This is a genomic window from Pseudomonas sp. 58 R 3 (genome assembly GCF_900006605.1).
Classification (GTDB): domain Bacteria; phylum Pseudomonadota; class Gammaproteobacteria; order Pseudomonadales; family Pseudomonadaceae; genus Aquipseudomonas; species Aquipseudomonas salomonii.
Genome location: NZ_CVTT01000027.1, coordinates 1 through 57450, shown reverse-complemented (window position 1 = coordinate 57450; position 57450 = coordinate 1). Strand labels below are relative to the sequence as shown.

General features: G+C 60.1%; 50 protein-coding genes, 8 tRNA genes and 1 riboswitch (1 of these 59 only partly in view). Of the genes, 13 read left to right on the top strand and 45 right to left on the bottom strand.

All coding sequences use genetic code 11. The features are described 5' to 3' along the window. The 4 genes from BFP92_RS03485 to BFP92_RS03470 all read right to left on the bottom strand — a co-directional run. Window positions 1-726, bottom strand: the 5' portion of a protein-coding gene (locus BFP92_RS03485; RefSeq protein WP_065911808.1) for a DUF979 domain-containing protein. Its footprint begins 225 nt before the window's first position; only the first 726 of its 951 coding nucleotides appear in the window; its start codon is at window positions 724-726; the stop codon falls past the left edge of the window. Continuing rightward, the gene (locus BFP92_RS03480) at window positions 723-1439 is read right to left on the bottom strand and encodes a DUF969 domain-containing protein (RefSeq protein ID WP_065911806.1); all 717 of its coding nucleotides are present in this window, start codon (window positions 1437-1439) and stop codon (window positions 723-725) included. Before BFP92_RS03480 ends, BFP92_RS03485 begins: the two co-directional genes overlap by 4 nt. Before the next feature lie 242 nt (window positions 1440-1681). Further along, on the bottom strand, window positions 1682-2107 hold the full coding sequence (locus BFP92_RS03475) for a GNAT family N-acetyltransferase (protein ID WP_065911803.1): 426 nt from the start codon (window positions 2105-2107) through the stop codon (window positions 1682-1684). Window positions 2108-2542: 435 nt separating this feature from the next. Then, the gene (locus tag BFP92_RS03470) at window positions 2543-3664 is read right to left on the bottom strand and encodes an NADH:flavin oxidoreductase (protein WP_065911801.1); all 1122 of its coding nucleotides are present in this window, start codon (window positions 3662-3664) and stop codon (window positions 2543-2545) included. Between the two features lie 100 nt (window positions 3665-3764). Between BFP92_RS03470 and BFP92_RS03465 the strand changes: the two genes are divergently transcribed. Beyond that, window positions 3765-4169 carry a winged helix-turn-helix transcriptional regulator gene (locus tag BFP92_RS03465; protein WP_065911797.1) on the top strand — a complete coding sequence of 135 codons (405 nt, stop codon included), beginning with the start codon at window positions 3765-3767 and terminating at the stop codon, window positions 4167-4169. A 127-nt stretch (window positions 4170-4296) separates the two neighbouring features. Here BFP92_RS03465 and BFP92_RS03460 read toward each other — a convergent pair. Then, window positions 4297-4373 (bottom strand) — tRNA-Val (locus BFP92_RS03460). Between the two features lie 184 nt (window positions 4374-4557). On the opposite strand from BFP92_RS03460, the gene BFP92_RS03455 reads away from it, so the two are divergent. Next, on the top strand, window positions 4558-5841 hold the full coding sequence (locus BFP92_RS03455; protein ID WP_065911792.1) for an NAD(P)/FAD-dependent oxidoreductase: 1284 nt from the start codon (window positions 4558-4560) through the stop codon (window positions 5839-5841). A gap of 174 nt (window positions 5842-6015) precedes the next feature. On the opposite strand, the gene BFP92_RS03450 is transcribed toward BFP92_RS03455, so the two are convergent. From BFP92_RS03450 to leuC, 19 genes are all read right to left on the bottom strand, one after another. Further along, window positions 6016-6092 (bottom strand) — tRNA-Asp (locus BFP92_RS03450). A gap of 105 nt (window positions 6093-6197) precedes the next feature. Further along, window positions 6198-6274 (bottom strand) — tRNA-Asp (locus tag BFP92_RS03445). 55 nt (window positions 6275-6329) lie between these two features. After that, window positions 6330-6405 (bottom strand) — tRNA-Val (locus BFP92_RS03440). Between the two features lie 107 nt (window positions 6406-6512). Next, entirely contained in the window at window positions 6513-7277 is a 765-nt protein-coding gene (locus BFP92_RS03435; RefSeq protein ID WP_065911790.1) for an SDR family oxidoreductase, read from the bottom strand. Between the two features lie 11 nt (window positions 7278-7288). Next, window positions 7289-8500: an O-succinylhomoserine sulfhydrylase gene (locus tag BFP92_RS03430; protein WP_065911785.1), complete on the bottom strand. Its 1212-nt coding sequence runs from the start codon at window positions 8498-8500 to the stop codon at window positions 7289-7291. 65 nt (window positions 8501-8565) lie between these two features. Next, on the bottom strand, window positions 8566-10071 hold the full coding sequence (purF, locus tag BFP92_RS03425) for an amidophosphoribosyltransferase (RefSeq protein ID WP_017138746.1): 1506 nt from the start codon (window positions 10069-10071) through the stop codon (window positions 8566-8568). A 41-nt stretch (window positions 10072-10112) separates the two neighbouring features. Next, the gene (locus BFP92_RS03420) at window positions 10113-10670 is read right to left on the bottom strand and encodes a CvpA family protein (RefSeq protein WP_065911782.1); all 558 of its coding nucleotides are present in this window, start codon (window positions 10668-10670) and stop codon (window positions 10113-10115) included. 192 nt (window positions 10671-10862) lie between these two features. Then, window positions 10863-11537, bottom strand: coding sequence for an SPOR domain-containing protein (locus tag BFP92_RS03415; RefSeq protein WP_065911780.1), 675 nt, complete (start codon window positions 11535-11537; stop codon window positions 10863-10865). Beyond that, on the bottom strand, window positions 11521-12828 hold the full coding sequence (folC, locus tag BFP92_RS03410; protein ID WP_065911778.1) for a bifunctional tetrahydrofolate synthase/dihydrofolate synthase: 1308 nt from the start codon (window positions 12826-12828) through the stop codon (window positions 11521-11523). The genes BFP92_RS03415 and folC overlap by 17 nt, the downstream gene beginning before the upstream one ends. Then, entirely contained in the window at window positions 12825-13745 is a 921-nt protein-coding gene (gene accD, locus BFP92_RS03405) for an acetyl-CoA carboxylase, carboxyltransferase subunit beta (RefSeq protein ID WP_003234319.1), read from the bottom strand. Before accD ends, folC begins: the two co-directional genes overlap by 4 nt. 245 nt (window positions 13746-13990) lie before the next feature. Further along, complete coding sequence (locus BFP92_RS03400; RefSeq protein ID WP_058419753.1) at window positions 13991-14623, bottom strand: phosphoribosylanthranilate isomerase; 633 nt, start codon at window positions 14621-14623, stop codon at window positions 13991-13993. A 64-nt stretch (window positions 14624-14687) separates the two neighbouring features. Next, the gene (truA, locus tag BFP92_RS03395; protein WP_056861241.1) at window positions 14688-15512 is read right to left on the bottom strand and encodes a tRNA pseudouridine(38-40) synthase TruA; all 825 of its coding nucleotides are present in this window, start codon (window positions 15510-15512) and stop codon (window positions 14688-14690) included. Window positions 15513-15720: 208 nt separating this feature from the next. After that, a complete protein-coding gene (locus tag BFP92_RS03390; RefSeq protein WP_065911776.1) occupies window positions 15721-18303 on the bottom strand; it encodes a FimV/HubP family polar landmark protein in 2583 nt (860 codons plus the stop codon). A 161-nt stretch (window positions 18304-18464) separates the two neighbouring features. After that, on the bottom strand, window positions 18465-19475 hold the full coding sequence (locus tag BFP92_RS03385; RefSeq protein ID WP_065911774.1) for an aspartate-semialdehyde dehydrogenase: 1011 nt from the start codon (window positions 19473-19475) through the stop codon (window positions 18465-18467). 173 nt (window positions 19476-19648) lie between these two features. After that, window positions 19649-20761, bottom strand: a complete 1113-nt coding sequence (gene asd / locus BFP92_RS03380) for an aspartate-semialdehyde dehydrogenase (protein WP_065884094.1) — start codon at window positions 20759-20761, stop codon at window positions 19649-19651. A gap of 64 nt (window positions 20762-20825) precedes the next feature. After that, entirely contained in the window at window positions 20826-21908 is a 1083-nt protein-coding gene (gene leuB, locus BFP92_RS03375; RefSeq protein WP_065911769.1) for a 3-isopropylmalate dehydrogenase, read from the bottom strand. Window positions 21909-21961: 53 nt separating this feature from the next. After that, the gene (locus tag BFP92_RS03370; protein ID WP_065911767.1) at window positions 21962-22726 is read right to left on the bottom strand and encodes a class I SAM-dependent methyltransferase; all 765 of its coding nucleotides are present in this window, start codon (window positions 22724-22726) and stop codon (window positions 21962-21964) included. 129 nt (window positions 22727-22855) lie between these two features. After that, window positions 22856-23500, bottom strand: coding sequence for a 3-isopropylmalate dehydratase small subunit (gene leuD, locus BFP92_RS03365; protein WP_003234333.1), 645 nt, complete (start codon window positions 23498-23500; stop codon window positions 22856-22858). A gap of 10 nt (window positions 23501-23510) precedes the next feature. Beyond that, window positions 23511-24929, bottom strand: coding sequence for a 3-isopropylmalate dehydratase large subunit (leuC, locus tag BFP92_RS03360; RefSeq protein WP_065911766.1), 1419 nt, complete (start codon window positions 24927-24929; stop codon window positions 23511-23513). A 140-nt stretch (window positions 24930-25069) separates the two neighbouring features. On the opposite strand from leuC, the gene BFP92_RS03355 reads away from it, so the two are divergent. Together BFP92_RS03355 and BFP92_RS03350 are read left to right on the top strand one after the other, a co-directional pair. Beyond that, window positions 25070-25960, top strand: a complete 891-nt coding sequence (locus tag BFP92_RS03355; RefSeq protein ID WP_058419748.1) for a LysR family transcriptional regulator — start codon at window positions 25070-25072, stop codon at window positions 25958-25960. 67 nt (window positions 25961-26027) lie between these two features. After that, window positions 26028-29336, top strand: a complete 3309-nt coding sequence (locus tag BFP92_RS03350) for an EAL domain-containing protein (protein WP_065911764.1) — start codon at window positions 26028-26030, stop codon at window positions 29334-29336. On the opposite strand, the gene BFP92_RS03345 is transcribed toward BFP92_RS03350, so the two are convergent. From BFP92_RS03345 to uvrB, 13 genes are all read right to left on the bottom strand, one after another. After that, window positions 29322-31331, bottom strand: a complete 2010-nt coding sequence (locus BFP92_RS03345; RefSeq protein ID WP_065911763.1) for a hypothetical protein — start codon at window positions 31329-31331, stop codon at window positions 29322-29324. The two genes, BFP92_RS03350 and BFP92_RS03345, sit on opposite strands and share 15 nt — an antisense overlap. Window positions 31332-31427: 96 nt before the next feature. Continuing rightward, on the bottom strand, window positions 31428-31967 hold the full coding sequence (locus BFP92_RS03340) for a hypothetical protein (RefSeq protein ID WP_341865595.1): 540 nt from the start codon (window positions 31965-31967) through the stop codon (window positions 31428-31430). 560 nt (window positions 31968-32527) lie between these two features. Next, window positions 32528-34219 (bottom strand): hypothetical protein, encoded by a 1692-nt coding sequence (locus BFP92_RS03335; protein WP_065911761.1) that lies wholly within the window; start codon window positions 34217-34219, stop codon window positions 32528-32530. 575 nt (window positions 34220-34794) lie between these two features. Further along, window positions 34795-35754: a tRNA dihydrouridine synthase gene (locus tag BFP92_RS03330; protein WP_065911760.1), complete on the bottom strand. Its 960-nt coding sequence runs from the start codon at window positions 35752-35754 to the stop codon at window positions 34795-34797. Between the two features lie 55 nt (window positions 35755-35809). Beyond that, window positions 35810-36244, bottom strand: a complete 435-nt coding sequence (locus BFP92_RS03325) for an acyl-CoA thioesterase (protein ID WP_065911758.1) — start codon at window positions 36242-36244, stop codon at window positions 35810-35812. 37 nt (window positions 36245-36281) lie between these two features. After that, the gene (locus BFP92_RS03320; protein ID WP_065911756.1) at window positions 36282-37115 is read right to left on the bottom strand and encodes an alpha/beta fold hydrolase; all 834 of its coding nucleotides are present in this window, start codon (window positions 37113-37115) and stop codon (window positions 36282-36284) included. A gap of 14 nt (window positions 37116-37129) precedes the next feature. Beyond that, window positions 37130-37669 (bottom strand): TetR/AcrR family transcriptional regulator, encoded by a 540-nt coding sequence (locus BFP92_RS03315; RefSeq protein WP_065911754.1) that lies wholly within the window; start codon window positions 37667-37669, stop codon window positions 37130-37132. 183 nt (window positions 37670-37852) lie between these two features. Then, window positions 37853-37928 (bottom strand) — tRNA-Glu (locus tag BFP92_RS03310). Between the two features lie 80 nt (window positions 37929-38008). After that, window positions 38009-38084 (bottom strand) — tRNA-Ala (locus BFP92_RS03305). A 50-nt stretch (window positions 38085-38134) separates the two neighbouring features. Continuing rightward, a tRNA-Glu gene (locus tag BFP92_RS03300) sits at window positions 38135-38210 on the bottom strand. Window positions 38211-38288: 78 nt separating this feature from the next. After that, window positions 38289-38364, bottom strand: a tRNA-Ala gene (locus BFP92_RS03295). Between the two features lie 147 nt (window positions 38365-38511). After that, the gene (gltX, locus tag BFP92_RS03290; RefSeq protein ID WP_065911753.1) at window positions 38512-39993 is read right to left on the bottom strand and encodes a glutamate--tRNA ligase; all 1482 of its coding nucleotides are present in this window, start codon (window positions 39991-39993) and stop codon (window positions 38512-38514) included. 199 nt (window positions 39994-40192) lie between these two features. Then, complete coding sequence (uvrB, locus tag BFP92_RS03285; protein WP_056861227.1) at window positions 40193-42208, bottom strand: excinuclease ABC subunit UvrB; 2016 nt, start codon at window positions 42206-42208, stop codon at window positions 40193-40195. 343 nt (window positions 42209-42551) lie between these two features. On the opposite strand from uvrB, the gene BFP92_RS03280 reads away from it, so the two are divergent. Beyond that, on the top strand, window positions 42552-43748 hold the full coding sequence (locus BFP92_RS03280; RefSeq protein WP_017138725.1) for an amino acid aminotransferase: 1197 nt from the start codon (window positions 42552-42554) through the stop codon (window positions 43746-43748). A 101-nt stretch (window positions 43749-43849) separates the two neighbouring features. Beyond that, a complete protein-coding gene (locus BFP92_RS03275; RefSeq protein ID WP_065911752.1) occupies window positions 43850-44059 on the top strand; it encodes a hypothetical protein in 210 nt (69 codons plus the stop codon). Between the two features lie 114 nt (window positions 44060-44173). On the opposite strand, the gene BFP92_RS03270 is transcribed toward BFP92_RS03275, so the two are convergent. Next, window positions 44174-44803 carry a hypothetical protein gene (locus BFP92_RS03270; protein WP_065911750.1) on the bottom strand — a complete coding sequence of 210 codons (630 nt, stop codon included), beginning with the start codon at window positions 44801-44803 and terminating at the stop codon, window positions 44174-44176. 320 nt (window positions 44804-45123) lie between these two features. Then, window positions 45124-45318, top strand: a riboswitch (cobalamin riboswitch). A 114-nt stretch (window positions 45319-45432) separates the two neighbouring features. Here BFP92_RS03270 and BFP92_RS03260 point away from each other — a divergent pair. From BFP92_RS03260 to BFP92_RS03250, 3 genes are read left to right on the top strand one after another with little or no spacing between them, the layout of a single operon-like run. After that, window positions 45433-46443, top strand: coding sequence for an ABC transporter substrate-binding protein (locus tag BFP92_RS03260; protein ID WP_065911747.1), 1011 nt, complete (start codon window positions 45433-45435; stop codon window positions 46441-46443). Then, the gene (locus BFP92_RS03255) at window positions 46440-47444 is read left to right on the top strand and encodes a FecCD family ABC transporter permease (RefSeq protein WP_065911745.1); all 1005 of its coding nucleotides are present in this window, start codon (window positions 46440-46442) and stop codon (window positions 47442-47444) included. Before BFP92_RS03260 ends, BFP92_RS03255 begins: the two co-directional genes overlap by 4 nt. Next, the gene (locus BFP92_RS03250) at window positions 47441-48205 is read left to right on the top strand and encodes an ABC transporter ATP-binding protein (protein ID WP_065911742.1); all 765 of its coding nucleotides are present in this window, start codon (window positions 47441-47443) and stop codon (window positions 48203-48205) included. Before BFP92_RS03255 ends, BFP92_RS03250 begins: the two co-directional genes overlap by 4 nt. A 189-nt stretch (window positions 48206-48394) precedes the next feature. On the opposite strand, the gene BFP92_RS03245 is transcribed toward BFP92_RS03250, so the two are convergent. The 5 genes from BFP92_RS03245 to BFP92_RS03225 form a co-directional block, all read right to left on the bottom strand. Further along, window positions 48395-48892: a GNAT family N-acetyltransferase gene (locus BFP92_RS03245; RefSeq protein WP_065911740.1), complete on the bottom strand. Its 498-nt coding sequence runs from the start codon at window positions 48890-48892 to the stop codon at window positions 48395-48397. A gap of 20 nt (window positions 48893-48912) precedes the next feature. Next, window positions 48913-49452: a hypothetical protein gene (locus tag BFP92_RS03240; protein WP_065911739.1), complete on the bottom strand. Its 540-nt coding sequence runs from the start codon at window positions 49450-49452 to the stop codon at window positions 48913-48915. Between the two features lie 65 nt (window positions 49453-49517). Next, window positions 49518-50462: an alpha/beta hydrolase gene (locus BFP92_RS03235; protein ID WP_065911735.1), complete on the bottom strand. Its 945-nt coding sequence runs from the start codon at window positions 50460-50462 to the stop codon at window positions 49518-49520. Then, entirely contained in the window at window positions 50462-50902 is a 441-nt protein-coding gene (locus BFP92_RS03230) for a tryptophan-rich sensory protein TspO (protein WP_065911733.1), read from the bottom strand. The genes BFP92_RS03235 and BFP92_RS03230 overlap by 1 nt, the downstream gene beginning before the upstream one ends. A gap of 58 nt (window positions 50903-50960) precedes the next feature. Next, entirely contained in the window at window positions 50961-51530 is a 570-nt protein-coding gene (locus tag BFP92_RS03225) for a nucleotidyltransferase family protein (protein ID WP_056861216.1), read from the bottom strand. A 127-nt stretch (window positions 51531-51657) separates the two neighbouring features. Here BFP92_RS03225 and BFP92_RS03220 point away from each other — a divergent pair, with 127 nt between their 5' ends. Together BFP92_RS03220 and BFP92_RS03215 are read left to right on the top strand one after the other, a co-directional pair. Beyond that, on the top strand, window positions 51658-52263 hold the full coding sequence (locus BFP92_RS03220; RefSeq protein WP_065911731.1) for a hypothetical protein: 606 nt from the start codon (window positions 51658-51660) through the stop codon (window positions 52261-52263). 544 nt (window positions 52264-52807) lie between these two features. Further along, a complete protein-coding gene (locus tag BFP92_RS03215; RefSeq protein WP_017136895.1) occupies window positions 52808-53047 on the top strand; it encodes a DUF6124 family protein in 240 nt (79 codons plus the stop codon). A gap of 37 nt (window positions 53048-53084) precedes the next feature. Here the strand turns inward: BFP92_RS03215 and BFP92_RS03210 are convergent, their stop codons facing one another. Next, window positions 53085-53384 (bottom strand): 7(1) septoil knot domain-containing protein, encoded by a 300-nt coding sequence (locus BFP92_RS03210; protein ID WP_017136894.1) that lies wholly within the window; start codon window positions 53382-53384, stop codon window positions 53085-53087. A 75-nt stretch (window positions 53385-53459) separates the two neighbouring features. Continuing rightward, complete coding sequence (locus tag BFP92_RS03205) at window positions 53460-53693, bottom strand: hypothetical protein (RefSeq protein WP_065911730.1); 234 nt, start codon at window positions 53691-53693, stop codon at window positions 53460-53462. Window positions 53694-53939: 246 nt separating this feature from the next. On the opposite strand from BFP92_RS03205, the gene BFP92_RS03200 reads away from it, so the two are divergent. Continuing rightward, on the top strand, window positions 53940-56546 hold the full coding sequence (locus tag BFP92_RS03200) for an AAA family ATPase (protein ID WP_065911729.1): 2607 nt from the start codon (window positions 53940-53942) through the stop codon (window positions 56544-56546). Window positions 56547-56695: 149 nt separating this feature from the next. Continuing rightward, window positions 56696-57450, top strand: a 755-nt coding sequence (locus BFP92_RS30125) for an IS4 family transposase (RefSeq protein ID WP_139114028.1), incomplete at its 3' end; no start/stop codon positions are given.

Genomic DNA, 57450 nt, shown 5'->3' with positions numbered 1-57450 from the left:
CACGCCGACACCGCCGGTCATCACCGGGAACGCAGCAAAACCATTGCCCATGATCACCGTAAACAGCGCCATGCCCAATACATACACCATCACCGCCACCAGTTTGAAATCCAGGTTGATGTAGGTGGTGGTGACATGGGCAACCGCGGTGCCGACCCCGGCTTCATTGAACAGCAAGCCGAGCATGGCGAGCATTTGCGGGAGCACCATGGCCCAGCCCAAGGCTTCGGTCAGGCGCCGGGACTCGCGCAAGGCTTGCACCGGTGTGTCGCGGGTCAACCAGCAGGCCAGGCCGAGGGCGATCAGGCACCCAATGCCCAGGGAGACAAACGTAGTGTTTTTCGGATCCAGCAGCGGCACACCGCCGATTTCGGTGTGCTTGAGCAATACCGAGCCAATCACGGTGGTCAGCGGAATGGCCAACGCCGGGATAAACAGCTTGTGGCCAAGCCGACCGGCACTGGCGCGGGCAGACTTGTCATGCAACTGGGCATGCGTACCACGCCCCACGCCGCCCAAACCTGCGATCAAGGCCATGATCACCACGCCCACGCCGATAACCACCGGTGGCAAACGCTCCCCGACCAGGAACGGAATGGCGAATAACAGCCAGAACACCGCGCTGGACCAGCGTTTGGGATGAGTTCGATCCAGCAGAATCATGCCGGCGGTAATCAACAACAGAATGCCGGCCAGCCAGTACAGGTAATCGATGGAGATGATCATTGCGCAGCCTCCACCGGCGTGGCGACGGGCGTCATCTCGCGAGTCAGCCTGCGGTCAAATCGGTGCAGACGAATCGCGTGGATGATAAACGCACAAATCGCCGTCGGAATGCCCCACACCGCAATGTGTAAAGGCTCTACATCAATTCCCGAACCGAGCAGGAAGGTGTGCATCAGCGCAATCGCACCAAAGGCGACAAAAATATCTTCACCGAAAAACAGCCCGACGTTGTCGGTCGCCGCACACATCGCCAACACCTTGTGGCGCAGTTTGTCCGGCAGCTTGCCGTAGCGTTTTTCCGCGGCGCCCTCAGCCATCGGCGCCAACAACGGGCGCACCATCTGCGGATGCCCGCCCAGGCTGGTGAGGCCCATGGCTGCCGTGGACTCGCGCACAAATAGATACATGATCAACAAGCGCCCCACCGTCGCGCGCTCGAAGCGGGCGATCCAGTTCTGCGCATGCAGGCGCAGGCCATGGCGCTCCAGCAGGCCAATGACGGCCAGGGGCAGCAACAGGATCAATTGCAGGGCGCGGGTCTGAAGGAAACCTTCGCCCATGCTGGCGAGGATTTTTTCCAGCGGGAAGTGGGCGGCAAGCCCGGTGGCGATGGCGGCTGCGGTCACCACCAGCAACGGATTGAAGCGCAGGACGAAGCCAACCACGATGACAAGTACGCCGATCAACGGCCATAGGTTCACAACAGTTTGCATGACGATAAAGTCCTAGAATGCGCGCTGCGGCGCCATGACGGCAGGATGTGAACAAAGGGTTCACAGCATGAAAGTGGCGTGCAGCCCGACGTGGTTTTTTATTGTTGACCTGGAAGGTCGAGCGTCAGTGGCGGCAACTGTGCTGCTTGGGGGCGGGAGGTGTCCAACAAGAAAAATTGTTGCTGCAAACCAATAAATTTTGTCGGTGATTGGCGCCGGATGGCCCGGCGCTTTGCGGGCGTTCAGCTCAAGCGCTTGTGGAAAAAATGGCGTTTATGGCCCGGCGGGAAATCGGCAATGTGGCCAAACTCAGTGAAGCCCTGCTTGCGATAAAACCCGGGCGCCTGGAAGCTGAAAGTGTCCAGCCAGATGCCCTCGCACCCGCGCTCACGGGCCAAGTCTTCCGCCGCACGCATCAATCGTGTGCCCGTACCCTGGGTGCGCATCTGGTCGGGAATGCTCAAGAGCTCAATGAACAACCATCCAAAGGAAATCTCGCCGTAAAGACCGCCGACCACCTCTTGAGAAGCGGGATCACGCAGCAGAATGCCGACCGTTTCGGACGGCATCTTGCCGGTGTGGCTGCGGTTGTAAGCCCTCAGCGGCTTGAGGATGGCCTCACGCTCCTGCGCCGTCACGTCGAACGATACTTCCATTGCCAATGCCATCACAGACTCCCTGGGTTGAATTCAATCGCCGTTCAGTATGCCTTGGGCGCGCCAAACCCGGGTAAATCTGCGCCAGGTTCATTGACCCAGCGGCGCTCAATAACCTTAAGTCGGCTCGACAGCATGGATCTCGTTCCATACCTATACTCAGCAGGGTGCTGCGCGATACGGCGCAGTAGTACCGACGGAGGCAAACGCTATGTACGCCGGACAACAAAGTATGGCGACAACAAATGGTGAGATACGCTGCCAGATGTTTGCACAGATTATCTGCCTGTTATCGGTGGCGACGCTTTTCTGTTAATCCACGTTTCAACGCAGTAACCCGCCAAGCGGTCCGGGCAGGTATTGCCAAAATTCCAGCCCAAAAAAAGAGCCCACCGTTCGGTGAGCCCTTCAACACTCAAGGTTTTGCACGTGCCGCAGATGCGAAACTCAGGCCAGCTCGGCCAAGTCTTTTACGTCAAAAGGCTTCAAGTCGGCCGAGTTACCCGATCGGATTTTTTTTACCCACTGCGCGTCACTCAGCAGTGCCCGTCCGACAGCGATCAAATCGAACTCTTCGTTCTCCAATCGCTTTACCAAATTGTCGATCGCTGCCGGTTGGGAACTTTCGCCGCTGAAGGCGCCGAGGAAGTCGCCGGACAAGCCCACAGAGCCGACACTGATAGTCGCAGCGCCCGTCAGCTTTTTGGCCCAGCCGGCAAAATTCAGACCCTGTTCGCCGTCCAGTTCCGGAAATTCTGCTTCCCAGAAGCGCCGTTGAGAGCAATGCAAAACGTCCGCGCCGGCTTCCACCAGCGGCACCAGCCAATCGGACATGCTTTCAGGGGTTGTCGCCAAACGGGCGCTGTAATCCTGCTGCTTCCACTGACTCAGACGCAGAATCACCGGGAAATCCGGGCCTACGGCTGCGCGAATGGCCTTGACCACTTCCGCTGCGAACCGTGAGCGCTCCTTGATCGTTACGCCATTGAAACGGTCGGCGCGTTCGTTCGTACCCGGCCAGAAAAACTGGTCCAACAGGTATCCGTGGGCCCCATGTATTTCGACCGTATCAAAACCCAGTCGCTTGGAATCAGCGGCGGCCTTGGCGAACGCCGCAATGGTGTCGGCAATCGCCTCATCATTCATGGCCTGCCCCAGTGGTTTCTGCGGGCCGGCAAGCCCGGACGGGCTCTCAAACCCACCGGCGGGTGCCCAGTCTTCCTGGAAACTGGGCGCAGCCCCTACGTGCCAAATCTGCGGCCCCATTTTGCCACCGGCACTGTGAACACCGTCGATGACTGCCTTCCAGCCGGCGAGTGATTCATCGCCATGGAAAAACGGAATCCCCGACATGTTACGCGCGCCAGGACGATCCACGACGGTCCCCTCAGACAGAATCAACCCGACCTGGTTTTCCGCGCGCTTGCGGTAATAGGCGGCAATTTGCTCGTCAGGCACACCGCCCTTGGCGAAAGCCCGCGTCATAGGGGCCATTACAATTCGATTCTTCAGGCTCAAAGACTTGATCGTAAACGGCTGAAACAGAGAGTCGAGCTGGGTAGAACTCATGGAAAGATGCTCCGAGCGAAAAGGAGATCTGATGGTATAAGATGTATACCTAATATCAATAAGGCACTTATAAGTGCTCAGGTTTACGCGAGGAAACCACATGCAGGAACAAGGTATTCAGGCGCTGGAACAAAACCGGAGCTCTCCCGTCGTCTACGCCGCTGATTGCTCAAGCCGGGTATTGCTCGATCAGATCGCGGACAAGTGGTCCGTATTGATACTGGCAACGCTGTGTAAAAGCCCGCTGCGCTTCAACGAAATCAAACGTCGACTCGATGGCATAACGCAAAAAGCGCTCACGCAAAGCCTGCGTCGCCTGGAGCGTAATGGCATTTTGTCGCGCCGGGTCATTCCTTCCTCTCAGGTGGCCGTCGAATACAGCGTTACCGACCTGGGGCATACGCTGGAAGAGCCATTCCGTGCGTTGTACAGGTGGACGCTCCAGTATTCTGACGCGGTCAAGAACGCCCAGGAGGCCTTCGATAAGCGTGCAGAAGAGCAGTAACACGACGGGTAAACGCTTAACGATGGCGGCGCGAGTGCTGAGAAGGGAGTTTTACAAATCGCAGACAACAAAAAGGGCCCACCTTTCGGTGAGCCCTTCCAGACCGCCCAGCAGAGCGGATTTTGTTTGGTAGGCGCGATTGGACTCGAACCAACGACCCCCACCATGTCAAGGTGGTGCTCTAACCAACTGAGCTACGTGCCTGCTGTGAGGCGGCATTCTACGGAATTCCGAGGGTGTGTCAACCTCTTTTTTGCAGCTAACCCTATGAATATGCGAATTTTTTATTTGTGAAAGGCATGCCTGGGATTTTTGGGTGGCTGGCAGGCAATTTTCAACTCAGGTAGGATCGGCGCACTCGTAAAAAATATAAAACAGAGGTTCCAGGATGGCGAACACCCCCTACCCCCAGTCGTATTACGCCGCGTCCGCGAATGCGGCTCCGCCACGCCCGGTGCTGCAAGGTGAAGTCGAAACCGATGTGTGCGTGATTGGCGCCGGTTACACCGGCCTGTCCAGCGCGCTGTTTCTGCTGGAGAACGGTTTTCGCGTAACGGTACTGGAAGCCGCCAAGGTCGGGTTTGGCGCCTCGGGCCGTAATGGCGGGCAGATCGTCAACAGCTATAGCCGCGACATCGACGTGATCGAACGCAGCGTTGGCCCCAAGCAGGCGCAACTGTTGGGGCAGATGGCGTTTGAGGGCGGCAGGATCATTCGTGAGCGCGTGGCCAAATACCAGATCCAGTGCGACTTGAAGGACGGCGGCGTGTTCGCTGCACTCAACAGCAAGCACATGGGCCACCTGGAGTCGCAGCAGCGCCTGTGGGAGCGCTACGGCCATACGCAGCTTGAGCTGCTGGATGAGCGCCGTATCCGCGAAGTGGTGGCCTGTGACAACTATGTCGGCGGCCTGCTGGACATGAGCGGCGGCCACATTCACCCGCTCAACCTGGCACTGGGCGAAGCCGCGGCGGTGGAATCCCTGGGCGGCACGATTTACGAGCAATCGGCGGCGGTGCGCATCGAGCGCGGCGCCAACCCGGTGGTGCACACCGCCGAGGGCAAGGTCAGGGCCAAGTTCATCATCGTGGCGGGCAATGCCTACCTGGGCAATCTGGTGCCGGAGCTGGCGGCCAAGTCGATGCCGTGCGGCACCCAGGTCATCACCACCGCGCCGCTGGGCGATGAACTGGCCAAGACCTTGCTGCCGCAGGATTACTGCGTCGAGGACTGCAACTACTTGCTGGACTACTACCGCCTCACCAGTGACAAGCGCCTGATCTTCGGCGGCGGCGTGGTATATGGCGCACGCGACCCGGCCAACATCGAAGCGATCATCCGCCCGAAGATGCTCAAGGCCTTCCCGCAGCTCAAGGATGTGAAGATTGACTACGCCTGGACCGGCAATTTCCTGCTGACCCTGTCGCGCTTGCCACAGGTGGGTCGCCTGGGCGACAACATTTATTACTCACAAGGCTGCAGTGGCCACGGCGTGACCTACACGCACCTGGCCGGCAAGGTGCTGGCAGAGGCGTTGAGAGGCCAGGCGGAGCGTTTTGACGCGTTTGCCGACCTACCGCACTACCCGTTCCCGGGCGGGCAACTGTTGCGAACACCGTTTGCGGCGCTGGGGGCGTGGTATTACGGGCTGCGGGATAAGTTGGGGTTCTGAGGCAATCCAACTGTGGGAGCGGCGGTGCGACGATTCGACTTGCTCGCTCCCACATAAAGCCAAATCGCAGACACAAAAAACCCCGGTCTTTCGACCAGGGTGTTTGCTATCGGATCAAAGCAGCTTAACGCTTGCTTTGTGTTCCAAGGCGTTCAGTGGGCCTTGAAACAGATATGGCGCAGCGGACGGGACTCGAACCCGCGACCCCCGGCGTGACAGGCCGGTATTCTAACCGACTGAACTACCGCTGCGTATCGCTTGACCAGCTGAGCCTGAACGCTCAACCGTCTTTAAACATCTGACTGATCAGCCCAAGCTGTTCAATCTCAAACCCGATAAATCGGACTTGGAAAATATGGCGCAGCGGACGGGACTCGAACCCGCGACCCCCGGCGTGACAGGCCGGTATTCTAACCGACTGAACTACCGCTGCGCGTCGGTGCAACCTTAAACGTTGCGTCTTGCCCGAAGGCAAAACTCTCAAGAAGTGGTGGGTGATGACGGGATCGAACCGCCGACCCTCTGCTTGTAAGGCAGATGCTCTCCCAGCTGAGCTAATCACCCTTTGCTTCGTTGAGGCCGCGAAATTTACGCAGGTAGCGGACCTAAGTCAATAGCCTGCTTGAAGTTTTTCTGAAAAAGACAAAATTGCTTCAAGACGGCTACCCGCCCTACTCGCTGTAAATCATCTTCTTGCTCATACCGCCGTCGACCACAAACTCTTGCCCGGTGACAAACCCCGCCTGACGCGATAGCAGCCACGCCACCATCGCCGCCACGTCCTCAACCGTGCCCACCCTGCCCGCCGGATGCTGGGCATGATCGGCATCGGTCAAAGGCTCGGCACGCCGCGCCGCAGGGTCACGCGCATCGATCCAGCCAGGGCTGACGGCATTGACCCGCACCTCCGGCCCAAGACTCATGGCCAAGGCATGCGTCAGGGCCAGCAGTCCGCCCTTGCTCGCCGCGTAGGCCTCGGTGTCGGGCTCCGATTGACGCGCGCGGGTCGAGGCCAGGTTGACGATCGCGCCGCCATGGGCACGCAGGTACGGCGCGCAGTGCTTGGCCAGCAGCATCGGCCCGCTGAGGTTCACCGCCAGCACGCGGTTCCAGTACGCCAGGTCGAGGCTTTCGAGGGTGATATTGCGCGGGTCGGCGACCGCTGCGTTGCACACCAACGCATCCAGGCGCCCAAACTGGCCGAGCACTTCGGCAACGCCCTGGGCGACCTGCTTCTCGTCGGCCACGTCCATGGTGATAAACCAGGCGTTGTCACCCAGCACCTTGGACACCTTGGAACCGCGCTCGCGGTCCAGGTCGGTCAACACCACCTGCCAGCCTTCGCTGATCAGCCACGCCGCGATCCCGAGACCAATGCCCCGGGCGGCGCCCGTCACCAGCGCAACACGGCCGTTACCGGCCGCTGCCGTTTCCATGGACCACTCGATCACAAGGCCGCCAGCCCGCGAGCCAGGTCAGCTTGCAGGTCGGCTACGTCTTCCAGGCCTACCGCGATGCGGATCAGGCTGTCACGGATGCCCGCCGCTTCACGCTCCTGTGGCGCCAGGCGCCCGTGTGAGGTAGTGCTCGGGTGGGTGATGGTAGTTTTGCTGTCACCCAGGTTGGCCGTGATGGAGATCAGGCGCGTCGCGTCGATAAAGCGCCAGGCGCCGTCTTTGCCGCCTTTTACTTCAAAGCTCACCACCGCGCCGAAACCACGCTGCTGACGCTGGGCCAACGCGTGTTGCGGGTGGCTCTTGAGACCGGCGTAATGGACTTTCTCAATCCCGTCCTGCTGCTCCAGCCACTCGGCCAGGGCCTGGGCGTTGGCGCAATGGGCCTTCATCCGCAGGCTGAGGGTTTCCAGGCCTTTGAGGAAGATCCAGGCGTTAAACGGGCTCAGGGTCGGCCCGGCGGTGCGCAGGAAACCCATCACTTCCTTCATCTGCTCGCTGCGGCCGGCGACTACGCCGCCCATGCAACGGCCCTGGCCATCGATGAACTTGGTGGCCGAGTGCACAACAATGTCCGCGCCCAGCTTCAACGGCTGTTGCAGCGCCGGCGTGCAGAAGCAGTTGTCGACCACCAGCATCGCGCCCTTGGCGTGGGCCACTTCGGACAACGCGGCGATATCCACCAGCTCGGCCAGCGGGTTGGAAGGCGACTCGACGAACAACAACCTGGTGTTAGCCTTGATCGCCGCATCCCAGCCGGACAGGTCCGCCAGGGGCACATAATCCACTTCGATGCCGAAGCGCTTGAAGTACTTCTCGAACAGGCTGATGGTGGAGCCGAACACACTGCGCGACACCAGCACATGGTCGCCAGCACTGCACAGGCTCATCACCACTGCCAGGATCGCGGCCATGCCGGTCGCCGTGGCCACCGCCTGCTCGGAACCCTCAAGGGCGGCGATACGTTCTTCGAACGCACGCACGGTCGGGTTGGTGTAACGCGAATAGACGTTGCCCGGCACTTCACCGGCAAAACGCGCAGCCGCGTCAGCGGCGGTACGGAATACATAGCTGGAGGTAAAGAACATCGGATCACCGTGTTCACCTTCCGGGGTGCGGTGCTGACCGGCGCGCACAGCCAGGGTATCGAAAGCTACGCCATCGAGGTCGCTGTCCAACCGACCGGCATCCCATTCCTGACTCATGCTGCGACTCCTTACTCAATACTCTGTTTAAGATACAAAACCGGCCCCTCAGGGCCGGTGTTTACTCAGTTGTTGTACAGATCGATGATCGCGCTGACCGCCTGGGTCTTGATCTTCGATGAATCGTTACGCGCCTGCTCGATCTTGTTCAGGTAGGCCTCGTCAACATCACCCGTCACGTACTTGCCGTCGAACACGGCGCAGTCAAACTCGGCGATCTTGATCTTGCCACCACCGACCGCCTCGATCAGGTCCGGCAGGTCCTGATAGATCAACCAGTCAGCACCGATCAGGTCGGCCACATCCTGGGTCGAACGGTTGTGAGCGATCAACTCGTGGGCGCTCGGCATGTCGATACCGTAAACGTTCGGATAACGCACGGCAGGTGCGGCGGAACAGAAGTACACGTTCTTCGCACCGGCTTCGCGGGCCATTTGGATGATCTGCTTGCACGTGGTGCCGCGCACGATGGAATCGTCGACCAGCATCACGTTCTTGCCGCGGAATTCCAGCTCGATGGCGTTGAGCTTCTGGCGCACCGATTTCTTGCGGGCTGCCTGGCCAGGCATGATGAAGGTACGGCCGATGTAACGGTTCTTGACGAAGCCTTCGCGGAACTTGACGCCCAAGTGGTTGGCCAGCTCCAGCGCAGCGGTACGGCTGGTGTCCGGGATCGGGATCACCACGTCGATATCGTGCTCGGGACGCTCGCGCAGGATCTTCTCGGCCAGCTTCTCGCCCATGCGCAGGCGCGCCTTGTACACCGAAACACCGTCGATGATCGAGTCCGGACGCGCCAGGTAGACGTGTTCGAAGATGCACGGGGTGAGTTTCGGCGCAATCGCGCACTGACGGGTGTGCAGCTTGCCGTCTTCGGTGATGTACACCGCTTCGCCCGGCGCGAGGTCGCGGATCAGGGTGAAGCCCAGCACATCCAGGGACACGCTTTCGGAGGCGATCATGTACTCGACGCCTTCGTCGGTGTGACGCTGGCCGAACACGATTGGACGAATGCCGTGCGGGTCACGGAAACCGACGATGCCATAACCGGTGATCATTGCGACGACGGCATAACCACCGACACAACGGTTGTGCACGTCGGTCACGGCAGCGAACACGTCTTCTTCGGTCGGCTGCAGCTTGCCGCGCTGGGCCAGCTCGTGGGCGAACACGTTGAGCAGCACTTCCGAATCGGAGTTGGTGTTGACGTGGCGCAGGTCAGATTCGTAAATCTCCTTGGCCAGCTGTTCAACGTTGGTCAGGTTACCGTTGTGCGCCAGGGTGATGCCGTAAGGCGAGTTGACGTAAAACGGTTGAGCTTCGGCCGAGGTCGAGCTACCGGCAGTCGGGTAACGCACATGGCCAATGCCCATGTGCCCGACGAGGCGCTGCATGTGACGCTGATGGAACACGTCACGCACCAGGCCATTGTCCTTGCGCAGGAATAACCGGCCGTCGTGGCTGGTCACAATACCGGCAGCGTCCTGGCCGCGGTGCTGGAGGACGGTTAGCGCGTCATACAGCGCCTGATTGACGTTCGACTTACCGACGATACCGACGATGCCACACATGCGACGCAACCCCTACTTAATGAATCTTGACTGAACACTACTTACTGAGGCGTTTTGGCCGGCAAGAGGTGTTCCTTGAACGGAAGATCAGCGGGTACGCTGATTCCGCTGGCCAGCCACTGACTGCTCCACCCCAATATGAGGTTCTTGGACCAATCTGCAACCAATAGAAATTTTGGCACGAGTACCGACTCCTGCCACCACGAATCCTGCTGTACCGGCCCCAGGCTCAACAGCCCGACCGCCACAACCACCAGCAAGCCGCCACGTGCGGCGCCGAAGGCCATGCCGAGAAATCGATCGGTCCCTTCGATGCCGGTGACACGTATCAACTCGCCAATAAGATAATTGACCATTGCCCCCACCAACAGCGTGGCGATGAACATGATGGCGCAGCCCGCGATGACGCGAGCCGAAGGTGTTTCGATATACCCGGCCAGGTAAACCGACAGTGAACCACCGAACATCCAGGCTACAACTCCTGCGATGATCCAGGTCAGCAACGACAGTGCTTCTTTTACGAAGCCGCGGCTTAGACTGATCAAAGCGGAGATGGCGACGATTGCTACGATCGCCCAATCAACCCAGGTAAATGGCACAGTGAAGCCTACGTACGGATAAGGCGGCGCATTTTAGCAGAGCGCCGGGCTATCGGTAAGCTGTGATTGTGGGTGCTTTGCAAATCAATGGGTTGAGCAATCTCAACACCACCCAAACGCTGTGGGCGCTGGGCTTGTGTGGGAGCTGGCTCCCACATTTGGCCAGCATTCCAACCAGAAATCGGCAGTTACTCAGCCGCGCTCAGGCTGGAACCGCACCACAAACCCATTCAGGTTCTGCTGACGCCCCAGCAGGTCACGCAGGCGATCCGCCTCGGCGCGCTCGATCAGCGGTCCGATAAATACGCGATTTTTGCCGTCGGCACTGCGGATATAGGCGTTATAGCCCTGGGCACGCAGTTTTTTCTGCAAGGCATCGGCGCTTTCACGGTTGGCCAGGCTGGCGAGCTGGATCGACCAACTGATCGGCAGGCCATTCGGGTCGATACGGCTTTGACCGACATCCGGCTTGCCCGGCGCAGCAGGTTGTGGCGCTACCGGCTTGGGTGCAGGGGCTGGCGCTGCTGGCTTGGCAGCCACCACCGGAGCCGCTGGAGCGGGCGCCGGCTTGACCACCGGCACGCTCTGTTGCACCGGCGCTGCTGGCGCCGCTTGAGGCGTTTGCGCAGCCACCTCGTCATCGCTCGGCACAGGCTCTTCAGGCAGTGCCTGCGGCTCGGGCACCACCACCGGCTCTACCTGCACCTGCGGCATCGCCGGCGCCTGTGGCGCTGCCGGTGCCTCGACCACGACCTGACGCTGTTCGTCCTGGCGCGAAAACAGCATCGGCAGGAAAATCACCGCCAATGCCACCAATACCAGCGCTCCGACCATTCGCTGCTTGTATGCGCTATCCAGTAATGCCATGTGCAGCTTCCTCCGTGGAGCGCCGGGCCAACCACTCAAGCGCCTCGGCAACACAATAAAATGATCCGAACAACAGAATCTCGTCCTCGGCCGTCGCCACCGCACATTGCGCTTCAAGCGCTGCAGTGACGCTTGCATACGACGCCACCGGGGCGCCAAGGTTCTGCAAGGCCACTTGCAGTTCGGCAGCCGGGCGACTGCGCGGCGTGTCCAGCGGCCCTACCGCCCAAGCCTGGACATTGCCGAGTAACGGCGCAACCACACCGTCCAGGTCCTTGTCGGCCAACAAGCCGAACACCGCCAGGCGCCGACCCACTGGCGGCGTGCGCGCCAGGCGTTGCGCCAGGTATTCGGCGGCGTGCGGGTTGTGCCCCACATCCAGCAACAAGTTCAGGCGCTTGCCTTCCCACTCGAATGTGCGCCGATCCAGGCGCCCCACGACACGGGTAGCCAGCAACGTGGCAGCGAGCTGCTCGGGGTTCCACGGCAGGTCCATCAACAAATAGGCTTGCAGCGCCAGGGCGGCGTTTTCCATCGGCAGGTTCAGCAGCGGCAAATCCCGCAGCTCAACCACCTGACCGCGCGCATCACGCCCGCGCCACTGCCAATGCTGGTCGCCAACTTCGAGATTGAATTCGCGGCCGCGCAGGTAAAACGGGCAATCCAGCTCGCGCACCTTGTCCAGCAAAGGCTGGGGCGGGTCCAGGTCACCACACAGCGCCGGCTTGCCCTGACGGAAGATCCCGGCCTTTTCATAAGACACCGACTCGCGGGTGTTGCCCAGATAGTCCGCATGGTCGACGCCAATACTGGTCACCAGCGCAATATCGGCGTCCACCACGTTGACCGTATCCAGGCGCCCGCCAAGCCCGACTTCCAGCACGACCACATCCAACTGCGCACGCTCGAACAGCCAGAACGCCGCCAAGGTGCCCATTTCGAAGTAGGTCAGGGAAATTTCGCCACGCCCGGCATCCAGTGCGGCGAAGGCTTCGCAGAGCTGCGCGTCAGTGGCTTCGACGCCATTGAGCTGCACCCGCTCGTTATAACGCAGCAGGTGCGGAGAATTGTAGACGCCTACTTTAAGCCCCTGGGCTTGCAGCAGCGCCGCGACAAAGGCACAGGTAGAGCCTTTGCCGTTGGTGCCGGTCACCGTGATCACACGCGGCGCCGGCCGGCCCAACCCGAGGCGGGCCGCTACCTGTTGCGAGCGCTCCAGGCCCATGTCGATGGCGGACGGATGCAACTGCTCAAGGTAGGCGAGCCATTCGCCCAGGGTACGTTGGGTCATAGGTTTGCTGGCACCGGCGGAACAACGATAGGTTCGATTTTTGGTGCGACATACACAGGCGTCGGCAAACCCATCATTTGCGCCAGCAGGTTACCCAGGCGTGGACGCAGTTCACCGCGCGGGATGATCAGGTCGATCGCACCATGTTCCAGCAGGAACTCGCTGCGCTGGAAGCCTTCCGGCAGTTTTTCACGCACGGTCTGCTCGATCACGCGTGGGCCGGCAAAGCCGATCAGTGCTTTGGGCTCGCCGACGATCACGTCGCCCAGCATCGCCAGGCTGGCGGAAACGCCGCCGTAAACCGGGTCGGTCAGCACCGAGATGAACGGGATGCCTTCTTCACGCAGACGCGCAAGCACCGCAGAGGTCTTGGCCATTTGCATCAGGGAGATCAGCGCTTCCTGCATGCGCGCACCACCGGAGGCGGCGAAGCAGATCATCGGGCAACGGTTTTCCAGCGCGTAGTTGGCGGCACGTACAAAACGCTCGCCGACGATGGCCCCCATGGAACCGCCCATGAAGGAGAACTCGAACGCGGACACCACAACCGGCATGCCCAGCAGCTTGCCGCTGACCGAAATCAGCGCGTCTTTTTCGCCGGTCTGCTTCTGCGCAGCGGTCAGGCGGTCCTTGTACTTCTTGCCGTCGCGGAACTTGAGACGGTCAACCGGCTCCAGGTCTGCGCCCAGCTCGTTACGGCCGTCGGCATCAAGGAAGATGTCGATGCGCGCGCGGGCGCCGATACGCATGTGGTGGTTGCACTTAGGGCAAACGTCCAGGGTCTTTTCCAGCTCCGGGCGGTACAGCACCGCGTCGCAGGATGGGCACTTGTGCCACAGACCTTCAGGAACCGAGCTTTTCTTCACCTCGGAACGCATGATCGAAGGGATCAGTTTGTCTACTAACCAGTTGCTCATGCTTTCTTTCTCCAGTACCGGTGGCTTGAACACAGCCCCGCGTATGCCCTTGAGCTAAATTCATATGTGGCGATGACACAGGCTGGACGGGGTCAGACGTTCGACCGGCCATTTCCCGCCTGTATCCTCAGCCTTCCAGACAACCTGCCAAAGCACGGTTGCCACTTCATTTCCGGGCCTCCCGCAGGCGGCGCCGGTGCTGTTCTACACAGTGGTAGTTATGGACGGCGGCAGACTGCCAGCCGTCACATCGCGCCACTGCTGTTGCGCACGGCCTGCATGAATGCGCGAATCTTGTGGTGATCCTTGATGCCCTTGCCCTGCTCCACCCCGCCGCTGACGTCCACCGCATAAGGCCTGACCTGCTCGATGGCCGCCGCGACATTCGCGGGGTTGAGCCCTCCCGCGAGGATGATCGGCGTGCTCAAACCTTCCGGAATCAGCGTCCAGTCGAACGCCTCACCCGTACCGCCGGGCACGCCTTCGACATAGGTATCCAGCAAAATGCCGCGAGCGCCAGTATAGGCGGCGCACGCAGCAGCAATGTCATCCCCGGCCTTGACGCGCAGCGCCTTGATGTACGGGCGCTGATAGCTTTCGCATTCATCGGGGCTTTCGTCACCGTGAAATTGCAGCATATCCAGCGGGACGGCATCCAGGGTTTCGTTGAGTTCGCAACGGCTGGCGTTGACGAACAGCCCCACGGTGGTCACGAACGGCGGCAGTGCAGCGATGATCGCCCGCGCCTGCAACACATTCACCGCCCGCGGGCTCTTGGCATAGAACACGAAACCGATGGCATCCGCCCCCGCCTCGACTGCCGCCAGCGCGTCTTCTATGCGGGTAATCCCGCAAATCTTGCTGCGAACGGCTGGCATGGCGTGAAAACCTCAGGGGTTGGGCCGAGAAAGTCCCGGATGGTAACAAAAGCGCTTGCAGGCGTCAGCCGTCAAGTTCGCTGAAACCTGTGAGGAAATGTGGACCGATAAAGCGTTGCGGCAATTCAAACTCGTCGCGGTACTCCACATCCACCAGGTACAGGCCGAACGGATGCGCCGTGACGCCGCCGGTGCGGCGGACGCGGCTTTCGAGCACTTCCCGCGCCCACTCCACCGGGCGCTCGCCAGTGCCGATGGTCATCAGCACACCGGCAATATTGCGCACCATATGGTGCAGGAAGGCGCCGGCACGAATATCCAGCACGATCATCTTGCCGTGACGGGTCACGCGCAGGTGGTGGACTTCCTTGATGGGCGACTTGGCCTGGCACTGGCCTGCACGGAAGGCGCTGAAATCATGCACGCCGACCAGATGCCGGGCAGCCTCGGCCATGCGCTCAGCATCCAGCGGGCGGTGGTTCCAGGTAATTTCCTGATTCAGGTGCGCCGGGCGGATCTGATCGTTGTAGATCACGTAGCGGTAGCGCCGGGCAATGGCCTTGAAGCGCGCATGAAAATGCGCAGGCATGACCTTGGCCCAAGTCACGCTGACGTCATGGGGCAAATTGATATTGGCGCCCATCACCCAGGCTTTCAGCGTGCGCTCGGCCTGGGTGTCAAAGTGCACCACCTGGCCACAGGCGTGCACACCGGCATCGGTACGCCCGGCACACATCAGTGAAACCGGCGAATCCGCCACCTTCGACAATGCGTTTTCGAGGGTTTCCTGCACGGTCAGCACACCTGAAGCCTGGCGCTGCCAGCCGCGATAGCGCGAGCCTTTGTATTCCACGCCCAAGGCGATGCGATTAAAGCCTGCGGCCGCCATTTCGGCGGCCGCGTTATCTATATTTGCCAAGAACTGAGAGCCCGATGAGTTGCGCGAAGAGAGCCATTATAAAGGCGGTGGAGAATATGCGCAGGCCTAATGTGGGAGCGGGCTGGCTCGCGAAGACGGCGTGTCAGTCGATGTATTCGTCAACTGGTACACCGCTTTCGCGAGCAAGCCCGCTCCCACAGGGGTTTTGCAGCGCCCTTTAGATCTTGCCGAGCATTTCCTTGGCTTCATCGCGCTGTTCTGCAGTGCCGCCGGTCAGCACCTCCTCCAGGATTTCCTTTGCACCATCCGTATCGCCCATGTCGATGTAGGCCTGAGCCAAGTCCAGCTTGGTGGCGACTTCGTCGGTACCGGAAAGGAAGTCGAATTCCGGCTCATCAGCACCCAACGCCGCATCTTCAGCGGTGAAGGAAGGCTCGATCGGCGGATGCTCCAGGCTCTGGGACAAGCGATCGAGTTCTGCGTTGACGTCATCGAGTTCCGAGGCGAAGGCATCCGGTTTGGCTGCGGCCGGGGCTTGTGGCTCATCGGCCAGAGACAGGTCGAAATCTTCCGGCAGGTCAAAATCGTCCAGCGCAGCAGGCGCCAGGGTCGGCGGCTCGACGGCCGGCACGTCCTTCATTTGATCTTCCAGGCCTGACAGGAAGTCGTCATCGGCCTGCGAAGACGGCGCCTCGAGCTGCAGATCAAGGTCGAAGTCCGACAGCTCATCCGGGCTGGTCTTGGCTTCGGTCTGCTGTTGCAGCACCGACTCAAAGCTCGGCGCGTCTTTCGGGCTGACCACCGCGGGTGACGCGGCTTCCAGGTCATCCAGGCTAAGGTCGAAGTCTGTGTCAAACGCTTCAGGCTCCGGGGCCGGCGCGGCGGGCTTGTCTTCGAGCAAGTCCTTGACGTACTGAGCATCCAGGGCCGCCGCTGCCACCGCAGCACTGACGCCCGCCGCCAAAACAGCCATGGCCGGGAAGCGGTTTTTCAGCTGCTCGACCTGGGCATGGTTTTCACCATTGGCCACCAGTTGACGCTCCTGGGTGACGAAACCGTCCTTGTCGCCTTGCAGGCCATAGACTTCCATCAACTTCAGGCGCAGGTCGCTGCGCTTGGGTTCGCGTTTGATCGCCTGCTCCAGCACATCGGCGGCCTGGTTCAGGTGGCCACGGTCGATATGGGATTGCGCTTGCGCCAGTGCATCACTGGAGTTTACCGGGGCGACGGCAACGGCCAACGGCGCGAGTACGGAAGCGACCGATGGCACCACCACGGGCTCAGCAACAGCCGCCGGCGCGGGAGTGGCGGCCAATTTAACGTTCGGTGCTGCCACTTCAAGGCCTTCGAAGCTGTCCGCAGGCAGATCGTGATCCACATTTGGCGTAAATGCCGGCTCTTCGGCCAGCGCGCGCGCCATGCGCAGGTGCTTTTCCTCTTCGAGGCGCGCATTGCGATGGCGCGCCCACAGCAGCAGGAGCAACAACACCAGCAAGCCGGCCGCACCGCCGATCACACCGAGGACGATCGGGTTGGTCAGCAGCTCGTTGAACTTGCCTTCGCTGGTGGCTGGCGCGTCCTGCGCCTTGATTGGCTCGGGCGCGGGTGCTGCGGCAACGGGCGCCGCCTCAGCGGGTGCTGGCGCAGGCGCAGGTTCAGTTGCCAATTGAGCCGGCATCGCCGCTGTCGCCGGTGCCGCAGGCTCCCCGTTACCGCCCTGCAACCTGGCGAGTTGATCGTTTTTCAGTTGAATGAGTTTTTGCAGCTTGTCCAGTTGGCTTTGCAGGTCGGCCGCACGGCTTTTGAGCTCTTCATTGTCGCGCCGGGTGGTGTCCAACTGCTCCTGGGTCATCGCCAGTTTATCGCTCACCGCCCGACTATCACCGGCCTTGCCCTTCGCGCCTTTTTTGGCCGACTCCGCCGACACCAGGCTCAAGTTGTCTTTGGCCGTGGTGCTCGACGGCGCATTGCCGGCCTGGGTGCGCTTGGTCGCGTCCAGCTGTTGCTTGCCCGCTACCGGGTTACTGGCTGTGCGACGGCCTTCGCGCCAGGCAGCATTTTGCGCAGTCACTTCGGCAATCGCCTCCGGCTGCGGCAAGCTGGTGGCTTGCTGGCGATCCGGCAGGCGCAGGACCTGGCCGGTTTTCAGGCGGTTGATGTTGCCGTCGACAAAGGCGTCAGGATTAAGCGCCTGAATGGCCAGCATGGTTTGCTGCACCGACGCACCGTTGCGGTTCTTTTCGGCAATTTCCCACAAGGTGTCGTGAGAAGTCGTGGTGTGTTGAGCGGATTTGCTGGCGGCCTTCGCTGTGGTGGTGGGCGCCGTGTTGGCGGGCGCAGTGGTGGTCGGCGCGCTCAAACGCGGCGTGGGCGCGCTGGTGGCGGGCGCCGATTGCTCAAATTTGGCCGGGTCGAGCAGAACGCTGTAATCGCGCATGAGGCGGCCATTGGGCCACTTCACCTGCAGCAGGAAACGTACGTAGGAATCGGGCAGCGGTTTGCTGGAGGTGACGCGCACCACACTGCGGCCGCTGGGGTTGACCACCGGGGTAAACGTCAGGTCATTGAGGAACGCCTGGCGGTCCACGCCTGCATCGACAAACGCCTGGTCGGAGGCCAGGCTCGGGGTGATCTCGGCAGCCGTGAGGCCGCCCACGTCGAGCAATTCGATTTCCACCGACAACGGCTGGTTCAGCTGCGACTTGAGCGTCATCTCCCCAAGTTGCAGCGCCTGCGCCATACCGGAGGACAGCGCCGAGGCGGCCGCTATTGCTAACACCAGTTTGCGAACTTGAACCATAGCCTCATCCTTTGTCTGAACACTCCCCGGCCTGCGAGAAGGTTGGTAACCGCTGCCATAAGGCATGGCGAGCCGATAGGTTACCGACGCGCTTCTTTACCGCTTGGGACCAAGCATAGCGCCTGGCTAGAATCAATCTACAAATTGCCGCCAAGTATCTTTTACACAAGGCCTTTTATCAACAACTGCGCCAACTGTACGGCGTTGAGTGCCGCGCCCTTGCGTACGTTATCTGACGTCAGCCACAGATTTAGTTCCGCCGGGTCATCCACACCCGCACGCACACGGCCGACGTAGACCACATCCTGGCCGACCGCATCGCCCACCGCCGTGGGGTAGTCGCCCTCTTCAACCAGCTCAATGCCCGGCGCCGCTTCCAATGCACGGTTCACCGCCGCCAGGTCGACCGGCGCGCCCAATTGCAGCGATACCGTCAGGCTATCGCCAAAAAATACCGGGGCTTGAACGCAGGTTGCAGAAATCTTCAGCAATGGAGTCTCCAGCACCGCGCGCAGTTCGTGTATGAGACGTTTCTCCAGAGCTGTATGACCTTTCGCATCTGGCGTACCGACTTGTGCCAAGAGGTTGAAGGCCATCTGCCGATCAAAGAACTGGGGTTCCAGCGGGCGCACGTTCAGCAGTTCGGCGGTCTGTCGCGCCAGCTCGCTGACGGCTTCACGGCCCTGGGCCGATACCGCCAGGTTGGCGGTGACGCTGACACGCTGGATCTCCAACAATTCACGCAACGGCGCCAGCACCACGGCCAGGTTGGTCGCCGATGGGCTTGGGCTGCTCAGTTGGAAGGGCTTTTTCAAACTGTCCAGGACATGGGCATTGGCTTCCGGCACCACATGAGGCGCCTGTTCAGCGGGCAAGGCGCCAGACAGGTCGATCACCGCGCAACCTGCAGCGGTGGCGCGCGGGGCGAAGCTCAAGGTAACGGCCGGGCCGGCCGCAAAGAAGGCGAGCTGCGCTTTTTTGAAATCGAATTCATCGACTTCCTTGACCCGCACGTTCTTGCCGCGAAACGGCACGGAGGCGCCGGCCGAATTGCTGCCCGCCAGCAGATAGAGGGTGCCCACCGGAAAATCCAGCTCTTCGAGAATCTGCACCAGGGTTTCACCGACGGTACCGGTGGCGCCGATCACGGCGATTTCAAAGGTCTGGGTCATGGGGGCTGCCTCGGGCATTGCGGGGGGAGCGGCACTTTACCGGCTGGTTCGGGGCGAGGCAATTAAGCTGGCCTTTGGTGTGTAGCTGGCTTGCCTGTGGCGGCGGCCTCAAGGGCAAAAAAAAAGCCCGCGCCTGTCACCAGAGCGCGGGTTTCTCTTACCGCTTTAAGCGATCAACGCTCGAGCAAGATCCGCAGCATGCGGCGCAACGGCTCGGCCGCGCCCCACAGCAGCTGGTCGCCAACGGTGAACGCGCCGAGGAACTGGCTGCCCATGTTCAGCTTGCGCAGACGGCCCACCGGTACATTCAGGGTGCCGGTGACCTTGGTCGGGCTCAGCTCCTGCATGCTGATGTCGCGGTTGTTCGGCACCAGCTTGACCCATGGGTTGTGCTGGCTGATCAGCCCTTCGATATCGGCGATCGGTACGTCTTTGTTCAGCTTGATGGTCAGCGCCTGGCTGTGGCAGCGCATGGCGCCGATGCGCACGCAGATGCCGTCCACCGGAATCGGGTTCTTGAAACGACCCAGAATCTTGTTGGTCTCGGCCTGGGCCTTCCACTCTTCGCGGCTCTGGCCGTTTGGCAGTTCCTTGTCGATCCACGGGATCAGGCTGCCGGCCAATGGCACACCGAAGTTTTCGGTCGGGTAAGCGTCGCTGCGCATGGCTTCGGCCACACGGCGGTCGATGTCGAGGATCGCGCTGGCAGGGTCGGCCAGTTGGTCAGCCACGGCAGCGTGGGTTGCGCCCATCTGCTTGATCAGCTCGCGCATGTTCTGCGCGCCGGCGCCGGACGCCGCCTGATACGTCATGGCGCTCATCCACTCAACCAGGCCGGCTTCGAACAAGCCGCCCAGGCCCATCAGCATCAGGCTGACGGTGCAGTTGCCGCCGACGTAGTTCCTGGTGCCGGCATCCAGCTGCTGGTCGATGACCTTGCGGTTCACCGGGTCGAGGATGATCACCGCGTCGTCCTGCATGCGCAGGCTCGAGGCGGCGTCGATCCAGTAACCCTGCCAGCCGGCTTCACGCAGCTTGGGGAAAACTTCGCTGGTGTAGTCGCCACCCTGGCAGGTCAGAATCACGTCGAGGGTTTTCAGCTCTTCAATGCTGTAGGCGTCCTTGAGCGGGGCGATATCCTTGCCCACGGACGGCCCTTGGCCACCTACGTTCGAAGTGGTGAAAAACACCGGCTCAATAAGATCGAAATCCTGCTCTTCCAGCATCCGCTGCATGAGCACGGAACCGACCATACCGCGCCAACCGATCAGACCTACACGTTTCATCGCAACTACACCTTGTTAAAAAGTGGGCCGCCTTGCAGCAACAACTGCAAGCGGGCCGGAGAGATTACAGATTCCGCAGCGCGGCGACTACTGCGTCGCCCATTTCTTGCGTGCCGATTTTGCTGCAACCCTGTGACCAAATGTCACCGGTGCGCAAACCTTGATCCAGCACCAGGCTGACGGCCTTCTCGATGGCATCCGCCGCTTCGCTCAGGTTGAAGCTGTAACGCAGCATCATCGAGACCGACAAAATCGTCGCCAGCGGGTTGGCAATGCCTTGCCCGGCGATGTCCGGCGCCGAGCCGTGGCACGGCTCGTACATGCCTTTATTGTTGGTGTCCAGGGACGCCGACGGCAGCATGCCGATGGAGCCGGTGAGCATCGAGGCCTGGTCGGACAGGATGTCGCCGAACAGGTTGTCGGTAACGATCACGTCAAACTGCTTGGGCGCACGCACCAGTTGCATGGCAGCGTTGTCGACGTACATGTGGCTCAGCTCGACGTCCGGGTAGTCCTTGGCGACTTCCTCAACGATTTCGCGCCACAGTTGGCTGGAGGCCAGTACGTTGGCTTTATCCACCGAGCAAACCTTTTTGCCGCGCACCCGGGCCATGTCGAAACCGACACGGGCGATACGGCGGATTTCACTCTCGCTGTACGGCAGGGTGTCGTAGGCCTGACGCTCGCCATTTTCCAACTCGCGCACGCCCCGTGGCGAGCCGAAATAGATACCGCCGGTCAGTTCACGCACGATCAGGATGTCCAGGCCCGCCACCACTTCCGGCTTGAGGCTCGACGCGTCGGCCAGTTGCGGGTAGAGGATGGCCGGGCGCAGGTTGCCGAACAGGCCCAGTTGCGCGCGGATTTTCAGCAGGCCGCGCTCCGGGCGGATATCACGTTCGATCTTGTCCCATTTCGGGCCACCCACGGCGCCGAGCAGCACAGCATCGGCCGCACGGGCGCGCTCCAGGGTTTCATCGGCCAGCGGCACGCCGTGCTTGTCGATGGCTGCGCCGCCGATCACATCGTGGCTCAGCTCAAAGCCCAGGTTGTACTTGCTGTTGGCCAGTTCCAGAACCTTGACCGCTTCGGCCATGATTTCCGGACCAATACCGTCGCCAGGGAGAATCAGAATCTGCTTGCTCATGCGTTCCTCATTTCATCAAGCGACCCGCCCGTGGGCAGGTCGGGAAAAATCAATCAGCGTTCAGCGAACACCACCAGCACGTCGGTGCTGAAGGTGCCGTCGGCTTGAATCTCGTAGTAATCGCGCACTTCCTGGCCCATTGCCTGTTGCAGCGCAAGGATCGCGGCGCGCAACACCTCTGGTGTGCGCATGCGCTCGACCCACGAGGTGTATTCCAGGCGCAGGCGCTGACGGCTGCTGGTGCGCACATGCAAGCCGGCTTCGCTGAGCTGTTGCATCCATTCGGCGGCGCAGTAATCGCGCACGTGGCTGGTGTCGCGCAGCACTTCGACGGTTTGCAGGTAAGTGTCCAACAGCGGGCTGCCCGGTGACAAGACATCCACAAAGGCGGCCACGCCACCCGGCTTGAGCACCCGGCGCACTTCGCGCAGGGCCAGGCCCAGGTCGCTCCAGTGGTGGGCCGAGTAGCGGCTGAACACGAAATCGAACTCGCCGTCGGCGAATGGCAGGCGCTCGGCGGCGCCGTGTACGGTGCGGATGTTGGCCAGGTTGCGGTCCAGCGCTGCACCCGCTACTACGTCGAGCATTTGTTGGGACAGGTCGTAGGCCACCACTTCTTTGACCAGCGGCGCTACATGGAAGCTCACATGACCGGCACCGCAGCCTAAATCCAGCAGTCGTGCAGCGCCCTGCCCGGCCAGTTCGGCCTGGAGCAGCGCGAATTCGGTGCCTTGGGCGTGCACGGCACTGCTCAGGTAGGCCGAGGCTTGCTCGCCGAATTGTTTTTGCACGATTTGGGTGTGGGCGGTGGTGGTCATGGTGGCTTTCCTTGGGTTTTGGGGTGGTTGTACGGGCGCTATCGCAGGCAAGCCAGCTCCCACAGTTGGAATGCATTCCAAGATGGGAGTCGGGCTTGCCCGCGATGGGGCCGGCACGGTTACCGCCAATCAGGCGTCGCGAAACAACCAGGGCTGGCTCGCCCGGTGCTTGGCTTCAAACGCGGCAATCGCATCACCGTCCTGCAAGGTCAGGCCGATGTCGTCCAGGCCATTGATCAGGCAGTGCTTGCGGAACGCATCCACCTCAAAGTGATACACCTTGCCGTCCGGACGGGTCACGGTTTGCGCCGCCAGGTCAACGGTCAACTGGTAGCCCACATCGGCTTCCACCTGCTTGAACAACTCATCCACTTCGGCATCGCTCAAGATGATCGGCAGCAAGCCGTTCTTGAAGCTGTTGTTGAAGAAGATGTCGGCGTAGCTCGGCGCGATGATGCTGCGAAAGCCATATTCTTCCAGGGCCCACGGCGCGTGCTCACGGCTGGAGCCGCAGCCGAAGTTTTCCCGCGCCAGCAATACACTGGCGCCCTGATAGCGCTCGGCGTTGAGCACGAAATCCTTGTTCAACGGGCGCTTGGAGTTGTCCTGGTAGGCGTAGCCCACGTCCAGGTAGCGCCACTCGTCGAACAGGTTTGGGCCGAAACCGGTGCGCTTGATCGACTTCAAGAACTGCTTGGGGATGATCTGGTCGGTGTCGACGTTGGCGCGATCCAAAGGGGCGACAAGGCCGGTGTGTTGGGTAAAAGCTCTCATCGGGTATTCCTCAGATCAATTCGCGAACGTCGATGAAACGACCGTTGACGGCAGCCGCAGCGGCCATGGCCGGGCTGACCAGGTGGGTACGGCCACCAGCGCCCTGACGCCCTTCGAAGTTACGGTTGGATGTGGACGCGCAATGCTCGCCCGACTCCAAACGATCCGGGTTCATCGCCAGGCACATCGAGCAGCCCGGCTCACGCCATTCAAAACCGGCTTCGAGGAAGATCTTGTCCAGGCCTTCGGCTTCAGCTTGAGCCTTCACCAGGCCTGAACCCGGCACCACGATGGCTTGCTTGATGGTCGAAGCCACTTTACGGCCCTTGGCGATCACCGCCGCAGCGCGCAGGTCTTCGATCCGCGAGTTGGTGCAGGAGCCGATAAACACGCGGTCCAGCTGGATGTCGGTGATCGCCTGGTTGGCCTTCAAGCCCATGTACTTCAGGGCGCGTTCGATGGAGCCACGCTTGACCAAGTCGGTTTCTTTAGCCGGGTCGGGCACGTTCTGGTCCACCGCCAGGACCATTTCCGGCGAGGTGCCCCAGCTGACTTGCGGCTTGATCTGGGCCGCGTCGAGCTCGACCACGGTGTCGAACACCGCGTCGGCGTCGGAGACCAGGTCTTTCCAGGCCTCGACCGCAGCGTCCCAATCGGCGCCCGCCGGAGCAAATGGGCGACCTTTGACGTATTCAACGGTTTTTTCGTCCGCCGCCACCATGCCCACGCGGGCACCGGCTTCGATGGACATGTTGCAGATGGTCATGCGGCCTTCGATGGACAGGTCGCGAATCGCGCTGCCGGCAAACTCGATGGCGTGGCCGTTACCGCCGGCAGTGCCGATCTTGCCGATCACGGCCAGCACGATGTCTTTGGCGGTCACGCCGAAGGGCAAGGTGCCTTCGACTTTCACCAACATATTCTTCATCTTTTTGGCGACCAGGCACTGGGTGGCGAACACATGTTCGACCTCCGAGGTGCCGATGCCATGGGCCAAAGCGCCGAATGCACCGTGGGTAGAGGTGTGGGAGTCGCCGCAGACCACGGTCATGCCCGGCAAGGTGGCGCCCTGCTCCGGGCCGATCACGTGGACGATGCCTTGACGCACGTCATTCATCTTGAATTCGGTGATGCCATATTCGTCGCAGTAGTCGTCGAGGGTCTGCACCTGAAGGCGCGACACGGTGTCGACAATGGCGTCGATCCCGCCTTTGCGTTCCGGGGTGGTCGGCACGTTGTGGTCCGGGGTGGCGATGATCGAGTCGACGCGCCAAGGCTTGCGCCCGGCCAGTCGCAGGCCTTCGAACGCTTGGGGCGAGGTCACTTCATGGATGATGTGACGGTCGATATAGATCAGCGACGAGCCATCGTCGCGCCGTTTCACTTCATGGGAATCCCAAAGCTTGTCGTAAAGCGTTTTGCCGGCCATCAGTCGGTCCTCATCACAGGTGCATCTATACGCCGGGCTTTTCAATAACCCTTTGGCTTGTGAGGCTGATGGTATGGCGCTACATTAAATAACTCAAATTCATATTTTTTATGCTTTGGATTACCAACTGGAATACCACCATGGACCTGGCCAACCTCAACGCCTTTATCGCCATCGCCGAGACCGGCAGCTTCTCCGGCGCCGGTGAACGCCTGCACCTGACCCAGCCGGCGATCAGCAAACGCATCGCCGGGCTGGAGCAGCAACTAAAGGTGCGCCTGTTCGATCGCCTGGGCCGTGAAGTCGGCCTGACCGAGGCCGGACGCGCCCTGCTGCCGCGCGCTTATCAGATTCTGAATGTGCTGGACGATACGCGCCGCGCGCTGACCAACCTGACCGGCGAAGTCAGCGGACGGCTGACATTGGCCACCAGCCATCACATAGGCCTGCACCGCCTGCCGCCGATTCTGCGCACCTTTACCCGGCAATATCCCAATGTGGCACTGGATATTCAGTTCCTTGATTCGGAAGTGGCCTACGAAGAAATCCTCCACGGCCGCGCCGAAGTGGCGGTCATCACCCTGGCGCCTGAACCGCACAACCTGGTACGCGCCACGCCGGTGTGGGACGACCCGCTGGATTTTGTGGTGGCGCCGGAACACAGCTTGACCGGCAACGGCACGGTCAGCCTGGCCGACATTGCCAAACACCCGGCGGTTTTTCCCGGCGGCAACACCTTCACCCACCATATCGTCAGCCGGCTGTTCGAAGCGCAAGGCCTTACGCCCAACATTGCGATGAGCACCAATTATCTGGAAACCATCAAGATGATGGTCTCCATCGGCCTGGCCTGGAGCGTGTTGCCGCGCACCATGCTCGATGATCAGGTGGCAAGCATCGCTTTGCCGGGCATACAGCTCAGTCGCCAGCTAGGCTATATCGTGCACACCGAAAGGACGCTGTCGAACGCTGCGCGGGCTTTCATGAGCCTATTGGATGCACAGGTCGATCTGCCAGGGACACCGGCATGAAGCTGTGCGGCCCATAAAGCCTGAATAGAACCGCGCCGAACGCCCATTGAGCCAAGGCCCTTTGATAATGCGCAACCCCCTCGATTCCGTGCCGCCCCTGCCGCGCATTTACGCCTTGGACCCTCAAGAGGCGGAACAAAGCTGGGAAAGCGCCCCGCAATTGCTGGCGGCCCTCAATGCTGCCCGCCTTGGCGCGTGGTGCTGGGAAATCGACACCGGCAGGATCAGTTGGTCACGCGGCACCCAGGCGCTGTTCGGCTACGACCCTCGGCAACCACTGCCCAAAGACCTGGACTACCTGGACCTGCTGGCGCCCCAGGACCGCGCCCGAGTGGTGCGCGCGTTTCATGCGGTGCTGGCCGGCGAGCCGTTCGAGCAGGCCATGCACCACCATATCCAATGGCCGGATGGCAGCCATCACTGGCTGGAAATCAACGGCAGCCTGGCGCCGGACAAAGCCGGCCGGCGCCGCATGATCGGGGTGATCCGCGAAACCACCCGCCAGCGCGAGCGCGAACACGCCCTCATGCAATCGGAAAAACGCTTCGCTACGCTGTTTCACCTGTGCCCCAACATGGTGCTGCTCACCCGCCAGTCCGACGGCCGCATCAGCGAGGCCAACCAGTATTTCGAGATCCACTTTGGCTGGCCCGTGGCCGAGGCCATCGGCCGCACCACCCTGGAACTGGGGCTGTGGCGCCACCCCGAGGAGCGCGCGCTGCTGGTCAAGGCCACTCAGCGCAAGGGCGAACCGATCACCATGGACGTGCAGTTCTGCGCCAGCAACGGGCAAATTCACGATGGCACCCTGAGTGCACAAAAGGTCGAGCTTGAAGGCGAGGCTTACCTGATCAGCACCTTCCTCGACACCACCGACCGCAAGAACGCCGAGCAGGCCCTCAAGGACAGCCAGGAGCGCCTCGACCTGGCCCTGGATTCGGCGCAACTGGGCACCTGGGACTGGCACATCCCCACCGGCATGCTCTACGGCTCGGCCCGGGCCGCGCAACTGCACGGCCTGCCGCCCGAACCTTTCCACGAGTCCTTCGATGCGTTTTTTGAAGGCATGTCCGATGCCGACCGCGAGGGCATGCGCAACGCCTACCGCAGCCTGCGCGAAGGCCCGGACGGTAACTACCAGTTGACCTACCGTGTGGAAATGGAAGATGGCAGCCCGCGCTACCTGGAAAGCCGCGCACGCCTGTATCGCGATGACGCCGGCAAGCCGCTGCGCATGGCCGGCACCTTGCTCGATATCACCGACCAGGTTGAACGCGAACAACGCCTGACCGCCTCCGAAGAAAAATTCGCCAGCCTGTTTCAGGCCAGCCCTGACCCGATCTGCGTAACCTGCCTGGACAGCGGCGTGTTTATCGAGATCAACCCGGCCTTTACCCAGACCTTCGGCTGGACCGCCGCCGACGTCATCGGCAACAGCGCCGAGCAGATCGGTCTGTGGGACGATTCGAGCCAGCGCCTGCAACGCATTGAGCAGGTGATTCGCGAACAGTCGTTGAGCAATGTGGCTCTGGTGGTACATCACCAGAACGGCCACAGCCTGACCTGCGTGATTTCCAGCCGGTTGATCAAGGTCGGCGATCAGCCGTGCATCGTCACCACACTGCGCGATATCACCCAGCAACAGCGCTCGGAGGCTGCGCTCAAAGCCAGTGAGGAGAAATTCGCCAAGGCTTTTCACTCCAGCCCCGATGCGATTTCCATCACCGAACGCGACACCGGCCGTTATGTTGAGGTCAACGACGGCTTTTGCCGCCTGACCGGCTACCGCGCCGAAGAGGCCATCGGCCTCACGCTCTACCAGATCGGCATCTGGGCCGATGAAAACCAGCGCGCGGCGTTGTTGGCCGAACTGCAGATCAAGGGCCGCATTCATCACCTGGAAATGCTCTGGCACAACAAGCGCGGCGACGTGTTGGCGGTGGAGGTCTCGGTGGAACCCATCACCCTCAATGAAACCCCGTGCCTGCTGTTGACTGCACGGGATGTGAGCCTGCTGAAAAACGCCCAGGCGCAGATTCGTCACCTGGCCTATCACGACCCACTGACCAACCTGCCCAACCGCGCGCTGCTGATGGACCGTCTGAGCCAGCAGATCGCCTTGCTCAAACGCCACAACCTGCGTGGCGCGTTGCTGTTCCTCGACCTTGACCACTTCAAACACATTAACGACTCCCTCGGTCACCCGGTGGGCGACACCGTGCTGAAAATAGTCACGGCGCGACTGGAAGCCAGCGTGCGCCTGGAAGACACCGTGGCGCGCCTGGGCGGTGATGAGTTCGTGGTGTTGCTCAGTGGACTGGAGGGCACACGTGCAGAGGTCGGCAGCCAGGTGCACCTATTGGCCGACACGCTGCGCGAACTGCTGTCGGAGCCGATGTTCCTCGATGGCCACCGCCTGCAAGTCACGCCGAGCATTGGGGTGGCGCTGATTCCCGATCATGGTTCCACGCCCGCCGACCTGCTCAAGCGCGCCGACATTGCGCTGTATCGCGCCAAAGACTCGGGGCGCAACACCACGCAAATGTTCCACAACAGCATGCAGAAAACCGCCAGCGAGCGCCTGCGCATGGAGACCGACCTGCGCCTGGCGCTGTCACGCGGTGAATTCAGCGTGCACTACCAGCCTCAAGTGGATGCACGCGGCAATAAAATTGTCGGCGCCGAGGCGCTGGTGCGCTGGGAGCACCCACAATTGGGCGCGCAGTCACCCACCGAATTTATCAAGGTCCTGGAAGACAGCGGCCTGATCCTGGAGGTCGGCACCTGGATCCTCGATGAAGCTTGCGGCGCCTTTGCGCAGCTGATTGCCGAGGGCCTGGTAGACCCGCTTAATTTCAGCCTGTGCGTGAATATCAGCCCCCGTCAGTTTCGCCAGAACGACTTTGTGGAGCGGGTAGAACACAGCCTCAACCAGCATCATCTGCCCTGCAGCCTGTTAAAGCTGGAGATCACCGAAGGCATCGTCATCCAGAACCTGGATGACACCGTGGCGAAGATGCGCCGCCTGAAAAAGCTCGGCGTGAGCTTTGCCATGGATGACTTCGGCACCGGCTATTCGTCGTTGACCTACCTCAAGCGCTTGCCGGTGGATGCGCTGAAGATCGACCAGTCCTTTGTGCGCGATGCCACCCATGACCCCAACGATGCGGAAATCATCCGCGCCATTGTGGCCATGGCCCGCAGCCTCAACCTGGAGGTGATCGCCGAGGGCGTGGAAACCCAGGAACAACTGGCGTTCCTGCAAAAGCTGGGGTGTCATTTATTCCAGGGGTATTTGCACAGTCGGCCGCTGCCGATCGAGGCGTTCAGGCTGTTACTGGTTCAACCGCCTTCAGGCGGTTTACACCAGCTTTAACGCATGAGCGCCTTGCTCCCAACCCGAACCGGCCAATTTCATTTTTGACCCATAAAAATCGATCACCCCATTAAAAACGCCTACGGAGTGGCCATGATTGGCAAGGGTGCCCGGAACGCCACTGGCCAATTCCTCGGCAGTGCTGCCACGGGTGAAGGCGTACAAGCCCAGACGCCGCAGTGCTTCGCCGGGGGTTTCCTTATCATTGAGCGTCCCCATAGCGGCCGCAAAACTGGCTTGGGCCCGAAACTCGTGATTTTCCATTTGTGCCCGCTTGGCACTCACGGCAAACAAGAAAATCGCGTCGTGTAAAAGGCCCCTATCTTCACCGAAGAAGTGCGAACCTTTTTGCGCCTGTTTCAACTCATCGTAGGTCAGTTGCACGGTGCATGAATCACGCATGGTCACGGTGTAACCTTCAGGTGTCTCAATGACGTGCTTGTAAATGCCCTGGGGATTTTGACCGTACTTCATCATCGCGGCCTTGATCGCCGAGACCGTGACGCAATTGAGTTCGGAACCCTGGTAAAACCCACTCCAGATATTGTCGGGCTTATCGCCCACCGGGCGATTGGAGAGGTTGGAAAGGGTGCTGTTCCGTTCTGCCGAGGCGGTGTGCGGCGCCTGCATGGCAAGCATATAGCCGTAATCTTTAACAACAGGCTGTTGCTTGCCGAGTTGGTGCTTGATGCCATCCAGTACGAGCTCACCGGCAAAACTGTCCAAAACCGCAACGGTGCCTTTTTTCTGCATCTTTTCAGGCTCGACAATGCGCAAGAAACCGATCATCCCCATGCCTTTCAATATTCGGTAGACCGTGTCATTAAGCATGACCCCGGATAGCGCGGCCTCAAAGTGCCCAGGGGTATCAGCGCCCGTACTGATCAGCTGCACACGTTTCACATAGGCCGCCAACATGAAGTTGGCGTCCATCACCGCACCGCTGTCACTTCCGGAAAACCGCGAGACCCCGGCCGTGCGACGCAATTCTTCTTTGGAAAGATGTAAAGAAAAGCCGTCCTTCATCGTGATGTCATAGCCATCTGCGGCTGCCACGACCTTGTCGAACACATCCAAAGGACGCTGGCCAAACCTCATCATCATCATTTTGATCACGGACGCATGCCGACGGGTGTCGCCCTCACCGAACCGTCGTTCTGCGACGTCAAAACTTCTTACTGTATCGACCGGTGTCCGACCCACTGGCCAAGCATCGATGTCGGGAGTCGAATCGATCACTGGCTGCACGCCAGGGACGGATGGCCTCTGGGGCGGGATCCTGACATTCACAGCGGGCGCATGACTCTGCGCATCAACGGATGCCTTGTCGTTAACCAGTACGTAAACATAGGGACGATCAACAGCTCGCTTGCGCCCATATTCATGGCTGACACCCTCATACACCAAGCCTGCGCCAAATGTATGGGTTTCCACGACTCCGACGCCGCCGCTGCTTACCAACTGCGCCGAGGGTACCTGGCGTAAATAGCCGGCCATACCCAAGCCTTTAAGTAGATTGTAGGTCGTCTCACCACGCAAAGAGTTCGACAACACACGCTCAAACCCCTGGCTGTTACCCGCCTGCGCCCCCAAAAGCTGTTTACGTTTAACAAAAACAGCCAATGCAAAGTTCGCATCACTGATCACGGCCATGTCATTGCCAACAAACTTTGAGTGGGCAGCTGTTTGCCGTAACTCGAGCTCAGAGACTTGCACTGTATTGCCATCTCTAAGCGTGACCTCATACCCCTGCCCCGCACGCTTGACCTGCACAAACAAGTCCGCAGGGCGGTGGCCAAAGGTGACCATCATCATTTTGATGACCGCCGCGTGAGCACTGGCATCATAATTCTCACCAAAGCGTCTTGGAGGGGCATTGAATGCGTTGACAACATCCCGCAATTTTACGTCTGCGGAGTTTGCTATCGGCCCTGTAAAAGGCAGGACAGGTACGCGTGTTGTAAGAGTAGAGAGATTGCGTTTGGCGATGTCCACACAGATGACTCCCGCAGCCTGTCAATCAATACACTTTAAAAAGAGCATTGAGTAATCAGTTGATATAAATTGAAAGTTGCCGCCAACGCTGATCTTTTATTGCCCGATCATTTGGCGCCGAGCGGTGGCCAGGCGTTGACAGCAAGGAGTGCGCTTGAGTGCCACAGCCTCTCCTCGCCGAGGCGCAGCCCCCGGCCGCCCCCAGAGTTCTTCATGGCCATTGATGACCGCGACCGAGTGCCCCCCTCGATTACTCACGCCCAAGCGACCTTCTGCAAGTTCACGCACGCTGACGTTTTTCATATAGTGGCTCAACCCTAACCGCAGAAAACCCTCGCCAGGTTTTTCCTCGTCCTCACCATCATTCAAACTCTCCACACCCGCTTCAAAGCTCTCACCCGCGGTTGAGTCATTGTTTTCCTCGTGTGCACGCTTGGCACTGACGGCAAACAAAAAGTGCGCATCCTTGAGCATGCCCTTATCGGCGCCGATGAACTGCGAAGCACGCGAGGCGACTGCCAACTCCCGGTCGGTTAATGTGAGCGTGTAATTGTCGCGCATCGTTACTCGGTAACCGCCGTCCAGCCGCCTGACTTCGCGGTATATGTCTGTCGGGCTTTGACCGAACTTGTGCATGGCCGCCTTGATAGTCGCTACCGTGGCACAGTTACCGCCCGGCCCCTGACGGAAGCCACTCCAAATATTCAAAGGCTTTGCGCCATTACGCTTATTGGACAGGCCCGGGATATACCCTCTGCGCGACCCTGCAGGCTCGCAAGCCGCCACGGGTGCCGAGACAGCTGGCGCGGCCCGCCTCACCTGCGGGGCGTTCACCCGGGGTTGCGGGGGCACATCGGCAGAGGCCTTGGCCCTTTGCCGGGAGGGAACACTGGCCAACCGCGCCAAGAATGCGGCAACCCTGCGCTCCAGGCTGTCAGCCCTTTGGTGCCCAGGCCTGGCACTGAGCAACAGCACCGGGCTCGGCTGCGAACCGGCATGCCTTGGCGCGTTAAAGGGCGCCCGCTCTTGGGGCGCGTCTTGCAAATCCATGCCTGGCAGCTGACGCACACCTGGGTAACCGATGTTATCAATTCGGTAATACATCATGACTTGCTCCACGTTTTCTAACGTTTCCCCGAACCTTGGGGCCGGGGAAACGTGACGTTATCGGCGAAGTTAAAACACCCTGGCGGGTGTCAATTCCTCAGCCGGGAGCGGCTGGAGAAACCTTGGTTCCAACGATCACTCTCATTTTCAGCAGGACCTGGACTGGTCACGCCACGCTTGGTCCGGGGGTTTACCTGCGAGGTCGTCTCGCGCGAGCCGGAGGTGTCAGACTCGGCGACTTCATCACCGCTGCGGCGCGGACCGGTAAGGTGATCGGAATCATGCTCACCGTCCTTGCCATCAGTCTTGGTCGACTCGAGATGACCGTCCTTAGCCTCAGTAACGAGCCTGGCGTCCTCGCCGTCAGTCTTGGCCACCTCGACAGGACTGTCCTTAGCCTCAGTAACGAGCTTGGCGTCCTCGCCGTCAGTCTTGGCCACCTCGACAGGACTGTCCTTAGCCTCAGTAACGAGCTTGGCGTCCTCGCCGTCAGTCTTGGCCACCTCGACAGGACTGTCCTTAGCCTCAGTAACGAGCTTGGCGTCCTTGCCGTCAGTCTTGACCGTCTCGAGATGACTGTCCTTAGCCTCAGTAACGAGCTTGGCGTCTTTGCCGTCAGTCTTGACCGTCTCGAGATGACTGTCCTTAGCCTCCGTAACGAGCTTGGCGTCCTCGCCGTCAGTCTTGGCCGTCTCGACAGGACTGTCCTTAGCCTCAGTAACGAGCTTGGCGTCCTTGCCCTCAGTGATGACTGACTTTACGTGCCCTTCCACACTATCAGTCAGTACGGGCTTTTCAGGCGGTAAAGGCGCATTAGTCCTGGACGTCACAACAGCGATGGCACGCGATTCCTTGCCGGCTTCATCAATGGTCTCAGGGCAATGGCAGTGGTTGACATTAACCTCCACTTTGATCTGTGGGTTTGCTTCAGTTGTCACATTAAAAACGCCGGGTTCACGTGCCTGCGGTAAAACACGGATCCCGGGGGCACGCGTTTCTGCTTGATGCGAATCCTCACTCGACTTCTCTTTCAGTTGATTCGCAACATCCGATATAACCTTGGACAACACACCGACTGGCAGCCTCTCTTTGGTTTGAACGCCTGCAACGTGTATGTCCTTGTGCTGCGAACTTTCATCCAGCGTGCTCTTCGTTTGAGTGTCTACAGCCGGGGTGTTCTTAAGCGGCTGGCCTGTTTGCAATGTCGCTTTGGATTGGATGCCTGCAACGGCTGCGTCCTTTTGCGGCGAACTTTCTTCCAGCGTGCTATTCACTTGAGTTCCTACAGCCGTAGTGTCCTTAAGCGGCTGGCCTGTTTGCAATGTCGCTTTGGATTGGGCGCCTGCCACAGCTGCGTCCTTTTGCTGCGAGCCTTCTTCCAGCTTGCTTTTCGATTGAGCCTCGGAGGAAAAGGCGTCCTTCACCTGCGATTTAGTGTGCGCAGGCGCGCCGATCGGAACGCCTGCATCCGGTTTGGCGAGGACCGAGCTAGCGGCGGGAGACCTTTGATTAGCGATTTCAGCCTTGCCCGAAAACATCTCCCGCATGGCACTGATAAGTTGATCAAACATATCAAACAGTTTCGTGAGCACGCCGGCATTATTCAACCCGTCACGCTGCAGCGTTGCGGAAAACTCAGTGTTGGGGGCGGATGGCGTGTGCCCAAAACCAGCCCCGGACATGCTAAGCGTCGTGCCGACACCGGGACCTTTTGACGGTTTCGGGTCAAGGGGCAACGCATCATTTTTGATAAAGGGCGAGTTATTGATCGAAAAAGGCATTAACAATTTCCTAATTAAGCGCGGCCCTGGCAATTAAATACCCAGAACAGCGATCGTTGTTTTAAGTGCTGCAAGCAACCGAGTCGCTTCACAGTCCCCACGTTTGTGGAGCGCGTGATTATTGAGTTCCAGAAATCGCGCTTCATATAAGGAAACCAAATCAACCTTTAAGACTTTTCCCCGTTGTTATTCCCGAAAAGTCCAGACGTCGCACGACCCTACCGGCGAGAGCACGGACACACGCACTTATAAACTGCCAAGACTGCAATTAAGCGACATAATTAACCGGCCAGCGAAACGACAACCTATGATATTCCGCACTCAGTGAAACACCTTTCGCAACACCCATTGCGCGATATTAAAAATGCAACTAACTGTTCAGAAAAAGCCCGTAGTCACTTCTGAACGCTGATCGACGTCTTCTGTTACTTCCCAACGACAAAAAGTCTCAGCCAGCAAAAAAACGTCACTTCTCAAGCCTGGCAAGCCTCCCCGGTAATACCTTTAAATGCAAAAATGCTCCGTATCTTTCAATACGGAGCATTTTTGCAACAAAGACTGCTGTGATCACTGCACTACGCAGGGTCGGGATGCTTCATACCCAATAAGCGACTGACCTGCTCCAGCCCGGTTTCACGGCGCAGCGCGGTAAACAGCTCGACCGCTTCAGGATAGTTGCGCGTCAGCATCGCCAGCCATTGCTTCAAACGGCCCGGCGCCTGCTTTTCGGTGAGTTGCGCCATCGATTGGCGCCAGAACTCGTGGAGCATCGGCTGCATGTGCGCCCAGGTCATTTCCACCACCTCTTCACCGGCTTTCGCCGCCACAATCTGCCGCGCCAGGTCCGGACGGGCCACCAGGCCACGGCCGAGCATGATGTCTTCGGCGCCGCTGACTTCGCGACAGCGCTTCCAGTCTTCGACGCTCCAGATATCGCCATTGGCAAACACCGGCACCTTGACCACGTCCTGCACCCGCGGGATCCACTCCCAGTGGGCCGGCGGTTTGTAGCCATCGGTCTTGGTGCGCGCATGCACCACGATGTGCGCAGCACCGCCTTCGGCCAGGGCCGTGGCGCACACCAGCGCGCCGTCGGGGCTGTCGAAGCCCAGGCGCATCTTCGCAGTGACCGGGATATGCGCCGGCACGGCGCGGCGCACGTGCTCGACGATCTGGTTGAGCAGCTCAGGCTCCTTGAGCAAAACCGCACCACCACGGGATTTGTTGACCGTCTTGGCCGGGCAGCCGAAGTTCAGATCGATGACCTGCGAACCCAGCTCACACGCCAACGCAGCGTTTTCCGCCAGGCACACCGGGTCCGAACCCAGCAACTGCACACGCAATGGCACGCCCGCTGCGGTGTGGGCACCGTGCAGCAGCTCGGGGGCAAGCTTGTGGAAATAGGCCGGTGTGAGCAGGCGGTCGTTGACGCGAATGAACTCGGTCACGCACCAGTCAATACCGCCCACGCGGGTCAACACGTCCCGCAGGATGTTGTCGACCAACCCCTCCATGGGCGCCAAAGCAATTTGCATGGGAAACACTCAACAAAAATCGTGGCGCAGTTTACTGGGTTTCCCGCAGTAACCGTTAACCCCCTGTCAGGGCCGGGCCATAGCCGTCAAGAAACTCGGCGGGCATGCGCTTGGGTTTGCCGCTGGACAGCTCGATGCACACAAAAGTGGTTTGCGCACGCAGCAGGGTCACGCCATCACCGGGGCGCACCAGCTGGAAACGCCGGGTCATCTTCAGGCGCTGGTCCCAGTCGACGATCCAGGTGGCCAATTGCAGCTCGTCACCTTCGTAGCCGGCCGCCAGGTAGTCGATCTCATGGCGCACCACGGCCATGGCGCGGTCCAGCCGCCGATACTCAGTGAGGTCCAGCCCCAGGCGCTGGGAGTGGCGCCACGCACAACGCTCCAGCCAGGACACGTACACCGCATTATTGGCGTGCCCAAGACCGTCGATATCTTCAGCGGCGACCTGCAGGTCGATGATAAACGGCGCTGCCAGATCCCAGCCCATGCCTTGCTCCAGTCGATGAATGTCGCCGGGCAGTGTATCAGGCGGTTTGCCGCTCCTGTGAACGACGGCCGGCCAGCAGCGTCAACACGGCCTCGATCACCCGGGGGTCGGCCAGCACGCGCTGGTGGCCGCCCTGCTCCAGGCGCAGCAGGCGGCTGTCGAACCATGCCTCATGGATGGCTTGCGAGGCTTTGACCGGAACAAAGGTGTCGTCTTCAGCGTGCACGATCAACCCCGGCAGGTTCATCTGGTAGTGGGCCACATCCAGGTGCTTGAGCGGCATGCCGAAAGTCTGTTCGACCTCCTGGATAAACGCCGAGCGCGCACGCGGCGGCAAGCCCATCATGCGGGTAAAACCACGCAGCACATCCAGGAAACGCGAGGGCGCGGCAATGCTTACCAGTGCTTCCGTGCGCAACCCCAATTGCACCGCCAGCATCGCACTGGCGCCGCCCATGGAATGCCCGACCACCGCATGCAGCGGCGGCAATTCAGCGGCAGCATCGAGCAGGGCGCGGGCAAACAGCAACACATGCGCTTCACGCCCCGGCGAGCGACCATGGGCCGGGCCGTCCAGGGCAATCACTGAATAACCGTCAGCCACCAGGGCGGTGATCAGGCTGGCAAACTGCGTAGGGCGCCCTTCCCAGCCGTGCATCAGCAATACCGCAGGCCCTTGACCCCAGCGCAACGCCGACAAGCCGAAACGCAAGGTGATGCGCTCCGATTGCGCCAGCAGCGGCAGCTCCCAATCTCGCGGCGGCAGGTTGCGCGGCGTCATGAAGGTGCGGCGCAACTTGCTGGCCACCGTGTGCGGCGCGAGGCGGCCGACGGTGCCATGGAAACCTCGAATCCAGGTGAATGCGCCCATCACACGACTCCTTTTTAACGCACCGCCGACTTGGCAGCGCGCAACACGCGATCGGACAACTCACCCGGGCCAAGCGCACGGGCCAGGGCCAGGCCGCCGATCATCAAGGCCATGTCGGCCAAGGCCTTGTCGGTGTCTTCGGGGCCGGCAGCCAACTGGGCGGCCATCAACTCGGTGTGCTCGTTGAGCGCCAGGCGAAACTCATCCGGCAGACGGCTCATCTCGCCGACAGTGGCCGGGATCGGGCAGGCGTGGTCGGTGGAGTCGCGGTGCTTGCGCGACAGGTAGAACGCCGCCACCAGGCTTCTGCGCTCCTCACCGGTCAATTGCGCATCCATGTCGTCGATCGACGCACGTCGCCGAGCCAGCAACTGGGTGAAGGCCTCCAGCATCAGTGCGTCCTTGCTTTCAAAGTGCGCGTAGAAACCGCCGACGGTCAGCCCGGCGGCGCCCATGACTTCACCGACACTCGGTTCGGCCGGGCCACGCTGGATCAACGCCGCGCTGGCAGCCTGCAAAATGCGTTCGCGGGTTTGCGCTTTTTTATCGCTCATCGAAGCCTCCGTCTCTCATGGGTTGAATATTATTACCATAATAATATTTAGCAAGCGACAGGCATGACCGCTGGTCAGGACAGAATAAAGGGTATTGAGGAGAGGATTGGCCAAACGCCAGACAAACAAAAGGGCCATTCAATAATTGAATGACCCTTAAAAATCCCGCAGAGCGGGTAATCGTGGCGTCCCCTAGGGGACTCGAACCCCTGTTACCGCCGTGAAAGGGCGGTGTCCTAGGCCACTAGACGAAGGGGACACAAACCTTCTATACACTGATCAGCGCTGAGAACTGATCGATTCAAGGACGGTGTGGCCGGAACCTTGAACCTGTAAAATTGGTGGAGCTAAACGGGATCGAACCGTTGACCTCTTGCATGCCATGCAAGCGCTCTCCCAGCTGAGCTATAGCCCCGGATTTTTCGTCTCGCGACGCAGCAGACCTTTCGAACTGCTTGTTGAAACTGGCGTCCCCTAGGGGACTCGAACCCCTGTTACCGCCGTGAAAGGGCGGTGTCCTAGGCCACTAGACGAAGGGGACAAAACCTTCTGTACAACCGATCAGAGCTGAGTTCTGATCAATTCAAGGACGGTGTGGCCAGACCTTGAACCTGTAAATTGGTGGAGCTAAACGGGATCGAACCGTTGACCTCTTGCATGCCATGCAAGCGCTCTCCCAGCTGAGCTATAGCCCCTCATCGGTGAGGACGGGGCGAATCTTAATGGCGGTTTGGAAGTGTGTCAAATTTATTTTCAACAATTTCCAAACTTTTTTGCCGGGATAACAATCACTTACCGGCGAAACCCCGGAAAACCGGGGTTTCGTCGTAACAACAGGCTGCTTAAGCGATAGCGCCCAGCAGCTTTTCCCACTCTTTGTTTTCTTTCTTCGACACACCCCCAAGCAAATCAAGGGCTTGGCGCAGACGGAAACGCGTGAGGTCCGGGCCGAGAATTTCCATCGCATCGAGCACCGACACCGAACTGGCCTGCCCGGTGATCGCAGCAAACATCAGCGGCATGGCATCGCGCAATTTCAGTTCCAGCGATTCCACCACTGCCTGGATCGTCGCGGTGATCGCCTCTTTCTCCCACTGACGCAGGCTTTCGAGCTTCCACAGGATCAACTGCATCAACTGGCGAACCTGATCGCCGGAAAGCTTCTTGGACTCAAACAGCTTGGCATCCGGGTTCACGCCACCGGCGAAGAAGAAGCCGGCCAATGGTGCGACCTGGCTGAACGTCTCTACCCTGCCCTGCACCAGCGGCGCGATCTTCATCATGTACTCGGGGTTCAGCGCCCACTGCTGCACGCGGCTGGCGAACTCGTCCACCGGCAAGTCACGCAGCCACTGGCCGTTGAGCCACGACAGCTTCTCGATGTCGAAGATCGGCCCGCCGAGGGACACGCGCGACAAATCAAAGTTATCGACCATTTCCTGCAGCGAGAACTTCTCGCGCTCGTCCGGCATCGACCAGCCCATGCGGCCCAGGTAGTTGAGCATCGCCTCGGGCATAAAGCCCATGCGCTCGTAGAACGTCACCGACGTCGGATTCTTGCGCTTGGACAGCTTGCTCTTGTCCGGGTTACGCAGCAGCGGCATGTAGCACAGCTGTGGCTGCTCCCAGCCGAAGTATTCGTACAGCAGAATCAGTTTTGGCGCCGATGGCAGCCATTCTTCGCCGCGCAGCACGTGGGTGATGCCCATCAGGTGGTCGTCGACCACGTTGGCCAGGAAGTACGTCGGCAAGCCGTCGGTCTTCATCAGCACTTGCATGTCCATGCGGTCCCACGGGATCTCGACATCACCACGCAGCATGTCCGGCACCACGCACACGCCTTCGCTCGGCACTTTCATGCGGATCACATGCGGCTCGCCGGCGGCCAGGCGCTGGGCCACTTCTTCCTTGGACAGCAGCAGTGCGCGGCCGTCGTAGCGCGGGGTTTCGCCACGGGCCTGCTGCTCGGCGCGCATCTGGTCGAGTTCTTCGGCGGTGCAAAAGCACGGGAAGGCGTGGCCCATGTCGACCAGTTGCTGGGTGTACTGCTTGTAAATGTCGCTGCGCTCGCTCTGGCGATACGGGCCGTGCGGGCCGCCAACGTCCGGGCCTTCGGCCCAGGTAATGCCCAACCAGCGCAAGGCATCGAAAATCTGCTGCTCCGACTCACGGGTGGAGCGCACCTGGTCGGTGTCTTCGATCCGCAGGATGAATTCACCGCCGTGCTGCTTGGCAAAGCAGTAATTGAACAAGGCGATGTAGGCAGTACCGACGTGGGGATCCCCAGTAGGCGATGGCGCAATGCGCGTGCGGACGGTGGTCATGGCAGGTCTCGAATGGGCGATAAAACTGAAAATTGAAACAAGGGGCGAATGGTAACACCAGCGTGGGGGGTTCTGGCAGACCGCGGTGCCCGCATTCGCGAGCAAGCCCGCTCCCACATTCGACCGAGCCCCCCTATGAGAATGGGGTCAACTGTGGGAGCGGGCTTGCTCGCGAAGAGGCCATCACAGCCTCTACAAATCAAACAGCCAACAGGCGCTCACGCAACTTGCCAATCTCATCGCGCGTCTGCGCCGCCGCCTCAAACTCCAGATCCCGTGCCAGTTGGTACATCTTCTCTTCCAACTGCCGAATCCGTTTGGTGATCTCACTCGGCGAGCGCAGTTCGTTCTCGTACTTGGCGCTCTCTTCGGCCGCCTTGGCCATGCCCTTGCGCTTCTTGCTGCGCGAGCCCGGCACGGTGGCGCCTTCCATGATGTCGGCAACGTCCTTGAACACGCCCTTCGGGGTAATGCCATGCTCCAGGTTGAAAGCGATCTGCTTGTCGCGACGGCGCTCGGTCTCGCCAATCGCCCGCTCCATGGAGCCGGTGATGCGGTCGGCATACAGAATCGCCCGACCATTGAGGTTACGCGCCGCCCGGCCAATGGTCTGGATCAACGAGCGCTCGGAACGCAGGAAGCCTTCCTTGTCCGCATCCAGAATCGCCACCAGCGAAACCTCCGGCATGTCCAGGCCTTCGCGCAGCAGGTTGATCCCCACCAGCACATCAAACACACCCAGGCGCAGGTCGCGGATGATCTCCACGCGCTCCACGGTGTCGATGTCCGAGTGCAAATAACGCACACGCACGCCGTGGTCCGCCAGGTAATCGGTCAAGTCTTCGGACATGCGCTTGGTCAGCGTGGTGACCAGCACACGCTCTTCCAGGGCCACGCGCTTGGTGATTTCCGAGAGCAAGTCATCCACCTGGGTCAGCGCCGGGCGGATCTCGATTTGCGGGTCCACCAGGCCGGTCGGGCGCACGAGCTGCTCAATCACACGGCCGGCATGCTCGGCTTCGTAGTTGCCTGGCGTGGCAGACACGAAAATGGTCTGCGGGCTGATGGCTTCCCACTCGTCAAAACGCATCGGCCGGTTATCCAGCGCCGACGGCAGGCGGAAACCATACTCCACCAGCGTCTCTTTACGCGAACGGTCGCCCTTATACATGGCGCCGACCTGCGGCACGCTGACGTGGGATTCGTCGATCACCAGCAGCGCATCGTCCGGCAAGTAGTCGTAAAGGGTCGGCGGCGGCGCCCCGGATTCGCGGCCCGAGAGGTAACGCGAGTAGTTTTCGATGCCGTTGCAATAGCCCAGCTCCAGGATCATCTCCAGGTCAAACCGGGTGCGCTGCTCCAGGCGTTGAGCTTCTACCAGCTTGTTGTTGGCGCGCAGGTACTCCAGGCGCTCGACCAGTTCGGCCTTGATGCCCTCGATCGCCCCCATCAGGGTTTCACGCGGCGTCACGTAGTGGCTTTTCGGATAGAAGGTGAAGCGCGGCAGTTTGCGGATCACCTCGCCGGTCAACGGGTCGAAGGCCGAGAGGCTCTCGACCTCATCGTCGAACAGTTCGATACGGATCGCTTCGAGGTCCGATTCGGCCGGGTAAATGTCGATCACATCGCCCCGCACACGGAAGGTGGCACGGGCAAAATCCATGTCGTTGCGGGTGTACTGCAGGCTCGTCAGGCGGCGCAGCAGCTCGCGCTGGTCGAGTTTGTCGCCGCGGTCGACGTGCAGCACCATCTTTAAATAGGTTTCCGGGCTGCCCAGGCCGTAGATGCACGACACCGTGGTGACGATGATCGCGTCCTTGCGCTCCAGCAACGCCTTGGTCGCCGACAACCGCATCTGCTCGATATGGTCGTTGATCGACGCATCCTTCTCGATAAAGGTGTCGGACGACGGCACATAGGCTTCGGGCTGGTAGTAGTCGTAGTAAGAAACGAAGTACTCCACCGCGTTGTTCGGGAAGAACGCCTTGAACTCACCGTACAACTGCGCGGCCAGGGTTTTGTTCGGCGCCAGCACCAGGGTCGGGCGGTTGATCTGCGCGATCACGTTGGCGATGCTGAAGGTCTTGCCTGAACCGGTCACCCCGAGCAGCGTCTGGTGCGCCAGGCCGGCTTCGATGCCTTCGACCATCTGGCGAATGGCTTCGGGTTGATCGCCCGCGGGTTCAAAACGGGTGACGAGCTGGAAATCCGACATAACGTACCTCGTGAAGTCACCCCAGACTCAACACCGCCAGGGACGAAATAGCTCAGCACCCCGCGAAAAGTCTTCGCAGGCTGCAGGAAAAAACCATGATAGCTGTAGAAGTGGTGGCGAATGTGACGGGTTTCAAGGCAATCGTCCTACCAGCCGTCGATGATCAATTGTGCAATAAGACTAACGGTGGGCAAATAAACCGAAAAACTTGGCCGAAAAGCCGTTTCGGCTGTCGCCCTGAGCCTGGATGGCCTCTATACTAGCTCCCCGTTTGTGCACCGCTCTAGTGCATTCGGCTGGAGCGCGACACGTCCCTCCTATCCCCCATAGAGCTGCCGCAAAAATGAGCCTGTTCTCCGCTGTCGAAATGGCACCACGCGATCCAATCCTGGGCCTCAACGAAGCATTCAACGCCGACACACGAACCACCAAGGTCAACCTTGGCGTGGGCGTTTACTGCAACGAGGAGGGGAAGATTCCACTCTTGCGTGCCGTTGCCGAAGCGGAAGCCATTCGTGTGGCGCAACACGCCGCCCGTGGCTACCTGCCGATCGACGGTATCGTGGCGTACGACCAGGCCGTGCAAAAGCTGCTGTTCGGCGCTGAGTCGCCACTGCTGAGCGCCGGCCGCGTGATCACCGCCCAAGCGGTCGGCGGCACCGGCGCGCTTAAAATCGGCGCGGACTTCCTCAAGCAACTGCTGCCCAACGCCGTCGTCGCAATCAGCGACCCGAGCTGGGAAAACCACCAGGCGCTGTTCGAAAAAGCCGGCTTCCCGGTGCAGACCTACCGCTACTACGACGCCGCCACCCACGACGTCAACCGTGCCGGCCTGCTCGAAGACCTCAACGCCCTGCCGCCGCAGTCCATCGTGGTGCTGCACGCCTGCTGCCACAACCCCACCGGTGTCGACCTGAGCCCGGCCGACTGGCAAAACGTGCTGGACGTGATCAAGGCCAAGAACCTGGTGCCGTTCCTCGACATGGCCTACCAGGGCTTTGGCGACGGCATCCACGAAGACGCCGCGGCCGTGCGCCTGTTCGCTGAATCGGGCCTGACCTTCTTTGTTTCCAGCTCGTTCTCCAAGTCGTTCTCGCTGTACGGCGAACGCGTGGGCGCGCTGTCGATCGTCAGCGAATCCAAGGAAGAAAGCGCGCGCATCCTGTCCCAGGTCAAGCGCGTTATCCGCACCAACTACTCCAACCCGCCGACCCACGGCGCGGCGATCGTGGCGGCCGTGCTGAACAACCCTGAGCTGCGCGCCCAATGGGAAGCGGAACTGGCCGAAATGCGCCTGCGCATCCGCGGCATGCGCGAGCAGATGGTCGCCGAACTGGCCAAGGCTGCACCGGGCCACGACTTCAGCTTCGTCGGCCGCCAGCGTGGGATGTTCTCCTACTCCGGCCTGACCGTTGAGCAAGTCACCCGCCTGCGCACCGAGTTTGGCATCTACGCGCTCGACACCGGCCGTATCTGCGTGGCCGCGTTGAACCAGTCGAACATTGGTGCGGTAACAAAAGCGATTGTTCAGGTTCTATAACCCGGCCAGCGCCATACGAAGGGGGAAGCCAATGGCTTCCCCCTTTTTGTTGGCCAAGCCACTAGACTGAACCCTGATCGCCCCTTTGCTGTGAGAGCCCTATGAGAAACGACGACCTGGACCTGCGCGCCGACCGCGACGAACTGCATGACTACGCACCGCGCCCGCCGCAAGCAAAGCGCCAGAAAAGTCTGGTGCTGCAAGTGGCACTGGGTGTGTTTCTGGGTGGGTTGGCGCTGTGGTTGGTGCAGCTGGGCGCCACGGCGATAATGGCCAAGCTCGCCATGGGCACCCTGCAATTCGGCGGCTGAGCACGAATCAAAAGGTGGGAGCTGGCTTGCCTGCTCCCACCTTTGATTTGCGGTGCTTATCGATTAATCGACCGTCACGTTACCCACTTGCTTCCTGTGTATGACCTATCGAGGCTAGCGCTTGACTGGCGCATCCCAGCAGTCCGGCCGGCGTGCGCAGACATCGTATTGGCGATCCATCAAGGCCATGCGATTGATGTGGGCGTCCGTGGCCGCCCGGAACGACTGATTGCTGGTCATGATATAAGCCGCGGTGCGATCACTCAGGCGTGCGCTTAACTGGCGGCGGGTGTGGGCATCCAACGCCTGGGGCGCGGTGGCCATGGTTTGAAGTGTCACGTCGCTCAGGCGGCTCAACTCATCGCGGTAGGTGTTTACGTACTCGGCACGGGCCGCGTCATGCTGGTGGTTCAAGTCGTACTGCATCGCTTCCAGGTTTTGCTTGTAGAGCGCCCAATAGCCCTCGGGCAGCACACCGCCGTCTTGTTTACGCAACTTGGCAATGCGCGCGTCGTTATCCGAAGCCGGTTGAAGGACGGGCTTGTGCGACGAAATCACGACGGGGTCTTGAGCGATGATCTGGTCGATCCAGCCCACCCGTGAAGGGTTGGAGGGCAAAACCTGGCCTAGGGGTTCAAGCGGCACTGGCGCAGCAGATGGGGGTAACGACACTGACGGGGCGCAACCACCCAGCAGTAACAGGGTGCATAGCAGGGTCAAGGCGAGGACGTTGCGAAAAGGCATAAGTTCTCCATGAACTAAGGCGAATCGAAAGGGCGCGGCAGATAATATCATTGAGCCATCACCCAGTGTCAGCCCATCGCCCGAACTTTCGCCGGGCGGTACGGCGCATCAATGCAGCATCCGGCTAAGCAGCCGGTGCCCATCTGCCGTCACCTCGACCATCGCCGACAACATCACACCGTCGGCACCGTCCGTGGAGAGCAGGCTCCAAAAGTCCGGCGACTGGTACCTCACCCCCACGGTGCCCGCCTTGGCAGCATGGCCTTCCTTGGGGTGGTTATGGACAGGTCCGGATTGTACCTGCACCCAGCACCCAAGATGGACTACCATACCGCGCCGGTTCCCAAACGGGACTAATAGGGAATTCGAAGCGCAGCCCATCGCGCCAATCGAAACTGCCCCCGCAACTGTAGGTGCCGAGCCTGCTCCCCACTGCCACTGAGCCATGCTCGGGAAGGCCGGAGCGAGGCGACGACGCATCAGTCAGGAGACCTGCCGGCAAAGCGTTATCACCAACCGGCGGGGTGTCCGGGAAGGACATCCGCGCCCTGCAAACCTGCAGCGTTCAAAGGTGTGTTTCCGAGCCGTACCTGCCCTGTTTCCCGTACGGTTCACTCGGAGATTGCCCCATGCTGCTACGCGTTTGCGCCCTGATCACCGGCCTGGGCGTTTGTGCCCTGGCCCACGCCACGCCGACTCACTACCCGCTGACGGTCGAAAACTGCGGCAGCAGTGTCACCTTCCAACAGGCCCCGGCACGCAGCGTGAGCATCGGCCAGGCCGCCACCGAGATGCTTTACGCGCTGGGCGTAGGGGATAAAGTGGTCGGCACTTCGCTGTGGTTCAACAGCGTATTGCCGCAGTTCAAGGCGCAGAACGACAAGATCGAGCGCCTGGCCGACAACGAGCCGAGCTTCGAAGCCGTGATCGCCAAACGCCCGCAACTGGTGGCCGCCGAGCTGGAATGGGTGGTCGGCCCCCAAGGCGTGGTCGGCACTCGCGAGCAATTCCATGAACTGAAGATTCCCACCTACGTGCTGCCCTCCGACTGCGAAGGCAAGGACAACCTGGTGGGCGCTGACGGCACGCGGCTGGAGCCGTTCCGCATTGACACGATCTATAAAAGCATCAGCCAGTTGGCCGAGATCTTCGACGTGCAAGCCCGTGGCCAACAGTTGAACGACGCACTCAAGGCACGCCTGGCCAAGTCGGTCGCCACTGCGCAAGGCAAAGGCCTCAAGCACGCCAGCGCGCTGGTGTGGTTCTCCAGCAGTGAGATGGCTGCCGACCCGTATGTAGCCGGCCACAAGGGCATTCCCGAATTCATGCTGCAAACCCTCGGCCTGCACAACGTGGTGCAGTCGGATGAAGAATGGCCCGCCGTCGGCTGGGAAACCATCGCCAAGGCCAACCCGACCTTCCTGGTGATCGCCCGTATGGACCGCCGCCGCTACCCCGCCGACGACCATGAAAAGAAACTCGCCTTCCTGCGCAGCGACCCGGTCACCCGCAACATGGACGCGGTGAAAAACAACCGCATCATCATTATTGACGCCCTGGCGCTGCAGGCCAGCCTGCGCATGTTCGACGGCCTGGAACAACTGGCCGGCGCCATCGACGGCTACGACCTGCCGAAATGATGCGCACCCTACTCGCCCTCACCGTGTTGCTGATGGCCGTGCTCGCCGGCACCGCCATCGGCGAAACCGCCATCGAACCGCAAGTGGTCTTGCAAGTGCTGGCCAACAAACTCTGGGCCGCCGGTTACGTGCTCGACCCGATCGACGAAGGCGTGGTGTGGAACTACCGTCTGACCCGCGCCCTGGTCGCCGCCGCCTGTGGCGCGGGGCTGGCAACCTGCGGGGTGATCCTGCAGTCGTTACTGCGCAACCCATTGGCCGATCCATACCTGCTGGGCATCAGCGCAGGCGCCTCGACCGGCGCAGTGTTGGTGGCATTGATGGGCGTGGGCGGCGGGCTGATTTCGCTGTCGGCGGGCGCGTTTGTCGGCGCCATGGCGGCATTTGCTTTAGTGATTCTATTGGCAAGGGCCAGCGGCTCAGCCAGCGGCACCGGCCAGATCATCCTCGCCGGCATCGCCGGTTCGCAGCTGTTCAATGCCCTCACCGCGTTCCTGATCACCAAGTCCGCCAGTTCCGAACAGGCGCGCGGCATCATGTTCTGGCTGCTGGGCAACCTCAGCGGCGTGCGTTGGCCGTCGGTGTGGCTGGCAGTGCCGGTGGCGGTCGCCGGCCTGGCCGTGTGTGTGTGGCATCGGCGTGCGCTGGATGCGTTTACCTTCGGCACCGACTCGGCCGCCTCGCTGGGTATTGCGGTGCGGCGCGTGCAGTTTGTGCTGGTCGGTTGCGCCGCGCTGGTGACGGCGGTGATGGTGTCGATTGTCGGCTCCATCGGTTTTGTCGGGCTGGTGATTCCCCACGCCGTGCGCCTGCTGCTGGGCACCGGGCATTCACGCTTGCTGCCGGCCAGTGCGCTGGGCGGCGCGTTGTTCTTGATCGCCGCGGATGTGCTGTCGCGCACGCTGATCAAGGGCCAGGTGATTCCGGTCGGCGTGGTCACGGCACTGGTCGGCGCGCCGGTGTTTGCGCTGATCCTGATTGGCCGGAGAAATGCGCGATGACCGTACTCAGTTGTACCGGCCTGGGCTTCAAGGTACGCGACGCCGAGTTGCTGCGCGATATCCACCTGGAGGTTCAGCAAGGGGAAACCTTGGGCGTTGTCGGGCCGAACGGCTCGGGTAAATCCACCCTGCTCAAATTGCTTGCCGGTTTGCGCGTGCCCGCGTCCGGCGAAGTGTGGCTGGGCGGTCAGCGCCTGACCAAGCTGTCCCGCCGCCTTGTTGCGCAAAACCTCGCGGTGGTGGAGCAGCAGGCTGATACCGACGATGCCATCCGCGTATTCGACGCCGTGGCACTGGGCCGCACACCCTGGCTGTCGGCGCTGAGCCCCTGGTCTGACGCAGACGATGCCATCGTGCGCCAGGCGCTGCACGACGTGGACGCCACCCACCTGAGCCAACGCGCCTGGCGCAGCCTCTCCGGCGGCGAGCGCCAACGCGTGCACATCGCCCGAGCGTTGGCGCAACGACCGCAGATTTTGTTGCTGGATGAACCGACCAACCACCTGGATATCCAGCATCAATTGGCGATTTTAAAAGGCGTGCAAGCACTGCCGGTGACCACCTTGATTGCGTTGCATGACCTGAACCAGGCGCTGACCTGTGATCGTTTGGCGGTACTGGATCGCGGGCGCCTGGTGGCGCTGGGCAAACCGCTGGAGGTGCTGACGCCGCAGCGGCTACAGGAGACATTCGGGGTACAGGCGCATTACCTCACGGACCCGTTCGACGGCGCACAAATCCTGCGGTTGCGCCCCATTTAATGGACTGCTCACCGTGCAAAGGTGGGAGCTGGCTTGCCTGCGATGGCGGCGGATCAGTGCCATAGCCGGGGCTGACACACCGCTATCGCAGCATAGTTATCTACACAACTTTAGAGGCGTCCCATTTCTCCTGTGGCGAGCAGGCTTGCGACAGACTTCTAACCGGTTCAAGCCAGCTCCCACCTTGATCTATAGAGCCTGCTGCATATGCGTGGTCTGCCACACCGGGTCGGCTTCGACGTCGATCACCTCAAACCCCTGCCGCCGCCAAAAATCAATCGCTCCCGGCAAAAACGGATGGGTATGCAGGTAAACCACCTCCACCCCATCCGCCTGTGCCTTAGCCTCCAATGCGCGATACAACCTCCCCGCCAAACCAAAACGGCGAAACGCCGGCAGCACGAACAGGCGCACCACCTCGACGACCTTGCGACCCTGGTAGTTCAACTGCGGGAAGCGCCCGTCGTACGGCAGATAGCCGACGGCAGCCACGATTTGAGCGCCCACACAGACCAGCAGAAACTGGCCGTCACCCTCAAGGTAAACGGCCTCAAATCGCGCCAGGTCATCCGGCAGGCCAGTGGCGCTGAGCTTGGGGAAAAGCTCGGCACGGGCCTGCAGCACAAAGGCCAGCACTTGCGGGAGGTCGGCGGCCGTGACCGTCCGAAGGGTCGGGCTGTGTGTCATACCACCTCCATCGCTCAGTGTCATTTGGCGTGCACATAGCAAAAAGCAGTGCCCTTCACGCCCGACGCATGGATGCTGACATGGCGCGTGGCAAAGCCTGGCTTCTCGACAAACTGCTTCTCTTGCCAACTCGCATAGACACCGTACTGATAACCGATGGCGCCATTGGCATACCAGGACACGGCCATCTTATACACGCCCTTCTCATCCGGAGCCTCCCACAGCGCCTTGTCGATGATCGGCTTCGCCTGGTTGAACGTGCGAAGGTGAAACGTACGCGGCCCGCCGTTGGGCTCAGTCGAACTGGACAGAAACAGCGTGTCGTCCTCGGCATCGTCTTCGGCGGCCGCCAGAATCACTGCCGGCACCCACTTCTCGCCCCGGTACTCTTTCTCGATCATCACCGTGCAGCTCAACGAGCCGTCACCTGGGGTCTTCATCTTGAATTGCCGCTCGTACTGCCCGTAGGGCACATCAAACGAGAAATGGTATTCGGCGGCTTGAACACCTGCCACCAGCAAAAATGCCGATAGCCCTGCAACTGCATGGGAAAGGGTCACGTGTGCGTCCTTGCGGGAATCTGGAAATCAGGGTGTCAGAGGTTACGCGGGGTGCAGGTGAATGGCTAATCACTACAAGCGTGCACCGCCTGGATTCTCGCCGATATCCACCGCCGGCTGTAAGCAAGTACGCCATCCGCCATCGCCACCGGAAAATGAATAAACCCATGGGCAGATTCCGGCAACAAGTGCGCCTCAACCTGCGCGGCTGCGCCCCAGCGTTCGGCCATCTGTAGCGTGTCATCCAGCAACGGGTCCAACTCACCCACAAACATCAACGCGGGCGGCAGCCCTGTGAAGTCGCCATACAACGGCGACAACGGCGGCTGCCGACGTTCTTCATCACTCAAGCCCGGCGTGAGCAGGCGCAGCGCGTCGACCATGCCCGGCCCGTCCAGCAACAACGTCTGCGGCCCCGCCGTGCGCACGCTCGGTGTGCCGCTCAAGTCATATACGCCGTAGTACAACACCGCACCGCTCACACGCTTGAGCAATTCAGGCCATTGCTTGAGCGCCAGCAGCGTTGCGGCCGCCAGATGCCCACCGGCCGACTCACCCACGACAAACACCGGCAAATCGGCAAACTCCTCACTGCCGAGCAGCCAGCGCGCGGCATTCAGGCAGTCCTCCATCAGCCCTTCAACCGGCGTGTGCACCGCCAATCGATAGTCCACCGACACCACCGCCACGCCGCACGCCTGCACCATGCCCAGGTTGAGGTCGTCGTCCATTTGCGCATTGCCGATCACCCAGCCGCCGCCGTGGATATCCAGCACCACGCCTTGGGTTTGCCCCTCGGGCCGCAGGATGCGCACGGGCACGCCTGCCACTCGGCGGGTTTGAGCCGCAGGCGCTTGCTTGAGCTTTTGACTGACTCGCAGCAACGCCTGAATCAAACGCGGCGTGACGCGGTTGCGGATTTTAAAACGCGGCAGCCAGGCGAGCTTTTTATTGAACCGGCGCATCTGCGCCAGCTCAGCCTCGCTCGCGGGCCAAAGTGTGTGAGCCATCAGCGGTTATTACGCAAGATCGAGAAATTCAACGCCGCCGCCACACTCAGCCACGCCAGGTAAGGGAACAGGATCAAGCCGGTGATCAAGTCCAGCCGCAACGCCATCACCACCAACGCCGCCACCACCAGCCACAGCAGCACGATCACCACCATCCCGGCGAAGAGGTTGTGAGCCCCAAAAAATACCGGCGTCCACAGCGTGTTCAGCGCAATCTGCGCCGCCCACAGGCCCAGGGCCAATTGGCTGCCGGGCATCATCGTCAGGCGATAGCCCGCCCACGCGAGCAGCAGGTAGATGACCGTCCAGGCCACCGGAAACAACCAATTGGGCGGGGTGAAGCTGGGTTTGACCAGGGTTTCGTACCACTGGCCGGGCTTGAAAATGATGCCGGTACTGGCGGCGGCGCCGCAGGCGATGAGGAAAATCAGAAAGATCATGAGCTATCCACTCTCGGGGTTCATTTGAAGATAGGACGTATGGGCAACCGGTAAAAGTTCACAAATCATCCGGCGAAACGATCGTGAGCCAAGGCCAGCGCGCCTGATAACTCCTGGCTTTGGCGGCGAACAACTCAGGCTCGCGGTGCTGCGGGTTAATGCGCAACACGCCCTGCTCCACATCCGCCAACCCATAGGGCGCGTACACTTCGCCGGTGTCGATCTCCAGCCCGATGCACGTGCCGGCCACCAGGTAACGGTCCACGCCCTGTTTAGCCGAGTGCAGCTGCGGGTAAGGCCGACCAAAGCGCTCGCCGTACCAAAGGTGTACCCGCGCCTGGTTCTTGACCTCGACGTTAACGCCCAAATCCTCAAACAACCGCGCGGCGGCGCGGATCACTTTGTCCTCAGCTTCGTAGGACAAGTCCGTGTCGAAGTAAAAGACGTCGTAGTCCTTTACGTTATGCGCCGCAGGCAAGTTTGACTGATGGTTCCAAACGGCCTGGAACAGGCAGCCCGCCGTGAGCATGCACTGCGCCACACCAAGGTCGGGCAGGCGTGCGGTGATTTCGGCGTTGATGGGGTTGGCCATGGCCAGGTCGAGCAGGGTTTTGACGGTCAATGTCATGGTGGGCATTCCTTGTGTATTCAGCGCGGTTCAAGCCACCGACCCTACACGACGGCGGGGAGGGTTTCGTGACAGCAATGTTTCTATACACTTTGCCCGCCCGCCCCCCATCGTCAAGGATAAAACGATGCGAATCAGAGAAATAGCCCTCATCACCGCCAGCGCCCTGCTGCTCACCGCCTGCAGCGACAGCCCGTCGGACGCCGATATTCAAGCCGCGCTGCAACCCAAGCTCGAAGGTCCGTCCTGCGTCAGGGCGGCGATGTTCAACCGCTTCCCGGTGACCCTGAGTGACAGCGTCATGACCGGCACCTCCAGCGCCAACCAGCCCGCCTTCGACGCCCTGACCGACGCCGGCCTGCTGGCCAAAAGCGACAACACCTACAGCCTTACCGACAACGGCCGCGCTGCCTATGTGCAGCAAGAGTCCGGGTTCTGCTACGCCCAGGGCTATGAAATCGCCAAGATTCAGAACATCGCCGCCAACGCCAACCCGATGGGCGCCGCCGTGGATAAATCCTGGGTAGTGACCGTGGACATCCGCCAGAAAACCATCGCCGACTGGGCCAACACCCCGGCGATTGAAAAACTGGCCCGTAACCCGGAAAACCTCTCCGAAGTGCCCAAGACCTACACCGTGGTGGTGGGCCGCTTGAAGGGTGAGCAAAGGTTGAAGCTGATCGACCCACGGTTTTCGATCATGCGTGGGGTTGGGGTGAACCAGGCGTTCTAAGTGGAAAGCAGTATTGTGGTGGAAAGCGGGTTCGTTGTGGCAAGCAGGCTTGTTGTGGCGAGCAGGCTTGTTGTGGCGAGCAGGCTTGCCCTGCGCTGGAGTGCGCAGCGCTCCCAACCCAGCCACCTCGGTCCAAGAGGGAAACCCGGCCGCCTGAATTCGGGGCCGCTGCGCAGCCCAACGCAGGGCAAGCCTGCTCGCCACAAGGGAGTTTCCTAACCACAGCGAACTGTGAACAGGCCCTCAGCACCTTGCTCCATTGCCTACGCGTGCGTCAGAATCCGCCGGCTTGTGCGCTGAGGTGGCCGTCTCTAAGGTGGCTCGGTCGCTGAATGTTCAGTGATCGGGTTTAGTAGCCTGAGTTGGGTATTGAAAAGTGCATGAGCTTCATCAATCAGACATTGCGTCTGTGCTTGATGGTGGCTGTGCGTAGGGCGTCCTCGGGCGCGCCGGCTTTGATATCCACCGGTCTACTAACCTGCGCACAGCTGCCACCTTTTTCGTTTAGTAGCGAAAAGATGGCGGCCAAAACCAGGATATCGTTATGACTCAAGCAAAAACTGACTCAACCACCCTCTTCACCGTCGTCCCCGACGCCAACACCGAAACCCTCATCACCAACAGCTACGAAACCTTCACCAGCGTCAGCACACTGCTGCTCGACCTGTCCGAAGACCTGTGCGGCAAACACCGCGACGTCGCCCTCGCCATTCACCAACTAAGCGAACTGGGCGTGCTGCTCACGGCCAAATTGCTCGACCGTGAAGCACCTTGCCCTGGCTGATAAACAGCCCACGGCAGCGCCGCTGATGGCGCTGCCCTCAATTAACCCCAGGGAACGAATCAACGTACTGAATGGTGAAGTCAGGAAAGGAGTCAACAATCTGGATCTTGTAGTCAGGGAAGCTCTCGACTGTTTTCCACTTGCCGGCCGAATCGGGAAAACTGCTCACCTGTTTTACCTTAAGGTCAGGGAAACTGTTTACCACCTTGACCTTATAATCCGGGAAGCTACTGACGAACTTGATATTGCCGTAAATCTTCGACACATCAACCGTCGTATCCGCTTGAGCGCCGAAGGCACACGCCAGCAGCAGCGACGCGAGAGCAACTTTAAACATGACAGCCTCATCCTGAGCAATAAAAGGCGCCCAGTCTAACGCCCTGCGCGCACAACTTCCTGTAGTGCCGGGTTCTTAACCCTTCAACTCACGCGCGCGGTTACTCGCCGCATCGTCGTAAGCCACATACAAGGATTCGGCGATCTGGCTTTTGATGGCTTTGGCGGCCTCCAGCCCCAACACAAACCCTTCGGCTTTGCCGCCAGCGCGGTTGAGTTCTTCATGGGTCGAAGCGCCGGTGATTGCGTCAAGAAGCTTGGTGGCGTGAGGGCCGACGCCTTTGGGAAGGGAGATTTGGTCGATGGACATGGCGATACCTTGATAAAAATGATCGGGAGCGCATGGACCACTGCCGGGGGATGCCATGGTAGACCGGTTGGCGTGGAAAGGGGGTGCTTTCGGCCAGAAGCAGTCGCCCCAACCAATAAGTAAGTCTGTTCCCTTTCCTACTATGAGGGGAGGACGCTTAGGGGTTTCGCTAAAACCGCACCGAAAGCAATTTGCCACTATTGACCTATACTCGGTCGTCCGCGGTGTTTTCAAGGAGAGATAACAATGGTTGTACCAGACTTGAATGGGCTAGACGCTCCCATTGTCGACGATTTTGAAACTTGGCTCGGCGAAAGAAGCCGGTGGTTACAGACAGCTGCCAAGAATTTAATCGATACCAAGAAGCCCCCAACAGACGAAAAGATCAAAGAGCTTTCCCGGCTTTGCATGGTCGAATCTAAGAAGGAAGAGGATCCAGGCTTCGGTATCGTATCGCCAGGCTCGTTGGCACTTGCTGCCAGCCGTCCCGCCATCCGCATAGAAGGGATCTCAGAAGTTCACGGGTTGAATGCGATCAAATCAGGCGCAGCACTCCCTCTTGGCCCAGGCAACATCACGGTGTTCTACGGTCAAAATGGTTCAGGAAAAAGCGGATACGCACGCCTCCTTAAACAGGCATGTGGCTCAAGGTCGAAGGACGAAATTCACCCTAATGTCTTCATTGAAGAACCTGAGGTCTGCAGGGCTAATTTCCAAGTCTCGGCAGGACAAAAAAAAGGAACAATTGAATGGACGCTTAATCAGGGGGCAGATCCTTTACTTCGTCACGCCCAGATATTTGACTCCAGAACGGCTGCCCAATACATGGGCAAAAACGAGGCCAGCTACGAGCCCAGCCAAATGAAATTCGTGGCGTCATTGATCGCCGTGTCAGACAAAGTTAGCCAGCACCTCACTGCATCGAAGAATGCTTTGCTGAGCGTATTGCCACAATTCCCAACGGACTTGGAAGCCACTGAGGAACGTAAGTGGCTTACGAGTATTAAACCTGCAACGAATACGGCTGCTATCGACAAATTCTGTACATACACTCCAGAGCACGACGCTGAGCGGATTGTCACAGAAGGTGCACTGGCCCAGAAGGACGTGGCGGGGCGACTGGCCTCAATCATGAAAGAAAAGCAGGGGTTGGCCACAGTTCGGCTAGCTATGAGCCAACTCAAGGAAAAACTCTCCAACGAAACAGCACAGATCATTGTAAGTGCCAACGCTGATGCAAAGGAAAAGCGGCAAGCCGCTCAGAAATTTGCTCAACAACTCTTCTCCGAAACTCCACTCGAAGGAGTCGGCGAAGCGGCGTGGCAACAGTTATGGGTTCAAGCTCGATTGTTCTCTCAAAATCATGCTTACCCTGGTCAACCATTTCCTGTTGTGGGTGAGCAAGCAAGGTGTGTGCTTTGCCAGCAAGAGCTCAATGAGGACGCTAGCCATCGATTGAGCCACTTTGAGCAGTTTGTCACCGAAGGTTTGGAGCTAGGCGCAAAACAAGCAGAAGACAAACATAAGAGTTTTGTCCTCGCCTTACCCCAATCGCCGAAAGAAGAGGACTGGCTAGCCCATACGGCCCTGATAAAACTGGATCAACAGCAGGCCATCGATCTGCATAAAATCTTGGTGAAAAGACGCTCCGATCTCGAGACCGCTGAACAAATCGAAAATGTTGCCCTATTTGACTGGTCACTGGTAGATCAGGCACTGGCAGAAGTAACCGAGCAGTTAGGCGGCGAAGAAAAGTCGCTGACCGAGCTCTCTCAAGATGGCAAACGGCAGCAAATGGAGGCGCGACTCCGTAAGCTGAAGGCCCTGCAGTGGCTGTCGCAAAACAAACCAGCAGTCCTGGCCGAACGCGACAGGTTGTTGGCTGTCGACCAGTACGGGAAAGCCATACGGCTTGCTGCAACCAACACGCTCACGATCAAGAACAACGAATTGGCGAAATCCGAGGTGGAGGCGGGATATCAAACTCGCTTCGCCGCCGAACTTAAGCTACTAGGTGGCTCGAGGTTGCCTGTAGCCCCTCAAAGCAAAACCGTCGGTAAAGGCAGGACAACATTCGGACTGACGCTCGTTGGCGCGAAAGGAACCCGCCCGCCGGAACAAATTCTCAGTGAGGGTGAGACAAGAATTGTCGCCTTGGCTGCATTTCTAGCTGATATTACTGGTTCAAATCAAGTAGCCCCGTTCATTTTCGACGACCCGATTTCCTCTCTCGATCAAGATTTTGAAGAGCGGGTTGTCGCGCGACTCGTAGATTTAGCGCAGACCCGCCAAGTCATCATCTTCACCCACAGGCTGTCGCTGGTGACACTTCTGGAGTCTGCAGTAAAGAAAGTGAAGGAGCATCCAGATACCCCGGACATCGCCTTTGACGTTCAGACGCTGCGACGTCTCGACAAAACATCCGGCATTCTGACCGGACAAAGTGTTCGAGACTCGAAACCAAAGCCGGCCATCAACAAGCTTCTGAATGAGAGCTTAGCCCGACTCAAGAAGCACCAGGCAGAAGGCGATGCTGAAAGCTACGACCTCATGGCCAAGAGTGTTTGCAGTGACTTCCGAATCATCGTGGAGCGCACTGTTGAGGTGGTGATGCTTAACAGCGTCGTGCTGCGATTCCGCAGGGAAGTGATGACCAAAGGGCTACTGAGGCAGCTAAGCAACATTACTCAGGAAGATTGTGATCTGATTGACGACTTGATGACACGATACTCTGTGTATGAGCATTCTCAGGCTGACGATCTCCCAGCAGTCCCTCCCGAACTTGCTCAACTCGAAACCGATATGCGGTCACTTGCGGACTGGATAGAGGCCTACTCGAAGCGAGTGACCTGACGCACATTGCTAGACATCCGGAAAATAGGGGGCAGAACCTGAGGAATCCCCGATTTTTCTTACGAAAAATCAAGAAGTTGGAATTATTGAAGAAGCCTGCATGAGTCGGCAACTTGGTTTGCACCACACAAAAACAAGATCCCCGACCCATGCAAGCCATCCGATTTTTACACAGAGCGCTCGCTCAAGCACTGCCTTCAATCCATTCTCGTCGCCTGACAACACTGATGAGTTGTGTCAGTTCGTTACTGCAAGGCCGCCGCCTGACGCTGACAGCACTCGGACGTTTTATGCCAGGTCAGGCGTACCCCAAACATGCAATCAAGCGGGTCGATCGGTTGCTGGGCAATCAACACCTCAGAGCAGAGCGCCCGCTGTTCTACTGGGTGATCCTGCGGGCATTGCTGGGGTCGGTGAAGCACCCATTAATCTTGGTTGACTGGTCACGAATTGATGCTCCCGGTAATGCTTTTTTGTTGAGAGCCGCGATACCGCTGGCGGGGCGCTCATTTCCAATTTATGAAAGTGTTCATGAGCGCGAGGGTTGCCCCAAATATCAAAACCGCCTGCTCAAAACACTGGCTGAACTACTGCCCGATGGATGTGTTCCAGTGATGGTTACTGATGCAGGTTTCCGGCGACCATGGATGAAAGCAGTGGCTGCGCAGGGCTGGTACTACGTGGCTCGCATACGAAATCGTGAGCTATATCGTGGTGACGAAAATGAGTGGCTGCCCGTGAAAAACTTGTATGCGTTGGCCACCTCGTCACCCAAGTCGATTGGCCGGGTCGAGATGACACGTAGCGCTCCGCACTTGATCGATTTGTACTGCGTGCGACATTCAGCCAAGGGCCGCAAGCATCAACGAGTTACCGGCTCAATCGCCAAAAGTAAGCTCAGCCG

Bases quoted from the DNA above. Each gene is read 5' to 3' on its own strand.
- BFP92_RS03480 (WP_065911806.1), bottom strand. From the start codon at position 1,439: ATGCAAACTGTTGTGAACCTATGGCCGTTGATCGGCGTACTTGTCATC.
- BFP92_RS03475 (WP_065911803.1), bottom strand. From the start codon at position 2,107: ATGGCATTGGCAATGGAAGTATCGTTCGACGTGACGGCGCAGGAGCGT.
- BFP92_RS03470 (WP_065911801.1), bottom strand. From the start codon at position 3,664: ATGAGTTCTACCCAGCTCGACTCTCTGTTTCAGCCGTTTACGATCAAG.
- BFP92_RS03465 (WP_065911797.1), top strand. From the start codon at position 3,765: ATGCAGGAACAAGGTATTCAGGCGCTGGAACAAAACCGGAGCTCTCCC.
- BFP92_RS03455 (WP_065911792.1), top strand. From the start codon at position 4,558: ATGGCGAACACCCCCTACCCCCAGTCGTATTACGCCGCGTCCGCGAAT.
- BFP92_RS03435 (WP_065911790.1), bottom strand. From the start codon at position 7,277: ATGGAAACGGCAGCGGCCGGTAACGGCCGTGTTGCGCTGGTGACGGGC.
- BFP92_RS03430 (WP_065911785.1), bottom strand. From the start codon at position 8,500: ATGAGTCAGGAATGGGATGCCGGTCGGTTGGACAGCGACCTCGATGGC.
- purF (WP_017138746.1), bottom strand. From the start codon at position 10,071: ATGTGTGGCATCGTCGGTATCGTCGGTAAGTCGAACGTCAATCAGGCG.
- BFP92_RS03415 (WP_065911780.1), bottom strand. From the start codon at position 11,537: ATGGCATTACTGGATAGCGCATACAAGCAGCGAATGGTCGGAGCGCTG.
- folC (WP_065911778.1), bottom strand. From the start codon at position 12,828: ATGACCCAACGTACCCTGGGCGAATGGCTCGCCTACCTTGAGCAGTTG.
- accD (WP_003234319.1), bottom strand. From the start codon at position 13,745: ATGAGCAACTGGTTAGTAGACAAACTGATCCCTTCGATCATGCGTTCC.
- BFP92_RS03400 (WP_058419753.1), bottom strand. From the start codon at position 14,623: ATGCCAGCCGTTCGCAGCAAGATTTGCGGGATTACCCGCATAGAAGAC.
- truA (WP_056861241.1), bottom strand. From the start codon at position 15,512: ATGGCGGCCGCAGGCTTTAATCGCATCGCCTTGGGCGTGGAATACAAA.
- BFP92_RS03390 (WP_065911776.1), bottom strand. From the start codon at position 18,303: ATGGTTCAAGTTCGCAAACTGGTGTTAGCAATAGCGGCCGCCTCGGCG.
- BFP92_RS03385 (WP_065911774.1), bottom strand. From the start codon at position 19,475: ATGACCCAGACCTTTGAAATCGCCGTGATCGGCGCCACCGGTACCGTC.
- asd (WP_065884094.1), bottom strand. From the start codon at position 20,761: ATGAAACGTGTAGGTCTGATCGGTTGGCGCGGTATGGTCGGTTCCGTG.
- leuB (WP_065911769.1), bottom strand. From the start codon at position 21,908: ATGAGCAAGCAGATTCTGATTCTCCCTGGCGACGGTATTGGTCCGGAA.
- BFP92_RS03370 (WP_065911767.1), bottom strand. From the start codon at position 22,726: ATGACCACCACCGCCCACACCCAAATCGTGCAAAAACAATTCGGCGAG.
- leuD (WP_003234333.1), bottom strand. From the start codon at position 23,500: ATGAGAGCTTTTACCCAACACACCGGCCTTGTCGCCCCTTTGGATCGC.
- leuC (WP_065911766.1), bottom strand. From the start codon at position 24,929: ATGGCCGGCAAAACGCTTTACGACAAGCTTTGGGATTCCCATGAAGTG.
- BFP92_RS03355 (WP_058419748.1), top strand. From the start codon at position 25,070: ATGGACCTGGCCAACCTCAACGCCTTTATCGCCATCGCCGAGACCGGC.
- BFP92_RS03350 (WP_065911764.1), top strand. From the start codon at position 26,028: ATGCGCAACCCCCTCGATTCCGTGCCGCCCCTGCCGCGCATTTACGCC.
- BFP92_RS03340 (WP_341865595.1), bottom strand. From the start codon at position 31,967: ATGCACAAGTTCGGTCAAAGCCCGACAGACATATACCGCGAAGTCAGG.
- BFP92_RS03335 (WP_065911761.1), bottom strand. From the start codon at position 34,219: ATGCCTTTTTCGATCAATAACTCGCCCTTTATCAAAAATGATGCGTTG.
- BFP92_RS03330 (WP_065911760.1), bottom strand. From the start codon at position 35,754: ATGCAAATTGCTTTGGCGCCCATGGAGGGGTTGGTCGACAACATCCTG.
- BFP92_RS03325 (WP_065911758.1), bottom strand. From the start codon at position 36,244: ATGGGCTGGGATCTGGCAGCGCCGTTTATCATCGACCTGCAGGTCGCC.
- BFP92_RS03320 (WP_065911756.1), bottom strand. From the start codon at position 37,115: ATGGGCGCATTCACCTGGATTCGAGGTTTCCATGGCACCGTCGGCCGC.
- BFP92_RS03315 (WP_065911754.1), bottom strand. From the start codon at position 37,669: ATGAGCGATAAAAAAGCGCAAACCCGCGAACGCATTTTGCAGGCTGCC.
- gltX (WP_065911753.1), bottom strand. From the start codon at position 39,993: ATGACCACCGTCCGCACGCGCATTGCGCCATCGCCTACTGGGGATCCC.
- uvrB (WP_056861227.1), bottom strand. From the start codon at position 42,208: ATGTCGGATTTCCAGCTCGTCACCCGTTTTGAACCCGCGGGCGATCAA.
- BFP92_RS03280 (WP_017138725.1), top strand. From the start codon at position 42,552: ATGAGCCTGTTCTCCGCTGTCGAAATGGCACCACGCGATCCAATCCTG.
- BFP92_RS03275 (WP_065911752.1), top strand. From the start codon at position 43,850: ATGAGAAACGACGACCTGGACCTGCGCGCCGACCGCGACGAACTGCAT.
- BFP92_RS03270 (WP_065911750.1), bottom strand. From the start codon at position 44,803: ATGCCTTTTCGCAACGTCCTCGCCTTGACCCTGCTATGCACCCTGTTA.
- BFP92_RS03260 (WP_065911747.1), top strand. From the start codon at position 45,433: ATGCTGCTACGCGTTTGCGCCCTGATCACCGGCCTGGGCGTTTGTGCC.
- BFP92_RS03255 (WP_065911745.1), top strand. From the start codon at position 46,440: ATGATGCGCACCCTACTCGCCCTCACCGTGTTGCTGATGGCCGTGCTC.
- BFP92_RS03250 (WP_065911742.1), top strand. From the start codon at position 47,441: ATGACCGTACTCAGTTGTACCGGCCTGGGCTTCAAGGTACGCGACGCC.
- BFP92_RS03245 (WP_065911740.1), bottom strand. From the start codon at position 48,892: ATGACACACAGCCCGACCCTTCGGACGGTCACGGCCGCCGACCTCCCG.
- BFP92_RS03235 (WP_065911735.1), bottom strand. From the start codon at position 50,462: ATGGCTCACACACTTTGGCCCGCGAGCGAGGCTGAGCTGGCGCAGATG.
- BFP92_RS03230 (WP_065911733.1), bottom strand. From the start codon at position 50,902: ATGATCTTTCTGATTTTCCTCATCGCCTGCGGCGCCGCCGCCAGTACC.
- BFP92_RS03225 (WP_056861216.1), bottom strand. From the start codon at position 51,530: ATGACATTGACCGTCAAAACCCTGCTCGACCTGGCCATGGCCAACCCC.
- BFP92_RS03220 (WP_065911731.1), top strand. From the start codon at position 51,658: ATGCGAATCAGAGAAATAGCCCTCATCACCGCCAGCGCCCTGCTGCTC.
- BFP92_RS03215 (WP_017136895.1), top strand. From the start codon at position 52,808: ATGACTCAAGCAAAAACTGACTCAACCACCCTCTTCACCGTCGTCCCC.
- BFP92_RS03210 (WP_017136894.1), bottom strand. From the start codon at position 53,384: ATGTTTAAAGTTGCTCTCGCGTCGCTGCTGCTGGCGTGTGCCTTCGGC.
- BFP92_RS03205 (WP_065911730.1), bottom strand. From the start codon at position 53,693: ATGTCCATCGACCAAATCTCCCTTCCCAAAGGCGTCGGCCCTCACGCC.
- BFP92_RS03200 (WP_065911729.1), top strand. From the start codon at position 53,940: ATGGTTGTACCAGACTTGAATGGGCTAGACGCTCCCATTGTCGACGAT.